General features: G+C 38.9%; 61 protein-coding genes (1 of these 61 running past the window's edge). 9 read left to right on the forward strand and 52 right to left on the reverse strand.

The genetic code is table 11. The features are described from left to right. Nucleotides 1–203 precede the first annotated feature (203 nt). From ACYSNQ_RS13640 to ACYSNQ_RS13650, 3 genes are all read right to left on the reverse strand, one after another. The gene (locus ACYSNQ_RS13640; protein ID WP_426084129.1) at nt 204–986 is read right to left on the reverse strand and encodes a DUF4097 family beta strand repeat-containing protein; all 783 of its coding nucleotides are present in this window, start codon (nt 984–986) and stop codon (nt 204–206) included. 89 nt (nt 987–1,075) lie between these two features. Continuing rightward, entirely contained in the window at nt 1,076–1,807 is a 732-nt protein-coding gene (locus tag ACYSNQ_RS13645) for an aminoglycoside phosphotransferase family protein (RefSeq protein WP_426084130.1), read from the reverse strand. A gap of 12 nt (nt 1,808–1,819) precedes the next feature. Beyond that, on the reverse strand, nt 1,820–1,954 hold the full coding sequence (locus tag ACYSNQ_RS13650) for a hypothetical protein (protein ID WP_426084131.1): 135 nt from the start codon (nt 1,952–1,954) through the stop codon (nt 1,820–1,822). 510 nt (nt 1,955–2,464) lie between these two features. Between ACYSNQ_RS13650 and ACYSNQ_RS13655 the strand changes: the two genes are divergently transcribed. Then, complete coding sequence (locus ACYSNQ_RS13655) at nt 2,465–3,793, forward strand: MFS transporter (RefSeq protein ID WP_426084132.1); 1,329 nt, start codon at nt 2,465–2,467, stop codon at nt 3,791–3,793. A 90-nt stretch (nt 3,794–3,883) separates the two neighbouring features. Here ACYSNQ_RS13655 and ACYSNQ_RS13660 read toward each other — a convergent pair whose 3' ends face one another. Then, a complete protein-coding gene (locus ACYSNQ_RS13660; protein ID WP_426084226.1) occupies nt 3,884–4,519 on the reverse strand; it encodes an HD domain-containing protein in 636 nt (211 codons plus the stop codon). 215 nt (nt 4,520–4,734) lie between these two features. Here ACYSNQ_RS13660 and ACYSNQ_RS13665 point away from each other — a divergent pair, with 215 nt between their 5' ends. Together ACYSNQ_RS13665 and ACYSNQ_RS13670 are read left to right on the forward strand one after the other, a co-directional pair. Further along, on the forward strand, nt 4,735–5,283 hold the full coding sequence (locus ACYSNQ_RS13665) for a LysM peptidoglycan-binding domain-containing protein (RefSeq protein ID WP_426084133.1): 549 nt from the start codon (nt 4,735–4,737) through the stop codon (nt 5,281–5,283). 74 nt (nt 5,284–5,357) lie between these two features. After that, nucleotides 5,358–5,549: a DUF5713 family protein gene (locus tag ACYSNQ_RS13670; RefSeq protein ID WP_426084134.1), complete on the forward strand. Its 192-nt coding sequence runs from the start codon at nt 5,358–5,360 to the stop codon at nt 5,547–5,549. 99 nt (nt 5,550–5,648) lie between these two features. On the opposite strand, the gene ACYSNQ_RS13675 is transcribed toward ACYSNQ_RS13670, so the two are convergent. The 10 genes from ACYSNQ_RS13675 to cysK all read right to left on the reverse strand — a co-directional run bounded on the left by ACYSNQ_RS13675 (nt 5,649) and on the right by cysK (nt 15,054). Beyond that, nucleotides 5,649–6,149 (reverse strand): GNAT family N-acetyltransferase, encoded by a 501-nt coding sequence (locus ACYSNQ_RS13675; protein ID WP_426084135.1) that lies wholly within the window; start codon nt 6,147–6,149, stop codon nt 5,649–5,651. 43 nt (nt 6,150–6,192) lie between these two features. Further along, a complete protein-coding gene (locus ACYSNQ_RS13680) occupies nt 6,193–7,080 on the reverse strand; it encodes an SPL family radical SAM protein (protein ID WP_426084136.1) in 888 nt (295 codons plus the stop codon). 66 nt (nt 7,081–7,146) lie between these two features. After that, entirely contained in the window at nt 7,147–7,644 is a 498-nt protein-coding gene (locus tag ACYSNQ_RS13685) for a cysteine hydrolase family protein (RefSeq protein ID WP_426084137.1), read from the reverse strand. Between the two features lie 283 nt (nt 7,645–7,927). Further along, entirely contained in the window at nt 7,928–8,794 is an 867-nt protein-coding gene (locus ACYSNQ_RS13690; protein WP_426084138.1) for a YitT family protein, read from the reverse strand. Between the two features lie 202 nt (nt 8,795–8,996). Continuing rightward, nucleotides 8,997–10,061, reverse strand: a complete 1,065-nt coding sequence (locus tag ACYSNQ_RS13695; RefSeq protein WP_426084139.1) for a helix-turn-helix domain-containing protein — start codon at nt 10,059–10,061, stop codon at nt 8,997–8,999. A gap of 230 nt (nt 10,062–10,291) precedes the next feature. Continuing rightward, a complete protein-coding gene (locus tag ACYSNQ_RS13700; RefSeq protein WP_426084227.1) occupies nt 10,292–10,927 on the reverse strand; it encodes a YczE/YyaS/YitT family protein in 636 nt (211 codons plus the stop codon). Nucleotides 10,928–11,370: 443 nt separating this feature from the next. Continuing rightward, nucleotides 11,371–12,720 (reverse strand): NADH oxidase, encoded by a 1,350-nt coding sequence (locus ACYSNQ_RS13705; protein ID WP_426084140.1) that lies wholly within the window; start codon nt 12,718–12,720, stop codon nt 11,371–11,373. Nucleotides 12,721–12,964: 244 nt separating this feature from the next. Further along, a complete protein-coding gene (locus ACYSNQ_RS13710) occupies nt 12,965–13,348 on the reverse strand; it encodes a RidA family protein (RefSeq protein ID WP_426084141.1) in 384 nt (127 codons plus the stop codon). Between the two features lie 10 nt (nt 13,349–13,358). Beyond that, nucleotides 13,359–13,799: a peroxide-responsive transcriptional repressor PerR gene (gene perR / locus ACYSNQ_RS13715; protein WP_426084142.1), complete on the reverse strand. Its 441-nt coding sequence runs from the start codon at nt 13,797–13,799 to the stop codon at nt 13,359–13,361. Nucleotides 13,800–14,124: 325 nt separating this feature from the next. Next, a complete protein-coding gene (gene cysK, locus ACYSNQ_RS13720; protein WP_426084143.1) occupies nt 14,125–15,054 on the reverse strand; it encodes a cysteine synthase A in 930 nt (309 codons plus the stop codon). A gap of 170 nt (nt 15,055–15,224) precedes the next feature. Here cysK and ACYSNQ_RS13725 point away from each other — a divergent pair, with 170 nt between their 5' ends. Beyond that, nucleotides 15,225–16,223 carry a 4-hydroxy-3-methylbut-2-enyl diphosphate reductase gene (locus tag ACYSNQ_RS13725; protein ID WP_426084144.1) on the forward strand — a complete coding sequence of 333 codons (999 nt, stop codon included), beginning with the start codon at nt 15,225–15,227 and terminating at the stop codon, nt 16,221–16,223. Between the two features lie 98 nt (nt 16,224–16,321). Here ACYSNQ_RS13725 and ACYSNQ_RS13730 read toward each other — a convergent pair whose 3' ends face one another. The 3 genes from ACYSNQ_RS13730 to ACYSNQ_RS13740 form a co-directional block, all read right to left on the reverse strand. Then, the gene (locus ACYSNQ_RS13730; RefSeq protein WP_426084145.1) at nt 16,322–17,179 is read right to left on the reverse strand and encodes a glucosaminidase domain-containing protein; all 858 of its coding nucleotides are present in this window, start codon (nt 17,177–17,179) and stop codon (nt 16,322–16,324) included. A 428-nt stretch (nt 17,180–17,607) separates the two neighbouring features. After that, the gene (gene tkt / locus ACYSNQ_RS13735; RefSeq protein ID WP_426084146.1) at nt 17,608–19,599 is read right to left on the reverse strand and encodes a transketolase; all 1,992 of its coding nucleotides are present in this window, start codon (nt 19,597–19,599) and stop codon (nt 17,608–17,610) included. Between the two features lie 98 nt (nt 19,600–19,697). Beyond that, on the reverse strand, nt 19,698–19,940 hold the full coding sequence (locus ACYSNQ_RS13740; protein WP_426084147.1) for a DUF896 family protein: 243 nt from the start codon (nt 19,938–19,940) through the stop codon (nt 19,698–19,700). A 151-nt stretch (nt 19,941–20,091) separates the two neighbouring features. On the opposite strand from ACYSNQ_RS13740, the gene lexA reads away from it, so the two are divergent. Beyond that, entirely contained in the window at nt 20,092–20,712 is a 621-nt protein-coding gene (gene lexA, locus ACYSNQ_RS13745) for a transcriptional repressor LexA (RefSeq protein ID WP_426084148.1), read from the forward strand. 114 nt (nt 20,713–20,826) lie between these two features. Here lexA and ACYSNQ_RS13750 read toward each other — a convergent pair whose 3' ends face one another. The 8 genes from ACYSNQ_RS13750 to ACYSNQ_RS13785 all read right to left on the reverse strand — a co-directional run bounded on the left by ACYSNQ_RS13750 (nt 20,827) and on the right by ACYSNQ_RS13785 (nt 28,274). Continuing rightward, the gene (locus ACYSNQ_RS13750) at nt 20,827–21,636 is read right to left on the reverse strand and encodes an alpha/beta fold hydrolase (RefSeq protein WP_426084149.1); all 810 of its coding nucleotides are present in this window, start codon (nt 21,634–21,636) and stop codon (nt 20,827–20,829) included. 21 nt (nt 21,637–21,657) lie between these two features. Further along, nucleotides 21,658–22,152 (reverse strand): dihydrofolate reductase, encoded by a 495-nt coding sequence (locus ACYSNQ_RS13755; protein ID WP_426084150.1) that lies wholly within the window; start codon nt 22,150–22,152, stop codon nt 21,658–21,660. Between the two features lie 20 nt (nt 22,153–22,172). Next, on the reverse strand, nt 22,173–23,120 hold the full coding sequence (locus ACYSNQ_RS13760; protein WP_426084151.1) for a thymidylate synthase: 948 nt from the start codon (nt 23,118–23,120) through the stop codon (nt 22,173–22,175). Nucleotides 23,121–23,134: 14 nt separating this feature from the next. Further along, a complete protein-coding gene (locus tag ACYSNQ_RS13765) occupies nt 23,135–25,024 on the reverse strand; it encodes an ABC-F family ATP-binding cassette domain-containing protein (protein WP_426084152.1) in 1,890 nt (629 codons plus the stop codon). A gap of 279 nt (nt 25,025–25,303) precedes the next feature. Then, nucleotides 25,304–25,768 carry a hypothetical protein gene (locus ACYSNQ_RS13770; RefSeq protein ID WP_426084153.1) on the reverse strand — a complete coding sequence of 155 codons (465 nt, stop codon included), beginning with the start codon at nt 25,766–25,768 and terminating at the stop codon, nt 25,304–25,306. A gap of 47 nt (nt 25,769–25,815) precedes the next feature. Continuing rightward, nucleotides 25,816–26,022, reverse strand: a complete 207-nt coding sequence (locus tag ACYSNQ_RS13775; protein WP_426084154.1) for a hypothetical protein — start codon at nt 26,020–26,022, stop codon at nt 25,816–25,818. A gap of 186 nt (nt 26,023–26,208) precedes the next feature. Continuing rightward, nucleotides 26,209–27,057, reverse strand: coding sequence for a DegV family protein (locus ACYSNQ_RS13780; RefSeq protein WP_426084155.1), 849 nt, complete (start codon nt 27,055–27,057; stop codon nt 26,209–26,211). Between the two features lie 80 nt (nt 27,058–27,137). Further along, on the reverse strand, nt 27,138–28,274 hold the full coding sequence (locus ACYSNQ_RS13785) for an LCP family protein (RefSeq protein ID WP_426084156.1): 1,137 nt from the start codon (nt 28,272–28,274) through the stop codon (nt 27,138–27,140). 188 nt (nt 28,275–28,462) lie between these two features. On the opposite strand from ACYSNQ_RS13785, the gene ACYSNQ_RS13790 reads away from it, so the two are divergent. Beyond that, the gene (locus ACYSNQ_RS13790) at nt 28,463–29,215 is read left to right on the forward strand and encodes an alpha/beta hydrolase (protein ID WP_426084157.1); all 753 of its coding nucleotides are present in this window, start codon (nt 28,463–28,465) and stop codon (nt 29,213–29,215) included. Nucleotides 29,216–29,256: 41 nt separating this feature from the next. Here the strand turns inward: ACYSNQ_RS13790 and pheA are convergent, their stop codons facing one another. The 15 genes from pheA to ACYSNQ_RS13865 form a co-directional block, all read right to left on the reverse strand. Then, nucleotides 29,257–30,114: a prephenate dehydratase gene (gene pheA, locus ACYSNQ_RS13795; RefSeq protein WP_426084158.1), complete on the reverse strand. Its 858-nt coding sequence runs from the start codon at nt 30,112–30,114 to the stop codon at nt 29,257–29,259. A gap of 9 nt (nt 30,115–30,123) precedes the next feature. Then, entirely contained in the window at nt 30,124–30,627 is a 504-nt protein-coding gene (locus tag ACYSNQ_RS13800; protein ID WP_426084159.1) for a shikimate kinase, read from the reverse strand. An 11-nt stretch (nt 30,628–30,638) separates the two neighbouring features. Beyond that, nucleotides 30,639–31,922, reverse strand: a complete 1,284-nt coding sequence (aroA, locus tag ACYSNQ_RS13805; protein ID WP_426084160.1) for a 3-phosphoshikimate 1-carboxyvinyltransferase — start codon at nt 31,920–31,922, stop codon at nt 30,639–30,641. Between the two features lie 14 nt (nt 31,923–31,936). Further along, nucleotides 31,937–33,037 (reverse strand): prephenate dehydrogenase, encoded by a 1,101-nt coding sequence (locus ACYSNQ_RS13810; RefSeq protein WP_426084161.1) that lies wholly within the window; start codon nt 33,035–33,037, stop codon nt 31,937–31,939. A gap of 24 nt (nt 33,038–33,061) precedes the next feature. Then, nucleotides 33,062–34,228: a chorismate synthase gene (gene aroC, locus ACYSNQ_RS13815; protein WP_426084162.1), complete on the reverse strand. Its 1,167-nt coding sequence runs from the start codon at nt 34,226–34,228 to the stop codon at nt 33,062–33,064. Between the two features lie 5 nt (nt 34,229–34,233). After that, nucleotides 34,234–35,298 (reverse strand): 3-dehydroquinate synthase, encoded by a 1,065-nt coding sequence (gene aroB / locus ACYSNQ_RS13820; RefSeq protein WP_426084163.1) that lies wholly within the window; start codon nt 35,296–35,298, stop codon nt 34,234–34,236. Further along, the gene (locus tag ACYSNQ_RS13825; RefSeq protein WP_426084164.1) at nt 35,299–35,733 is read right to left on the reverse strand and encodes a GNAT family N-acetyltransferase; all 435 of its coding nucleotides are present in this window, start codon (nt 35,731–35,733) and stop codon (nt 35,299–35,301) included. A 36-nt stretch (nt 35,734–35,769) separates the two neighbouring features. Beyond that, nucleotides 35,770–36,798, reverse strand: coding sequence for a 3-deoxy-7-phosphoheptulonate synthase (gene aroF, locus ACYSNQ_RS13830; protein WP_426084165.1), 1,029 nt, complete (start codon nt 36,796–36,798; stop codon nt 35,770–35,772). Nucleotides 36,799–36,825: 27 nt separating this feature from the next. Further along, nucleotides 36,826–37,695, reverse strand: a complete 870-nt coding sequence (gene aroE / locus ACYSNQ_RS13835) for a shikimate dehydrogenase (protein ID WP_426084166.1) — start codon at nt 37,693–37,695, stop codon at nt 36,826–36,828. A 426-nt stretch (nt 37,696–38,121) separates the two neighbouring features. Further along, on the reverse strand, nt 38,122–38,817 hold the full coding sequence (locus tag ACYSNQ_RS13840) for a hypothetical protein (RefSeq protein ID WP_426084167.1): 696 nt from the start codon (nt 38,815–38,817) through the stop codon (nt 38,122–38,124). A gap of 346 nt (nt 38,818–39,163) precedes the next feature. After that, the gene (locus ACYSNQ_RS13845; RefSeq protein ID WP_426084168.1) at nt 39,164–39,616 is read right to left on the reverse strand and encodes a hypothetical protein; all 453 of its coding nucleotides are present in this window, start codon (nt 39,614–39,616) and stop codon (nt 39,164–39,166) included. A gap of 77 nt (nt 39,617–39,693) precedes the next feature. Continuing rightward, complete coding sequence (locus ACYSNQ_RS13850; RefSeq protein WP_426084169.1) at nt 39,694–40,056, reverse strand: thioesterase family protein; 363 nt, start codon at nt 40,054–40,056, stop codon at nt 39,694–39,696. Next, nucleotides 40,056–41,273, reverse strand: coding sequence for a CCA tRNA nucleotidyltransferase (locus tag ACYSNQ_RS13855; RefSeq protein WP_426084170.1), 1,218 nt, complete (start codon nt 41,271–41,273; stop codon nt 40,056–40,058). Before ACYSNQ_RS13855 ends, ACYSNQ_RS13850 begins: the two co-directional genes overlap by 1 nt. Beyond that, the gene (dapB, locus tag ACYSNQ_RS13860; RefSeq protein WP_426084171.1) at nt 41,270–42,058 is read right to left on the reverse strand and encodes a 4-hydroxy-tetrahydrodipicolinate reductase; all 789 of its coding nucleotides are present in this window, start codon (nt 42,056–42,058) and stop codon (nt 41,270–41,272) included. The genes ACYSNQ_RS13855 and dapB overlap by 4 nt, the downstream gene beginning before the upstream one ends. Beyond that, nucleotides 42,051–42,395 (reverse strand): nucleotide pyrophosphohydrolase, encoded by a 345-nt coding sequence (locus tag ACYSNQ_RS13865; RefSeq protein ID WP_426084172.1) that lies wholly within the window; start codon nt 42,393–42,395, stop codon nt 42,051–42,053. The genes dapB and ACYSNQ_RS13865 overlap by 8 nt, the downstream gene beginning before the upstream one ends. Before the next feature lie 119 nt (nt 42,396–42,514). Here ACYSNQ_RS13865 and ACYSNQ_RS13870 point away from each other — a divergent pair, with 119 nt between their 5' ends. Then, nucleotides 42,515–43,402, forward strand: coding sequence for a YitT family protein (locus tag ACYSNQ_RS13870; protein ID WP_426084173.1), 888 nt, complete (start codon nt 42,515–42,517; stop codon nt 43,400–43,402). 63 nt (nt 43,403–43,465) lie between these two features. Here the strand turns inward: ACYSNQ_RS13870 and ACYSNQ_RS13875 are convergent, their stop codons facing one another. The 4 genes from ACYSNQ_RS13875 to ACYSNQ_RS13890 all read right to left on the reverse strand — a co-directional run bounded on the left by ACYSNQ_RS13875 (nt 43,466) and on the right by ACYSNQ_RS13890 (nt 47,793). After that, on the reverse strand, nt 43,466–44,029 hold the full coding sequence (locus ACYSNQ_RS13875) for a ReoY family proteolytic degradation factor (RefSeq protein WP_426084174.1): 564 nt from the start codon (nt 44,027–44,029) through the stop codon (nt 43,466–43,468). A gap of 11 nt (nt 44,030–44,040) precedes the next feature. Then, entirely contained in the window at nt 44,041–45,297 is a 1,257-nt protein-coding gene (locus ACYSNQ_RS13880; protein ID WP_426084175.1) for a tetratricopeptide repeat protein, read from the reverse strand. Between the two features lie 4 nt (nt 45,298–45,301). Then, entirely contained in the window at nt 45,302–46,354 is a 1,053-nt protein-coding gene (locus ACYSNQ_RS13885; protein ID WP_426084176.1) for a hypothetical protein, read from the reverse strand. Nucleotides 46,355–46,608: 254 nt separating this feature from the next. Then, a complete protein-coding gene (locus tag ACYSNQ_RS13890; protein ID WP_426084177.1) occupies nt 46,609–47,793 on the reverse strand; it encodes a hypothetical protein in 1,185 nt (394 codons plus the stop codon). Between the two features lie 848 nt (nt 47,794–48,641). Here ACYSNQ_RS13890 and ACYSNQ_RS13895 point away from each other — a divergent pair. Beyond that, complete coding sequence (locus ACYSNQ_RS13895; protein ID WP_426084178.1) at nt 48,642–49,649, forward strand: DUF5067 domain-containing protein; 1,008 nt, start codon at nt 48,642–48,644, stop codon at nt 49,647–49,649. 289 nt (nt 49,650–49,938) lie between these two features. On the opposite strand, the gene ACYSNQ_RS13900 is transcribed toward ACYSNQ_RS13895, so the two are convergent. The 4 genes from ACYSNQ_RS13900 to ACYSNQ_RS13915 all read right to left on the reverse strand — a co-directional run bounded on the left by ACYSNQ_RS13900 (nt 49,939) and on the right by ACYSNQ_RS13915 (nt 53,834). Next, nucleotides 49,939–50,214 (reverse strand): HU family DNA-binding protein, encoded by a 276-nt coding sequence (locus tag ACYSNQ_RS13900; RefSeq protein WP_202057569.1) that lies wholly within the window; start codon nt 50,212–50,214, stop codon nt 49,939–49,941. A gap of 236 nt (nt 50,215–50,450) precedes the next feature. Further along, nucleotides 50,451–51,761: a ribosome biogenesis GTPase Der gene (gene der, locus ACYSNQ_RS13905; protein ID WP_426084179.1), complete on the reverse strand. Its 1,311-nt coding sequence runs from the start codon at nt 51,759–51,761 to the stop codon at nt 50,451–50,453. Between the two features lie 91 nt (nt 51,762–51,852). Beyond that, complete coding sequence (locus ACYSNQ_RS13910) at nt 51,853–52,320, reverse strand: GNAT family N-acetyltransferase (protein ID WP_426084180.1); 468 nt, start codon at nt 52,318–52,320, stop codon at nt 51,853–51,855. After that, a complete protein-coding gene (locus ACYSNQ_RS13915; RefSeq protein ID WP_426084181.1) occupies nt 52,317–53,834 on the reverse strand; it encodes a helix-turn-helix domain-containing protein in 1,518 nt (505 codons plus the stop codon). The genes ACYSNQ_RS13910 and ACYSNQ_RS13915 overlap by 4 nt, the downstream gene beginning before the upstream one ends. 188 nt (nt 53,835–54,022) lie before the next feature. On the opposite strand from ACYSNQ_RS13915, the gene ACYSNQ_RS13920 reads away from it, so the two are divergent. Further along, nucleotides 54,023–54,460 (forward strand): hypothetical protein, encoded by a 438-nt coding sequence (locus ACYSNQ_RS13920; RefSeq protein WP_426084182.1) that lies wholly within the window; start codon nt 54,023–54,025, stop codon nt 54,458–54,460. A 58-nt stretch (nt 54,461–54,518) separates the two neighbouring features. On the opposite strand, the gene rpsA is transcribed toward ACYSNQ_RS13920, so the two are convergent. The 4 genes from rpsA to ACYSNQ_RS13940 form a co-directional block, all read right to left on the reverse strand. Further along, nucleotides 54,519–55,733 (reverse strand): 30S ribosomal protein S1, encoded by a 1,215-nt coding sequence (gene rpsA, locus ACYSNQ_RS13925; protein ID WP_426084183.1) that lies wholly within the window; start codon nt 55,731–55,733, stop codon nt 54,519–54,521. 113 nt (nt 55,734–55,846) lie between these two features. After that, entirely contained in the window at nt 55,847–56,524 is a 678-nt protein-coding gene (gene cmk, locus ACYSNQ_RS13930; protein WP_426084184.1) for a (d)CMP kinase, read from the reverse strand. Between the two features lie 106 nt (nt 56,525–56,630). Then, nucleotides 56,631–57,158, reverse strand: coding sequence for an SAG1386/EF1546 family surface-associated protein (locus ACYSNQ_RS13935; RefSeq protein WP_426084185.1), 528 nt, complete (start codon nt 57,156–57,158; stop codon nt 56,631–56,633). A gap of 76 nt (nt 57,159–57,234) precedes the next feature. Next, a protein-coding gene (locus ACYSNQ_RS13940; protein ID WP_426084186.1) for a RecQ family ATP-dependent DNA helicase crosses the window boundary here: on the reverse strand, nt 57,235–57,671 show its 3' end. Its footprint extends 1,006 nt past the window's final position; only the last 437 of its 1,443 coding nucleotides appear in the window; the start codon falls outside the window, past its right edge; the stop codon is at nt 57,235–57,237.

Genomic DNA, 57,671 nt, shown 5'->3' on the forward strand with positions numbered 1-57,671 from the left:
ACTGCGAATTATGATTCGCCACGGCAACGCTTTAATTGTAAACTAAAAAAGACCAAGAGAAATGTTTCCTCTTGATCTTCAAAAATTCTAAGATTTCTCTTCACCAACATTAGTTGACAAAGAGCCGAAATAACTGCTTTTTGTTCCAAGCGTCAAGATTTTTTTCAGTTTTATTCTGCCAGTTCAAACTGACATGAAATCCTTTAATCATTTCCAGTAAAATCAACAGCTATTTTTCCATTCGTTGTTTTTACTGCTAATTCTTTTTCACCAGAATTTCGATTGTTTAGGCTATTTTTTCCATTTGTAGTGCTTGAAGTAATCTTAAAGTCAGCTTCATTTCCGATGATCGAGCCCTTCACTGCTCCATTCGTTGTTCCCAGCTCCAACTTTCTAGAAACAGAAAAATCATCAAAATTAATCTTTCCATTGGTAGTGGTAAAAACTGCTTCTTTTCCTGTTAAATCATTTAAGTCAATTTTCCCATTTGTTGTCTGTCCATGAATTTTTCCTGACACAGCAATACTATCCAACTCAATTTTTCCGTTTGTTGTTTCAAAATCAGCACTCTTAAGATTTAAATCTTCCGCATCTATTTTGGCATTGGTTGTTTTGACTTTTACTTGATCAATTTGGTCTTTCGGAACCTCGACAACAACGTCCAGCTTATGAAAATTAAAATTAATGTAGGAGAATAAATTAAGTCCTCTTGATTTTTCTTTTTTCTCCATCACTAATTTGTTGCCTTTTTGCTCAATATCGTAAGTAGAATAATTGTTTTCATAGTAATTGATGGTTAAAGGTTGATTTTCTTCAACACCGACAACACTTACTGTCATGTTTTTATCAGTCAACTCGATTGTTCGAATTGAATCATCCCCTGTGTACTCTTTTTCATGGTAAGAGGTTTGGCCCCCTAATGCTTGACATCCGCTTAATAAAAAGCAGCTCGAAATCCCCAAAATCGTTAAACTTAACTTTTTCATATGATTGCTCTCCTTCGTGTACTCTTTTTCATAAGTTTATTATAACGAACTAACGAAGAGAATTCATAAGTCCAGCGATGTATCTTTCGTCATACAAATGACTGATATTCTGTCATTATTTCCGAAATTGTGTGTACAGCCTGTTGATGAAGCAGCAGCTGCTGATCGTGATAGGTGATGATAGCTTTCCACAAGGCCCAGCCCATCGCGCGTAAGCGAGTCCCCTCATCACAGGGCAATGTTTTCAGGAAAAGTTCTCTTGAAGGCTGGTCAAAGAAGCTCCAAGACATTGCATAGTCACAGGCAGGATCTCCTGTACCCAGAATACCAAAATCAATAACAGCCGTTAAATGTCCGGTATTCACAAGTAAATTTCCTGGGGCAATGTCTCCATGGACCCACACCGGCGAATGCTGCCATTGTGTACGTAATGCTGCTTCCCATAAAGCTGTCAGCTTATCTGGATCATACACCTCAGATAAGTACTGAATCCCTTCTATTACTTCGTTGTTGTAAATCTGCAATTCTCCTCCCCGGTAAAAATTATGCTGGCCCGCTGCTGGTCCAGAAGAAGCGTCAATTTCTTTCAGTTCATTTAAAAAGTTCCCCAGCTCCAGTGCTAAAACCTCTGAATCTACGTTTTCTTTAGTCAATATATCGCCTTCCAACCATTGATTCACTGACCAAGGATAGGGAAAGAGTGAATCCCGCTGACCCAAAGCTACTTGAGAGGTAATTGATAAAGACAATTCTTTGCCTAGATACGGCAGCCAAGCTGCTTCTTTCTCTATTTGTGGTGCGTAGGCCTCTCCACTGGGCAAGCGAACCGTTAACTAATCGCCTAAGTGAAAGGTTCGATTATCGTGGCCGCTAAAACGGACAGGTTTGACTGCAAGATTTTTCCACTTGGGAAATTGTTTTTCAATAAGTTTTTTTACTAAAGAAACATCTATATTTAATTGTTCCATGTTATCCTCCATCTAACTAGTACCAAGTATAGACAGTGTAACATATCTAGATTAGTCAATACCAAATCATAAAATCAGTACCTGTACTTCATTATTTTAACTCCCAAAAATCGCATCACTATTCGCCAGCTTTTTTTATTAAAAAGGAATTCCAGCAGCAAGCTGCAAGTCCTTTCCTGCTTAAATCCAACGGTCGTTTTTATTTTGCTGAGCAGATGATGTTATTTCACTTTATTTTAGATATAATAAAAGAAATCATCTCAATAGGAGGAAATCGATATGGTAATCTGTATTGCGAAGCTCCATGCAAAGTCTTTGGAACACACTGCATGGAGTAAATAAAATCTGTATAAATCTTGTAGAAGATTCTATATTCGGGAGACAGTCCTATCCTGTAGGATAGACAGAAAAAGTTGAAAGACTGTCGCTTCATTCTTTTACAAAATTTATCTAGTTGTTCCAACTGACTTTGCATTCCTTTGAAAATTACAATTATTAAGGAGCAAAGTCATGTTAAATCAACAAGTACAAGAATTAAAACAACTAAAAGCTTTTATCATTTTATGGGTCACACAAGCGTTATCTTCTTTAGGGAGTTCAATGACAAGCTTTGCATTGATTATATGGATTTATCAGCAGCAAGGTTCCGCATTGACAATGGGACTGCTCACGGTTTGTTCTTATGCGCCCTATGTTCTATTAAGCATGTTTGCTGGTGCGTTAAGCGATAAATGGGATAAAAAAAAGACTATCCTGTTTTGTGATAGTATAGCCGTTGTTGGGACGCTGACTGCTTCCTGGCTGCTAAAAACAAATCAGCTGGAAATCTGGCATCTGTATTTGATCAATATTATTAATGGTCTGATGGGTGCCTTTCAGTCACCGGCTTCAGATGTGGCGATTACATTGCTAACACCCCAAAAGTATTATCAGAAAACCAGCGGTCTGCGATCATTTTCCAACTCTTTAGTCACTATTCTGACTCCGGTTTTTGCTACAATGCTGCTTTCATTTTTTAACATTGAATTTGTTCTGATTTTCGATGGAATAACCTTTTCGGCAGCGTTTATCAGCTTATTATTTTTTATCCATTTACCTCTTCTAGATGCACTCAAAAAAGATGAAGAACAGACCTCTGTTTTCCAACTGCTTAAAGAAGGTATTTCCTTTTTAAAAGAGCATTTAGGAATTCTCCAGCTAATCTTATTCTTATCTGGAATCAACCTGATTGCTTCGATGTCGGACACAGCTCTGCCTGCATTAGTTCTAACCAAATACAAGGAGCAGGAAACGGTTCTAGGCATGTTTAATGCTTTTACAGGCATTGCAAGTCTTCTTGGCAGTATTATTGTGTCTTTTCAGCCTGCCCCGAAAAAGAGAATTCGAATAATCTGCATCGCTCTTTTTATTTCGATGAGTACAGAAAATTTTATTCTTGCTTTGACTGAATCAATTCCCTTCTGGTACGTAGGAGCTGTACTCGGTTGGCTTCCAATCCCTTTTATGAGCGCCAATATGGACGTGCTGCTGAGGGAAAGAATCCCTATTGAAATGCAGGGACGTGTTTTTTCTGTCCGCAACTCACTACAGTTTTTTACTATTCCTTTAGGCCACTTGCTGGCTGGAATACTAATTGATGATGTATTTGAACCGCTCATGCGCACCAATTCGCAGCGCTTTCCAATCTTTGGAACAGGTGCCGGAGCAGGCTCAGCCTTTTTGTTATTTTTGCTAGGAATTGCCGGAATGTTGATTTGTTTTTATTTTAGTTCATTGAAGTCTATGAGAGCGCTGGATCAGCCCCTGCTTTCAGAAACCTCTTTGGCTGATCCTTCATAAATAGTTACTAGATAGGACTGGGCATGCGTCAAGCTGACGATGCTCCAGTCCATTTTACCAGTCCATTTTAAAAGTACGTATCTTTCTTTTTTACACCCATTCATCATAAAATTCCTCTAAAAAAGACAGTAGAAAATCATGGCGTTTTTGTCCAAGCTTCTTACCATGAGCCGTATGCAGCCCTTCATTTATTTTCAATAATTTTTCGTAAAAATGGTTAATGACTGTACTTCCTTTGCGGTATTCTTCTTTAGAAATGAAAGACTGAACTGGAAGTTCAGGATCATGTATCTTGTGTCCTACTGTAGCACCATAGTAGGCCGTTCGCAAAATACCTATAGCTCCTAAGGCATCCAGTCGGTCGGCATCCTGAACAATCTTCGCCTCTAAGGATAGATTCGGATTCTTTCCGTTCAATTTTTCTTTGCTGTAAGATACATTTGCGAGTACATGGAAAATGTGTTGACGTTCTTCTTCAGAAACACAGATATCTTTAAGAAAAAAAGCCAGCTTCTCGTAGGCTTCTTGCTCATCATGAACCAGCTTGTCATCAACTACATCATGAAGATAGGCTCCTGCAATAACAATAAAATCGTTACAGTCTTCCCTCTCTGCAATTTGACCTGCAAGATGTACCACTCGTTGGATATGATCCATTCCATGCCCTGTTTGATCCTCAGCCAAAACGGCAGCTGTATACCTTTCGATTCTCTGGAGCTGTTCTATTTGTCTAGTGAGCAGCATTCCTTTTCCTCCTCGTCTTTTGTTATTTATAAGTAAGCAAAAGAATTTTATCACTTGATTCATTATGATAACATACTAATCTATTTATCTCCTCTGCTTTCATTGAAGTCACATTTTTTTCTAAAAAAACGCAAGTTATTTTTTTGTGAATGTGCTATACTATTTAGAAGAATCATTTGGAAAAAGGGGAGTTATTTATGGAAGAAAATCATACAAGCAGATCATCAAGAAGGAACAGCGAATCACCTGTGCTGCTTATCTTCTTGCTTATTTTAGTATTTATTAATTCTTTAGGACTTGGTTATCTTGTTTACCGCACGTATCAATCCGATACAGGTACATCAAACGTAGGAGAGAAAATTACGAAGCTTGAAGACCAGGTAAATAAGCTTAACTCCAGTTTATCTACCGGCTCAATTAAAACAGCTTCTGGAACTGAAACAACTACCAGCACTCCGCCGGCTGCCTCCGAAGCGCTGCCGCAAACAGGTGGAGCTACAACTGAATCCTCTGTTGCTGCCCCTGAACCAACAGAGGCACCTGCAGTTGAACCAGCAGCCGAACAGCCGGCAGCAGAGCCAGCTGTGGAAGAGGTTCAGCCTCAGCCAACAACTTATGTCGTTCAGGCTGGTGACGCTCTTTCATTGATTGCTGAGCAGCATGGTCTATCACTGGAAGAACTTATGATAAAGAATAATCTTTCAGATACAAATGTCCTTATTGGAACGGAATTACTTGTACGATGAGAATGTTAAAGCATCAAGTATCACTTTTTTTAATAAATATCCTATTTTCGGATTATGTATAGAAGAGTGATTAAATGAGCAATTATGACTATTTTACAGATATGTATCAAGATAGCTACTTTCCTGATTTTCTAGTTGATAAGATTAAAGAAATTTTAAAAGGCGTAGTGGCTAGTTTAGAAAACGGCGAAACGGATATTACTGCTATCCAAGCTTCTCTTTATTCTGTTAAGCATTCGTTCCTACTCTATAATTTATCTCAGTAACAAGAAGGAATATCTTAAAATGACAGAAAACACGAATCAGCGATTAGCGAAAGAAACGCTTGGGCCATTAGCTATGACTCAAACGCTATCGCTTCTAATTCAATCAAAGATTTTAGACATATAATATTCATCTAAGAAGCGGCCATCTTGATAGATGGCTTTTCTTTTTGTGCCTTCAATTTCAAACCCGCTTTTTTTATATAAAGCCACCGCTCCTTCATTCACTGTTACTACTGTTAATTCCAAACGAGTAACCCCCATTTTTTCGGCCCAGCGGTCTAATTCCTCAAACAGCATAGTACCAAGACCTTTCCCTTGAATCGAAGGTAGTAAACCGATAACAATATAAGCCGAATGCTGAATTTTATTAAAAGCAGCTCTTTCTGCTTGAAGATATCCACCAATAGCCCCTGTGTCATCTATTGCAACAAAAAGAAAATCCTTAGCTGTTAATATCTGATCGATTCTTCTGACAGTATCTTCAACCGTTGCTATTCTTTCACCTGGCTCAAGCAGCATATATGAACTGCTCTTATCCAGCCCATGCTGCATATTTAAGAACTCCAAGGCATCATTTTGAGTAATTGGTCTAATATTCATATGTTCCTCCTTTTTACCGCAGAAAAACCAACTGATGTTTTAACTAAAATAAACGTTCTTGTTCTATCTGATATGGTTTTTGGTAATTCGTGATAATCTCGCTCATTTCATAGACTATGCCCAATTTAGTACACAAATTTTTAAAATTGTAGCTTAACTGCTCATAGTTTTCAGCAGGAAAAAAATAAGTATTTTTATAGTTCTTTTCGTATTGATCGGCAATCGGTTTTGATATTTTTTGCAGGGCATTAAAGTAATGCTCCTTTTGCCGATCTCTTAAGGTCATGCCGAACATGGGATAAATATAGTCAGCCTGTACTTCGTGTGCTTTCATAATTAAATCAGCCATCAGCTTCCAGCTGTCAGTTATATATGGAAGTACCGGCATCAAAAGAATACCGCAGTACAGTCCGTTGTCTTTACATGCTTCGATTGCTTGGAAGCGTTCGCTTGGCAAGGAAACATGTCGTTCAATTTTAGCTGCTACACGATCAATAGAAGTACTAAAGGAAAAGCCAAGATTTACTGGAGAATGTACTTGTATTTGTTTGTACTCTGCAATATCCCGTGTGAGTATCGCACTTTTCGTTGCCAGAGATATACCGAAGCCATGCTGATCAAGAAGAGTTAGAACTTTCTTGGTCAAGCCTATTTTTTTATCTAAATGATTATAGGCATCAGATGCTGCACCGAATCCGACGATTCCTTTTTTACGCTTGGACTGAAGCTCTTGATTTAAAAGAACCAATCCGTTTTCCTTATAAACCACACTATCAAAATTTTCGATTTGATAGCATTCACTTCGTGAATCACAATAAATACAGCCATGATCACAGCCACGGTACATGTTCATTGTATATTCTGTACCAAACCAGTCTGTTGTTTTTGTTTTAATCAGCATTTGCCGAGCTTCAACTGTTTTTGAGTTCATCTCTTTCTCCTCTCCCACCTATATTATCTCTATTATACAGTCTGACCTAAGGAGAGAGTCCAGCTGCTAGTCAAAAAATAGTAGAAAACGCTGATTCCAGATAGTTTCATGATACTGAATAATCTCTTCTGCAGTCCAGTTATCATTATCAAGAGTCGTAGCTGTTCCTTTCTGCATAAAAATTTTATAGCCTAATCCGTGTGCAAAGCGAATCGTTGTATCTACACAAAACTCTGTCTGAGCACCACAGATTTCCAGTGTATCAACGGATAAACCCTCTAAAAGTTTAGACAACTCTGTGTGAAAAAAAGAATTAGCATGTTTTTTTGAGACATAATAGTCTTCTTTTTTTGCCTCAAGCTCTGGGAAAAGCTGCCAGCTGTCCGTACCATAAAGCAGCTCTTCATCCTCATGTTGGATAAAAATGATTGGCATATCCCTCTCTCTGTAGCTCTTTATCCGCAGATTCACTTTTTTAAGAACCTGCTGCAGCTGAAAAAGTTTTTTAGTTTTTGTTTCTAGGCCAACCTGCAAATCAATAATAACTAGTGCTTTTTCTGTCATAAAACAACCTGCTTTCTATTCTAAACATGATTTCAACTAAAGATTCCCTTGCCATTCGATTCCCTGTGTTGTGTAGCAAGCACACCTCTATCACAAACATTCAACTAGTTATAAGGAAAGAAATATTTCATAATACCCTTTTAGTTTACATAATATAATTATCGTTAATTAAATGCTCCATATTATTTTTTATCAATTATACACATAAATCTTTTGCTACACACTAAAAAAAGTGCGGGATTTTCTTCATCCACGCACTTATGCTTTTTAACTAAGTTCCCTTTTACTCCATATATTCCAGTATTCGCTGCAGACTGAAACCTCTCCCAAACACTTCGCTGGCATTCATGGAAATAATAAAGGCATTTTCGTCAATCTGCAAGAGAGATTCTTTCAGTTTAGGGAAATCTTTTTCTTTTATTACCGTCATTAAAAGCATTCCCTGTTTCTCATGATACCCGCCTTCAATCGGAATCATCGTTACACCCTTATCTAAAATCTTTAAGAGCTCTTGCTTCATTTCTGCATATTTTGGTGAAACAACAAAAACATTCTTTGATCGAACCACACCAACCTGAATAATATCAATGACTCGTCCAATTAAAAATAAACTCATTAATGAGTATAGAATTCGATCCACATCAAAAGCCAACAATCCTGAAAAAATAATAAAACCGTCGACAATCGAAACTGAAAGTCCTAAAGGTACTTTAAAATATTTATGAATAATTTGAGCTGGAATAGCCGTTCCACCTGTAGAAGCATTCCCTCTAAAAACTAATCCCAGGCCAATTCCTGTTGCAATACCGCCATAGACAGCAGCAAGTAGTAAATTGTCAGTTAGAGTAGGTATATTAGAAGTAATCGCCACAAAAAATGGAAAAATCAGGCTGCCGTATATTGTTTTTAAACCATTTTCTTTTCCTAAAAAAATAAAGCATAAAATTAATAAAGGAATATTGATTGCATATAAAACCAGTGCAGGGTCTAAGTTGAATAAATGATTCAGCACAATACTCAGACCAGTTACACCGCCGGAGACAATCGACATCGGCAGCATAATGCTATTAATCGCTGCAGCCAATAAAAAAGACCCCACGGTCACATATAACGTATCCTTAATTGAATTTTTTAAAATAATACTTTTCATCTATAAACCCCTTTCTGAAATGTCCTTCGCTATACTACCATGTATTTAACATTTTTGTGCTGAAAATGAGAAAATTTTTAATCAAAATTATGGCTTTTTCAAAGGGACAGAACAAAAAAACATCAAATGATAATGGAAAAAGCTATAGTCAGCTTTATTCCAGTCATTCGATGTTTTTTTAGAATGAAAATTCACATTCATTTTATTCTTGATTTACGTACTCATTTACCAGCTTTTCAGCAGCTTTATAATTTGGATCCTCAGAAAGCTTTGAAAAAGTATTCAGTTGTTCCTGCAAAAAGAGCTTTCTACTCTGCTGCACTTCGTGAATATTTGCTGAAAGCTCAATTTCTGAAAAGAGATAATGATTATGCCAGTCGGTCGGCTGCAGGATAGTTGCCTGAACAGCTTGGAGCAGCAACTTTCCTGCTTCTGCGCTGTTTCCCTTATCTACCTGTTCTTGAACACTTCTATACTTGGCTAAAGATGGTGCGATCGGCTGAAAAAGCTGCTCCAGCTGCCTGGACAAATCAAGATAGGTTTTGGCTAATTTTTCGTTGCCTAACCGTTCGTTCAGCCTAATTAGGATAGCTGCTAAAGAAATCACTTCATTTACTCGTTCAAATAATCTTCGAACCGTCAATGCTTCAGCTTGTGGATACTTTTTCTTATGCTCTAAAACGCGAAGTTTCATATAGAAAGTGTCATAAGACATTTGAGGAATTTCTTGAAGTTTTTCTTCCAGCTCATCATAGCGATCCAAGGCCATAAGGATAGTTGCTCCAACATAAAGCGCACTTAAGCGTAGCTGTTCATTTTCAGAAGTGAATAGTGGACGAAAGCGTTCATATGCTTGCTGTAGACGTTTGTCAACCTCTTCTTCACTTTCAAAGGGCGTTAAAAAGCTGTATGTCCAGATTAGTTTTGCTAATTGAAAGTTTAGAGCTTCTGAGTGTGGAAACTCACGACAATAATACTGAATTCGTTCAAGTCCGGCTTGAAATGTCTGTTTTTGAAAGAGTAATGCAACTTCGTCTATGATTTTTTTGATTTCAGCTTCTGACAAGCTTAACTGATAGTCAAATAACTCATCCAGACTAACATGAAGTTGTCTGGCAAGCGGTACTAACAATTCAGTATCTGGAAGACTGCTGTTCGTTTCCCATTTACTTACAGCTCCTGCGGAAACACCCAACGCTGCGGCCAGCTTCTCTTGTGTTAGCTCCTGTTTTCTCCTATATTTACGAATCATTTCACCTAGGTTCATCATAATCCCTCCTTCATCTAAACCTTATCATAGGATTATTTTTGAAACAATGGAGAGTAAAGACAAACACCGGAGAAAAACTTAACTGTCAGTTAAGTTTTTCTCCGGCTTCCGTCGTTTATTCCATTGATGAATCTATTATGAAAAATAATCATTCTGACATTAGTTTGGACTGTAGAGAAACACATGAGTATTCCATTATTTTTTAGAAGCTATCGATTAAGCTGCCCTTAGTTTGTTTGTTTTTTCACCTGAGCTTCAATGAGGGGTTCACTTACCTTTTTATTCCAGAATTCAATCAAAGGACCAGTAAAAAATGCATTGATGACTGTTCCTACACCAACGGGTCCCCCAAAAATAAACGCAAGAATCACAAAGAAAACATCCTGGCTCACCCGAATCAGTCGATAGCTTAGATTAGTCCTGTCAACAATAATCGGAGCGATTGCATCATAAGGAGCATTTCCCAGCTTTGCAGACATGTAGAAAGATGCGCCAAATGTAAAAATGACCACACCAATTATTAAAAGGGCTGCCTGAGTAATCAAATTTAGCTCAATCGAAAATAGATTTGTATACATCCATGTAAAGAAATCAATAAAAAAACCTGTTAATACCATATTAATCACTGTACCAATACCAATGTACTTTCTGCCGAAAATAAAGACTAAAATTAGTATAACTATATTAATGATTAACTGATAAACACCTAACGAAAGACCTAATGTCTCGCCAATCCCTATATTGGCAGCTGTGTAAGGGTCTAAACCTACTTGTCCTATTCTCAGTGTTGCAGCACCAAAAGCAAGTATAGCTACGCCCAACAGAGCAAATAGTGAACGGATAATTGTTTCCTTTATATTCATTTTCATCTTTTCACCTCAAATTTTCTATACTAAGCATCTCAAAATTTTCTGCAAAAGGCAAAACATATACCCTAAATAAAAACAAATACGGGACTTAAAAAAACAGTTCCATACCTGTTTTCTTATTATTAAAATGATATTTTTTTGTTGGCAGAATTACATTAAGAAAAATCTGCCAACACTTTTTAAGTACTCAAACACAACAAGGTAATAGCTGAGGGACAAACCGCTTTGAAGTGATTTAGAAGGTATATGATTTAAACTGCATTGCATCGAGTAATCGAATTGGCGGTTTTTACCAAATCGTTTCCGCTAGGCTGTTCAGGTCGTTACGTCAAGTTCTCTGATCCATATAAAAGGACTTGAAACAAACCAGAAATTTTCTGGTTGATATTCCAAGTCCACAATTTTATTCAGTTTCCGGCATTTAATTCAAAAAATGTTTACTTCCCATTGATATCTGCCAAGGCAGCTTGAGCCAGCAGATTCAGGTAGTTCCAAGGTCTATCAAAATGAGGCTGGAAGAAGAAATCTGAAAGAGCCAAGTCTTCAACAGTCATTTTATTTTGAACAGCTAGAGATAAGGTGTTTGCAGACTGTGTAATGTCATATTTAGACATTAATTGTCCTCCGACGATCCGGTTTGTATCCTTCTCATAGACCAGTTCCATCATAACATTTTCTGTGGTCGGCATGAATTCAGGACGATAATTATCCTCCATATAAGTTGCTTCAACTTCCAGTCCGTTCAATGCAGCACTTTCCATTGTTACACCTGTTGAACCAATTTTCCAGCCGAACAAATACAAACCAGAAGTACCTTGGGTTCCACGATAAGCTAGTCTGTTTTCAGTCAAATTATAGCCAACCAGCATCCCTTGGCGAACAGCATTCGTCGCTAAAGGAATGTAGTTTTTTGTATCACTAGGATTATAGTGTACTACTGCACTATCTCCTGCGGCAAAAATATCAGGATTGCTTGTGTGCATATATTCATCAACAACTAGTGCACCGTTTGGCAGCATCTCTACTTTACCATCTAGTAAAGAGGTATTAGGTTTGAAACCAACACACATAATCACCATATCCGCATCAAATTCTTGACTTGGTGTGATGACTTTTTCTACTTTACCATCAGCACCTGTTTTAAATTCCTGAACATTTTCTCCTAAAGCCAACTGAACACCACGGTCAACTAACTCTTGCTCTAAAACATCGGTAAAACGCTTGTCCAAGTATTTATTCAAAATACGGTCTAAACCATCAATCAATGTTACCTGCTTGCCGGACTCGACAAAGGCTTCTACCAATTCGATTCCGATATAACCGCCGCCGACAACTACGACTTTCTGCGCATCTTTTGCTTTCTCTATAATCACATTTGCCTGATTATAGTTTTTACATAATAGAATATTCTCAGAGTCAATTCCTGGAATTGGCGGTATAATCGGCCAAGAACCTGTTGTCATAACTAATTTATCATAAGAAATTGTTTCCACGCTGCCAGTTTTCAAATCCTTAGCAACGACTTCTTTTTTATCAACATCAATTGATTCCACTTCATGCTCCATGTTCACTTTAGCACCAAGTGAAGCCAGCTCCTCTGGATTGGAATAAAATAGTCCTGAAGCATCCTTCACAACGCCTCCAACATACAAAGCAATCCCGCATGATAAAAACGATACATTATCATTGCGTTCATAAACAGTTACTTCAGCCTCCGGATGATTTGCCAGAATGTTTTTTACTGCTGCGGTACCTGCGTGAGTACAGCCGACAACTACAACTTTCATTAAAAATTCCCCTTCTCTCAACAGTTTAGTTTTCTTGCAACCTATTAAAGGTTTACATTAAAACTATAGCAAACTGATAATTATTATTCGATATATGTGCTTGTGAATTCAAAATTATTTTTTCACAAACTAACAAAAAATTGTTCCTATTTTCATGTGATAAAGATTCACGATTTTTATAATAATGATTAAATCAACAAAAAAAGCTTAGAGAATCATTTCTCTAAGCTTGTGAAAGTCACGCCTAATCAGCAACTGCAGCGATAACTTCAATCTCAATTAGCACATCTTTTGGCAATCTAGCTACTTCAACAGCTGAACGTGCAGGTAATTTCGTTGAGAATGCCGCCGCATACACTTCATTAAATGCAGCAAAGTCATTCATATCTTTTAGAAAACAAGTCGTTTTCACGACCTGGTCAAAAGAACTGCCTGCTTCATCAAGAATTGCCTGAATATTTTTTATTACCTGTTTTGTCTGCGCTTCAATCGTTTCCCCTACGATTTCCCCTGTTGCAGGATCCAGCGGTACTTGACCGGAAGCAAACAACAAGCCGTTAACAATATTTCCCTGAACATAGGGTCCAATAGCTTTCGGAGCATTTTCGGTATGTATTTTTATAATCATCGCTTCTTTCTTACTCCTCTTCCTTTAGTTTTTGACAGTCTGGGCAGAGCCCATAGAGCTCTAAGCGGTGCTCGTTGATCTCAAAACCTGTTAAACGGCTTGCAGCCATCTCAACATCTTCTAGTCCGGGATAATGAAAATCTACGATTTTACCACAGTTTTGACAGATTGCATGATAATGTTTTTTTGAACCAAAGTCAAAACGGCTGGAAGCATCTCCATAGCTCATCTCCTGTACAAAACCAATTTCTGTAAAGAGTCTCAAATTATTATATACAGTAGCAACACTCATGTTGGGAAAACGACTTTCTAATGATCGGTAGATTTCGTCAGCAGTTGGATGCGTGTGATTTTCAATAAGATATTCCAAAATAGCATAGCGCTGTGGAGTGATACGAATATTGGCTTCTTTGAGTTCAGCCATTGCATTTTTAACTAAAATATTATCCATTGATAAACCCCTCCTTTTATTAAATAATACTATTTATAATCTAGCTTGACAAGAAATTATGCCGAAAATAGCGGAAAACCGCTAATAATTCATCGATTTCTTAGTAATCAAAAAATATATGTAATAAATAAAATACTAAATAGATAAAAAAACAAAGGTTAACCTTTTAATTTAGAAAGCGATATCAGTAATTTAGAAAAACTTTCTTTTCATCTCACTTCTTTTTACGTAATAACATAGGAATCAGGAAAAACTAAAATAAGCCGACAACGAAATAGCTGTCGGCCATATATTGTTTGTAAATCATTTAAAATAGTTTTTGCTGTTAATTATCTTTAGTATATAAAGCAGTTGAAAGATAGCGCTCGCCGTTATCTGGAATAACTGTCAACACTTTCTTGCCTTTTCCTAGTTTTTTAGCCGTTTCAATTGCTGCTTTAATGGCTGCTCCAGCTGAAATCCCTACAAGCAGCCCTTCTTTTTCAGCTGCTTGTCTAGCAGTTTCCATTGCATCATCACTGCTGATTGCCAAGATATCATCATAAACAGCTACATCAAGAACTTCAGGAATAAAGCCAGCGCCAATCCCTTGAATTTTGTGAGGTCCAGGAGCTCCCCCTTCTAAAACGGGTGATTCTGTTGGCTCAACAGCAATCACTTTAATATCTGAATAAATCTGTTTCAGTTCATGACCAACACCAGTAATCGTACCGCCTGTGCCAATTCCTGCCACAAAAGCATCCAGACCAATATCTGCGAAAGCATCACTTATTTCTTTACCAGTCGTTTTCTCATGAATTGCTGGATTGGCCGGATTCTCAAACTGCAAAGGCATAAAGTAGCCATTTTGTTCAGCAAGCTCTGTTGCTTTTGCAATAGCACCCTTCATCCCTTCTGCTCCAGGTGTTAGAATCAGTTCAGCACCATATGCCTGAATCAGCTGACGGCGTTCCACACTCATTGTATCTGGCATAACAATGATTACCTTATAACCTTTAGCAGCACCAACCATTGCTAATCCAACGCCGGTATTTCCACTTGTAGGCTCAACGATTGTTCCGCCTTCTGATAGCTTCCCATCTTTTTCGGCTTGTTCAATCATGCTCAAAGCAATCCGGTCTTTTACACTGCCGCCGGGATTAAAGAATTCCAGCTTTACATAAACCTCAGCAGCCTCTTCAGGTACAATTCTTTGAAGCTGAACAATTGGTGTTTTACCTATCAATTCAGTAACAGATTTAGCAATTTTTGTCATACGTACTTCCCCCATCTAAAATAGTAGCTTTAATCAATAATAGCCCATTTTTTGAAATCACGCCATTAGTTTGCTATAGTTAAGCAGATATACTTGAACTTTATTTATTTTTAATAATTATAGTGTATAGTTGAAAAAACAGCTGAAAAAAATGAACAAGGAGTAAATCTATGGAGATTGTAAATATTAGTCCCCGCGGCTACTGTTATGGTGTTGTGGATGCAATGGTAATTGCCAGAAACGTTTCATTAGATGAAACACTGCCACGCCCCATCTATATATTAGGAATGATTGTCCACAACCAGCATGTTACTGAGGCCTTTGAAAGCGTCGGCATTCAGACCTTGGACGGGCAAAACCGGGAAGAAATATTAGCTCAGGTTGACTCAGGCACGATTATTTTAACTGCACATGGTGTCTCACCAAAGATTAAGGAACTTGCTCAGGCAAAAGGACTTACCGTCATTGATGCGACTTGTCCGGATGTAACCATCACCCATGAACTGATTGAACAAAAAACTTCAGCAGGCTATGATGTGCTCTATATAGGGAAAAAAAATCATCCTGAGCCAGAAGGCGCGGTTGGTGTTGCTCCTGATCAGGTACATCTGATTGCAGCTGCGGAAGACATTACTGCATTAGACTTTCCTAAAGATAAAAAACTATTTTTGACGAATCAGACTACTATGAGTCAATGGGATGTATTGGATTTAATCGAGCTGGTTAAAGAAAAGTTTCCTTGGATAGAAATCCATCAGGATATCTGTAAAGCTACTCAAGTACGCCAAGAAGCTGTTGTTGAACAAGCACAAGGTTGTGATTTAACGATTGTTGTTGGAGACCCCAAAAGCAACAATAGCAACCGGCTAGCTCAAGTTTCTGAACAACAGGCGAATGTCAAAGCATACAGAGTATCTGATGTTACAGAGATTCAGCCTGAATGGCTTAAAAAGGTCAATAAGGTGGCTGTGACAGCTGGCGCTTCTACACCCACACCGATTGTTCGTGAAGTTCTTGATTACCTAACCCATTTTGATTTTGACGACGTTACTACTCATCGAAGAGAGAGTACAGTGACCGAAGCCGCCATCCTCCCTCGTCCGCGAAGGAAAGATATTACTAAAAACAGAGAGCGGCGCTTAGAAGAATTACGAAGCGGCAGCCGCTAAGCAAAAAGACAGAAAGTCCTTTGAACGCTTCATGAAATTTAGCGTTTAGTCTAAGTTTCATGAACAGTTACTTGGCTTTCTGTCTTTTTTTTCTTTTGTTAACGAACTTCAAGAACCTGTCCTACAGTAATCATATCACTTGATAAGCCATTTAAAGCCATCAACTGATCCACCGTTAACCCATAGCTCTCTGCAATTCCCCACAGGGTATCGCCGGAATTTACTGTATAATTGGAAATGCCTGATTCTGCGTAAATCACTGCCTGATTTTCAGCAGCAGTTGAATAATAGCTATAACCCGCCGTTCCTGTATCAAACCTTGTTAAAGCATATGCTTCAATCAGCCAATTTAACTTTTGCGCATAATCAGGATCTGTTGCATAAGTACCGGTCAATGCAGCAGTTGCATCCATATAGCTGCTTGTATTACTTTTCCATACACCTGCATAGTGATAATCCCCATAGCCTGAAACAGCCGACAAAATCACATTGGCATGATCCTGAAAGGATTCATAATAAGAAGAATAAACTCTAAAAGGTTCAGCGGCGATTAACCATTCATCATTAAGGTATTCTGAAGTGGTCATATAAACAGTTTGTCCCATGTAGCTTCCCTTCACACCAAAAAGATTGTAATTTGGTGCTGCTGCCAATTGAGAATTGCCATAGCTGCTTTCGAGCAATGCTTGAGCAATCATTACTGAAGCGTACAAATCATTGGCACTAGCCACAGATGAAGCAGAATAACCGATTGATTCAATGAAGCTTTCTGGAGAAACGGAAGATATTTGTTCATATTCAGTTGCTTCAACTTCTTCAGAACCAGCAAATACTCCGCCAATTAATGGAACAGATAATAAAGCAACTCCCATGCCGGAAGTAAAGCGGTGACGGTTCTTTTTCTTTTGAATCGTTCTTTTCACATGCCTGCTGCTTCGTGTTTCACATTTTTCCATTCACTTTTTTCCTCCTCAAACTGATAACGTAGTATTAGTTTAAAATGATTTGAAAAAAGAAACAACGATATAGAATCAGAAAAGAATAATTTAAAGGAATAGAAATTTTTTTGTAATATTTTTGTTTTCATATAAATAAATTCATTTTTTTATTTGAGTATTATATAGACGATGTTTTTACGAGTTTAAAATAAGCAAATAAAAATAATAACTAATGTTACTATTTCAATAAGATTACAAGTAAAACAAAGTCGAAAATCTCTACTTAAAACCAGTTGGCAGATATTTGGAGATTCAAATAAAAAAACCTGAAACAAAATCAGAGATTTTCTGCATTTTGTTCCAGGTTCTTGTGTTCTATTCTGTTTTTACGCTTACCATGACCATAGGGCTAAAATTAGTCATTCGTCTATTAGTTAATTTTAGAATTATAATGCTGTGTATTTTTCAACAACATTTTCAACAGTAAAGCCGAATTCTTTCAGTACAATGTCGCCTGGTGCTGACGCACCGAAATGGTCAATAGCGATTATCGCTCCATTACCAACATAACGCTCCCAGCCAAATGGCGAAGCAGCTTCGATAGCGACACGCTTTGTCACTTCTTTTGGTAAAACAGCTTCTTTGTATTCAGCTGATTGTTGTTCAAACAAATCAAAGCTTGGCATGGAGACAACAGAAACATCTTTTCCTTGTTCAGCTAAAGCTTTTTGTGCTTCAACAGCTAAATTCACTTCAGAGCCTGTAGCGATGAGAATACCTTCCGGCTTCGCTCCTTTTTGAGGAGAAATAACATAGGCACCCTTAGCAACTGTTTCAACTGCATTTTCCTTTGTTCCTTCAATCACCGGCAAATTTTGACGGCTCAATACAAGGATTGTTGGTTTGTCGGTTGTTGTCATCGCAATTTTCCAGGCCGCAACTGTTTCATTGCCGTCTGCTGGACGAATTACTTGGACACCTGGCATACAACGAACACTTGCCAGCTGTTCAATTGGTTCATGTGTTGGACCATCTTCCCCAACGGCAACTGAATCATGAGTTAGAACATAAGTTACTGGTGTGTGTTGAATTGCAGCAAGTCTGATAGCTGGACGCAGATAATCGGTAAATACAAAGAATGTACCACCGTAGACTTTTGTTCCGCCATGAAGCTGAATGCCGTTCATCGCAGCTGCCATCGCAAATTCACGAACACCAAACCAAATATTACGACCTTCGTATTGTCCAGGTTCAAAGTCTTTTTCTCCTGCAACCATCGTATTATTCGATGCTGAAAGATCGGCTGATCCACCCCAGAAGCTTGGTACAGCTTTAGAAATCGCATGAATTGTCTCTTTACTTGTCACTCGGCTTGCAGCACTGCTGCCTACTTCGTATATTGGTAACTCTTTATCCCAATTTTCAGGCAGCTTCCCAGAAAACGCTTCTTCATATTGTTTAGCAAGCTCCGGATGAGCATTACGATAGTTTTTAAACATTTCGTTCCATTTTGCTTCTGCCTTTTCTCCTTCAGCAATCATTGCTTCTTTAAAGCGTTCCGCAACTTCCTCTGGAACAGAAAAATCAGGAGCCTCCCAGCCATAGACAACTTTCGCTGCATCAATTCCTTCTTGACCAAGTGGAGCGCCGTGAACAGCCGATGTGCCTTCTTTAGGAGAGCCGTAGCCGATAACTGTCTTCACTTCAATCAATGTTGGTTTATCGGTTTCTGCCTTCGCTTCCTCAATTGCTTTCGAAATTGCTTCCAGATCATTACCGTCTTTTACTAGAATATGCTGCCAGTTATAAGCTTCAAAACGAGCGCCTACATTCTCAGTAAATGCTTTTGAAGTAGGGCCGTCTAGAGAGATATCATTCGAATCATACAACACAATTAACTTGCCCAGTTTCATATGACCAGCCATCGATGCAGCTTCTTGAGAAACGCCTTCCATCAAATCGCCGTCCCCGCATAATGCATAGGTGAAATGGTCTACAACCGGGAAACTGTCTCGGTTATAAACTGCTGACAAATGTGCTTCCGACATTGCCATCCCAACAGCCATAGCAATTCCTTGTCCAAGAGGACCAGTTGTCGCTTCCACGCCGTCTGTATGTCCGACCTCCGGATGTCCAGGTGTCTTGCTGTCCCATTGGCGGAACTGCTTCAAATCATCAATCGTAACCTGATAGCCAGATAAATGAAGCAAGCTGTATAACAATGCAGAGCCATGACCAGCTGATAACACAAATCTGTCGCGGTCAGACCAGTTTGTTGAGGTCTTTGGATTTACTTTTAGATGCTTCGTCCATAATGCGTACGCCATTGGCGCAGCTCCCATTGGTAGACCCGGATGTCCGGAATTCGCCTTTTGGATTGATTCGATGCTAAGCATACGCACCGTATTAACACCAAGTTGATCAGTTTTGTCGAACAAAAAAATCATCTCCTATTTAGGTTTTTTTTACCTTTATTAAATCCATTGTACCTTAAGTTATTTATGAAAGCAATTACTTTTGGTAAAAAGAACTATAATTAATCGCGATTATGCAGTCCTTTTTCCTTTTGAATTTGTTTCAGTTTTTCAGGAGTCACGTCGTTTCCTTTCGGATCAACAACTTTCATTCCCTCTATATGATGGCGCATTCCTTTACGAAAGGTCTGCAGGTATTCTTCTCTAAGCTGCTTTTGCTCCTTTATTTCCGCAGAGGTTAGTTCCCTCTCTTTCTTCTTACGGGCCAGCTCATTGATTCGAGCTAGTTTTTCTTTTGACAGCATGCTACGTTCCTCCTTTATCAATCATTCTTATCTTATAAGAAGCCGGCAAAAAAAACAACTATCTTTCTCTCTAAAAAAGACGAACGCTTGTTTGATTTAAAAAGACAAGTATGTTAGACTGTAACTATAAATTGGAAAGAAGGTGTGGATATTGGCTAAACGTACCGAAACAAGACAAGTCGAAGTATTAAAATATATATATGAACAAGTTGAACTCAAAGGATATCCTCCAACCGTTCGCGAGATTGGAAAAGCGGTGGATCTTTCCTCTACCTCCACTGTTCACGGTCATCTGGCAAGATTGGAAAAGAAAGGTCTAATTCTCAGAGACCCTACAAAACCGCGGGCTATTGAATTAACTGCAGAAGGTCTGGAAAAAATCGGCGTACAACCGACAACAATCCCAATGCTCGGTGTAGTTACTGCCGGCGAACCTATCCTCGCAGTTGAAGAAGCGTCAGATTTCTTCCCATTGCCGCCTGATTTAAAAACAGAACAGAATGCATTATTCATGCTGACTATTAGAGGAGAAAGTATGATTAACGCAGGAATTCTTGACGGTGATCAAGTAATCGTCCGTAAGCAGCAGGCTGCTACAAACGGGGATATTGTAATTGCCATGACTGATGAGGATGAAGCCACCTGTAAACGATTCTTTAAGGAATCTGATCATATCCGGCTACAACCTGAAAATGATCTGCTTGAGCCTATCCGTCTAAACAATGTTACCATTCTTGGTAAGGTTGTCGGCTTGTATAGAAATCATATGTAAAGTCGTTCATAAAAAAGAGCGTGGGAAAATTTTCCTACGCTCTTTTTTTATTCTTGTGTTGGTGGAATAGCTGTCAGCACTTTTTAAAGATTTGGATACCTTGAACCCTTTATCTTAAACGTTCATTAGCCAGTTTTTGACTGTTTGATTGAACATAGCAGGTTGTTCGATTTGAAGATTATGCCCTGCAGTATCTAAAATAACAAATATTGAGCGGGTAAAACCATCAATCAAACGATAAGCATCCTGATAGCCTACACAGTCATCCTGTCTGCCAGTTAAGAAAACACTTGGCTTATCAAAATGAATCTCCTCAAAGCGCTCTTCAAACGACAGTGCGTAGCCTGTTTGCTGGTAGCTTTCTACAAACTCCTCATTTGCCCTTGCTAAACCTGGATAGATTTCATTTTTGTATCTCTGCCAGGTTTCATCAGTAGCGACAACAGCCATCTCCATAAAATCAGAAAATAGTGTTTGTTCACCATTATCGAGTAGTATTTGTTTTTTTATTAGAACCTCACGCGGCGGCAGCTTTCGTTTCGAGCGCTCAGCGATTGTACATGGACAAAGAAAAAAAACGCCGTCAATCCTGTCAGCTGCTAAAAAGGTTAAGCCAAGAGATAAGTAGCCTCCATAAGACTGACTCACAAGAAGATAGGATTGTTCACCAAGAACTTTTTTAGTGAAGCTCTGAATTATTTCAATCATTTTATCTGCGTTGCTGACTAGTCCGTTCCCATTTGATTTTCCTAGACCAGGAAGATCAATGTAAATTCTTTGATAACCCTGCATCTCTGCAAATATTGGTTCCAGGCAGCCAACCATGACCTCATGATCCTCTGGAAATCCATGAAGGCATAAAACCGGCTTGCCTTCTCCAAAAATTTCATAGTGAATCAGGCAGCCTTTAATCATGATTTCCATTTTTATACTCACCTTTCACATCTATGAAGATTTACGCTGATAGGTTTCAAACTCATGAGCATAGACATTTCCTTCATCCAGCTCGCCTTCACTCGTATTAATCATCGTCCATTCATCCCAGTCAACAGAAGGAAAATAAGTATCTCCTTCAAATGCTCCATGAATAACTGTTCGGTAAAGAATATCACAATACGGAAGAAAATCCTGATAAATTTTGGCGCCGCCTGCAATAAAGGTAATTCCTGAGAATTCTTCAGCATAGCTTAGAACCTCTTGAATATTGTTCATGATCATCACATTTGCTGCCTGATAAGAAGTATCTCTTGTCAATACGATTGTTTTACGGTTAGGAAGAGCTTTTCCACCCATCCCCTCAAAGGTGGTTCTTCCCATTACAATTGTATTGTTTTCAGTCATTTTCTTGAAGAACTTTAAGTCGTTTGGCAAATGCCAAGGCAACACATTCTCCTTTCCAATAATCCCCTGCTCATCCTGAGCCCAGATAGCTGCTAACATATTTTTAACTCCTTTCAGACCTATACCGCAATTGGTGCTTTGATAGCCGGATGCGGGTCATACCCTTCCAGTTTAATATCTTCCATTTCAAAGTCAAAAACCGATTGTTTTTCTGTATTTAAAATCAGTTGAGGAGCTGAACGGACTTCCCTAGTCAGCTGTTCCTCCATCTGCTCAAAATGATTTACATACAAATGAGCGTCCCCTAATGTATGAACAAACTCCCCTACTTCCAAGCCTGTTTCATGGGCAATCAAATGTGTTAAAAGTGCGTAGCTGGCAATATTAAACGGTACGCCTAAGAACACATCTGCACTACGCTGATACAGCTGACAGCTCAATTTTCCGTCATTTACGTAAAACTGGAACATTGTATGACAAGGTGGAAGCGCCATAGAAGGAACATCTTCAGGATTCCACGCAGAGACAAGCAAGCGGCGGGAATCAGGATTTGTTTTTATCATACGAATAACATCTTGAAGCTGATCAATAAATTCGCCATTCTTTGTTTCCCAATGCCGCCATTGAGCGCCGTAAATATTACCCAATTCTCCATGCTTTGCTGCAAAATCAGAATCATTTAAAATGTTTTCACAGAATAAAGCATGCTGTTTTTCATACTCTTGTTTGAACCCTTCATCAGTTAAGACACGATGACCAAAACCGGTCATATCTGGTCCAGTATAGTCTGAACTATTAATATAGCGTTCAAATGCCCATTCATCCCAGATATGATTGTTATGCTGTAGAAGATATCGGATATTCGTATCCCCTTTAATAAACCAAAGCAGCTCACTTTTAATCAAACCAAATGGAACTCGTTTTGTTGTCAATAAAGGAAAACCTTTTGATAAATCAAAACGCATTTGATGGCCAAAAAGACTTTTTGTTCCTGTTCCAGTACGGTCGCCTTTCAAATGTCCTTCATCTAGTATTTTTCTACCTAAGTCAAGATACGCATTTTCCATATGATCTCCTCCTGCTATTCGTCAGCAAACTGGCTTAAATAATCCCAGCGCTCGATTTTTTCTTCCAGCTGTTCTTCGATTTGGTCCATTTCTTTCTGCAGCTCCTGAAGACGGGCAAAATCATTTCCCTGATGGTTCATGTCTTCTGAAACCTGTTCTTGTCTTTTTTCAAGGACAGCAATTTCGTCTTCAATTGTTTCCCATTCCTTTTGTTCCATATAAGTCAGCTTTGATTTTTCTTTTTTAACTTTTACTTCCACCGCTGAATTCTTCACTTTTTTTGTATCCTGCTGTTCTTCTGCTGTCTGTTGCGCTAAATAAGCGCTCATTGTACCGTAGTAGGATGAAATCTCAGCATTTCCTTTAAAAAGCAGAAGCTTATCCATCGTTTTATCAAGAAAATAGCGATCATGTGAAACAGCGATTACTGTTCCGCTGAACTGATGGATATAGTCTTCCAGTACAGTCAGCGTATCGATATCCAAGTCATTCGTTGGCTCATCCAGTAAAAGCACATTTGGTTGACTAATTAATAGCTTCAGAAGATACAATCTTCGTTTTTCACCGCCGGAAAGCTTTCCAACCATCGTTCCATGCATAAAGCGGGGAAATAAGAAACGTTCCAGCAGCTCTGCCACGCCAACTGTTTCGCCGTCCACTGTTTTAGCTTCCTCTGCAGCCTCCTGCAGGTAGGCAATCATCCGTTTCTCAGGATCTATTTCTTCGTTCTCCTGTGTATAATAAGCCAGACGAACTGTTTCACCGATTTCGTACAGACCGCTTTCAAGAGGAACTCTTCCTGCGAGAATATTTAGCAATGTCGATTTCCCGGCACCATTTTTACCAGTTATCCCTATTCTATCTTTTGCTTGTATTAGCAATGAAAAATCATTGAGAAGCTGTTTTTCTTCAATTTTGTAATAACCATGCTGAATCTCCAACACTTTTTTCCCTAAGCGCTGGGAAGATAGATTGAGATCAACGGTCTCTTTTGCATTCACCTGATGAAGATTTTCTTTTAAGTCATGAAAACGTTCCTGACGAGCCTGCTGCTTCGTTCCTCGTGCCTGCACGCCAGCACGCATCCATTCCAGCTCCTGTTTGAACAGCTGCTTTCTTTTATTTTCCTGTTCAAGCTCTACCCGTTCTCGCTCAGCCTTCGCAGCAATATACGCTTCGTAATTTCCTTTATACTCATAAAGCTTCCCAAAAGAAAGTTCAAAAATTCGATTAGTCACCCGATCAAGAAAATAACGGTCATGGGTAACCATAAGCAGTGCTCCTGAATAGCTTTTCAGGTATTTTTCCAACCAGCTGATTGCTTCATAATCCAAATGGTTCGTTGGTTCATCCAGCAGCAGCAGGTCTGGTGCTTCAATCAGAGTCTGTGCCAGACTAACCCGTTTCTTCTGTCCCCCGGAAAGCTCGCCGACTTTTTTATTTAGTGTATCAATACCTAGCTTCTGCAGGATAATCTTGGCACTGGTATCTGCGGACCAGGCATCTTCTTTATTCATTTTTTCTTCCGCCCGCGTATATTGCTTTTGAACAGCCTCATTCATTCCATCCTGATCTAAAGCGATTAACGCCTGTTCATACTCTTTTACAGCCTGAATAATCGGTGTATTTCCTTGAAAGACAGCATCAATTACACTTAACTCATCGTCCAGCTCATGGGTTTGAGAGAGATAACCAATGCGGTAATCCTTTGCCTGTTTTACAGGAGAGATATCGCCATCTGCAGCATCCAGCCCTGCCAGAATATTTAGTAAACTTGTTTTACCTGTACCGTTAATACCAATCAGACCAATCCGATCTTTCTCATGTATCATAAAAGACAGGTTATCAAATAAAGTCTTCTCCCCAAATGTTTTGGTTAACTGCTCAACTCTTAGTTCTTTCACAAGCTCACTTCCTTTTCATCTTGACTATTGTAACAAAAAAAGCAAAAAAAAAGAAGCTGGTTTTCTTTTTCATAGATAAACGAGCTATTGAATTATTTTTTTACCAAAGTATGAACAATAAAAAAGTAAATTTCTATTGTATTCCCTGAGATAATTCTTTGTCGCAACAGTACACTATTCTGAAAACCAATGCGACTCTTCATTTGTCTTACAGTATCATTATTTTTTCAAATATTGGCAAAAATAAAGAGTGGAACATATAGAATCCCACTCTCTTGTCTAATCTTCAATTATAATATCGATATCCAAGTCCTTTGCCACCCGATCTGATAAAAAAGCCAGCATCGTTTCCAGAGGCATTTTGAAAATGAGCAGCGGACCTCGCCGGCCATTTCTAAAATAGTTCATTCGGATTTCCTGATTCTTAACAGAAAGAACAACTTTTTCCAGCTCAGAATAATACACACCACGATTGTCAAAGGAATTATTAATAATTTTTCCATCTGCTAATCCCCGACAGTCCAGCATGAAACTAAAAAGCAGACAAGATGTCATAATATCCTGCAGTTTGTCATTCAATGTTTGCGGTGCTGTCAGTCCAAAAAATAAGAAGACTGCTCCAAGACAAAGCCCGATAGCACTTGGTATTATCGAACGTTTAGCAAAAACAACAATACTTCTGCGAACCATAATTAAATAGATATATAACACAATGACAAACAACGTTAATACGATAGTGAACAAATCAATAATCAGAAAGACCTCCTTATTTTTGTAACAGCCCTCAAAGGCTATTCTTTAGATGCACTTTTTTGCTGATCAATTTCTGTCAGCTGCTGGTTTATTTTTTTTATCTTATCTTTACATACCAGTATATCCCGAATCATCTGATCGCGTTTATCCCCTTTAGGCAAACGATTGACCACTTGATAATAAGCAGCAAGTAGTTGGACATTCTTCATTTTTTCTTTCTGCAATCTATCTTCTTTTAATTTCATCGACATGTCTCCTTCAATGAACAATTCCCCTAAAATTCAATATACTGTACTAGTTTAACATACATCAGTCAGTCTGTTGAAATATTTCTTTTTATGGAAGATAACGGTTTGTTCTGAGTGAAATAAAACCAGGGAAAGCCTGCAACTGCTTGCCCCGGTCAATAATGTTAAATAAATGCTCAATTATTATTGTGCAGAAAGTGCAATCCCAATCGCTTTTTCACCAAGGTGGGTGCCAATAACCGGACCAAAATGTCCGATTTCAATCTCAGCCTCCGGATATTGTTCCTGCAGTTTTTTCTTCTCTTCCTCTGCAACTGCAAGATTATTGGCATGAATAACATAAAGCTTTACAGGATATTGTATTTCCTGATTTCTCTCACCGATAATTTGCTCCGCGCGTGTAAATGCCCGTTTAGTTGAACGGATTTTTTCAAATAAGACGATTTTCCCATCTTCAAACGTAAGAATCGGCTTGATTTTCAATAAACCGGCAATCAGTGCCGCACCATTCGTTAAACGTCCGCCCCGCACAAGATTATTCAGGTCTTCCACAATTAGATAGGCATACGTATTGTCTCTAATAATATCCATCTTTGCGAGAATAGCTTCAATGTTTTCGCCATTGTCTGAAGCAGCCAGCGCTGCCTCTACCATATGCCCCATTGGCATACTGGTAATTTTCGAATCATAGGGGTGTAAATCAATTCCTTCGATTGTTCCTTTCAAGGAGAACAGCGTGCCGACAAAGCCTGAAATTCCTGCTGACAAATGGATACTCAAAATTGTATCATATCCTTTTGCTGCAATAGATTCATAGAGCTCGATGACTTCTCCTAAAGCAGGCTGAGAAGTTGTTGGAAATTCTGAACTGCTGTTTAGCAATGCATAATACTCATCCGCCTCAATATCAATTCCTTCATTATAAATTTTGCCGTCTAAAATGACTGGTATAGGAATAATAAACAAGTCATTATGTTTTTTTATTCTGTCTGGTAAATAAGCTGTACTATCTGTTACCACAGCAAGTTTCATATTAAAAACCCTCGTTTCATATTTCTAAACTTAAATAAATATAACATACTCTGAATTAGATGAAAACTGTCTTTTTCATGCTAATTGGCTAAAAAACTCTGAACCGCCTGCTGATTCATCGGTAAATCTATTTCAAGAACACTACCGGCATAGTCATAGTAGCCGCTTGCCCAGGAATCTTCAACAGGAACTGTTAGGCGGTCAATCCCGCCAGCCCCCTTCAATGCTAGAGAAGGACCGTTTTTCAATAAGAAGGTTAAAGGAATATCATTTGCCATATATCCAACCAGTTTACCTGCTGATTCTGGTGTTCGCAGCAATACCATCGGTGATTTCAGTTGCGAAATGACGGCAGACATCACTTGCTGCTGTCTTCTTACCCGACCAAAATCCCCTTCTTCATCCATCCGGAATCGTGCATATTGGAGCAGAACATGCCCATCCATCTTTTGATTTCCCTGGTTAATGTCAACACCATCTAAATTCAGCGTTTTTTCTGCATCGATTTCTACACCCGAAGGGAATAAAGAATCGATTACTTTTTCGAAGCTTTGGAAATCAACCTTTGCATAGTATTTACAATCAATACCAAAGTTATTGGCTAATGTTTGACGAACTAGTTCTGCTCCGCCATATGCATAGGCTGAATTGATTTTATTTGCACCCACCTCAGGAATATCAACAAATGTATCCCGCATAAAGGAAATTAGTTTAGGCTTGCCGGAAGGTCCATCCAGTTGAAGAACCATGATGGTATCCGCACGTCCAGCATCTTCTCCTCTAGTATCACTACCCAATAAGAGAATATTGTTGGCACCGTCTGCACTGGTGACGCCATTAAATACTTCTGTTTCTTCTTTGGGAAGGGAGTCGTCATTTTCAGCCGCGTGCTTTCCCTTAAAGAAAAATACAACCGGCAGCACAATTAATAAAACCAGTACCAACAGAGCCCACTTAATCCATCTACGCTTGCCTTTCTTTTTTAGCTTTTTCGGCTTTTCAGGTTTATATTTTTTTGAACTTCTTGGTGGTTCCACAGGTATTTGCTCTTGTTGACGGCTATATGACTGGTTTTCCTGAGAATATTGTTCATCAGGCTGAACTTGTTTTTCGTACCGTTCATCCCTGTCTTTTTCTTTTCTAGGATTAAAGCTGCTTCTTTTTTCCGCAGCATCTGATTTTTTATGTATATCTTTATATCGGTCCATACGACTCATTGTTTGTACACCTCTTTTTCACTCTTATGGATAAGGATAACCCATTTTACAAAAAAAGTCTTTTCAGATTGTGCATTTTAAAAAAAATAAAAGGAATTTTTTTCCAGTATGTATCCGCTAGCCTTTCCAGCTATGTTATTCTATGTTTAATAAACACTTTTTTACTTTATTTAAGGAGGAACACTATTATGGCTTTTTTTGATATTGATTATTATTCGGCTGTACTTGGAATGAACACGAAGGTTTCCTGTATTTTGCCCAATAATGGAAGAACAAATATTCCTGTACTTTATCTGCTTCACGGAGTCGGGGGTGATTACACCTCCTGGTCACGCTTTACAGCTCTTGAGTCTTATGTAGATAAAATGAACCTTGCTGTGATTATGCCGCAAACATCTGCAGGTGCTTATACGAACACTACCTACCATATGAACTACTGGACGTATCTTTCGGACGAGCTGCCCAAAACAGTGCAAAATTTTTTCCCTCAGCTATCAAAGGAAAAAGAAAAAAACTATGCCGGAGGACAGTCTTTGGGCGGCTACGGTGCATTTAAACTGGGATTTGGCACAGATAATTATGGAGCAATTATCAGTTTGTCTGGAGCAGTTCATTCTATGGATCAGCTTGGTGAAGAAATCTTTCAGTTTGCACCAAAGGCATTCTGGACAGGGATTTTTGGAAATCTTGATGAGCTGCCAGGCTCGGAGAATGATATTTATGCTTTAGCTGAAAAGAAACTCACAGCTGGATTCGACTTTCCTGATATCTATTTGGCTTGCGGAACGGAGGATCCATTTTTCCCTGCAAATCAAAAAGCCGTAGAGCTTTTGAAACCCTACGGCATAAATGTACAATTACGCGCGACCAGCGGCGGTCATGACTGGCTTTATTGGAATCAGGAAATCAAACAAGCACTAGCTTGGCTCTCAGAAAGATAACCGGAGTAGTTTTGCTTACGCTAGTTTGCTGTCTCTCCCGTTTAGACACCGTGAATAGGATGGACAGCATAATTTCCAAAAACCTTAACTTCCCCGCCCATTAAACGGAGTTCCTCTAAGGCAAAATCTATCAATTCCTGAGGTTTATCCAAATGAATATCAATCAAAAAGAAATACTCTCCCAGAGTAGTTTTTAATGGCCGAGATTCAATTTTACTCAGTCCTATTTCCCGCCAGCTGAAAACAGAAAGTGCTTTGTGGAGTGCCCCCGGCATATTATTCGGCATAGTTACAGCCAAAGTCAGCTTTCGATTTTCAACTGGTATTTCTTCTAAATCAATCTTTTCTGAGCCGAGAACCCAGAATCTCGTACGATTGATGGCCACGTCCTGAATGTCTTCTTTTACAATAGTCAGACCATATTTTTCGGCCGATAACTTTGGTGCAATCGCCGCAATAGTCAGCTCTGGATGGGCAGCTACGAAATTCGCTGCATAGGCGGTGGATGGTGTCGCCTCCAAAACAGCATTAGGAAAATAGCGGCTTATGAACTCCTGTGACTGTGCCAGCGCCTGAGGATGAGAGAGAATTCGGGTAACCTGGTGCCAATTATTCTGATGATTTGTATTCACCATCAACTGCTGAAAAATCGGCAGTACTAGCTCTGCGCCTACAGGAATTTGTCCCTTTCCTTGATGAAATAGATAATCCACTGTTGTGTTGACTGATCCTTCAAGAGTATTCTCAATAGGCACCACACCTAAATCTACTTCATGAAATTCAACTCCCTTAATACATGCCGGTATTGAATGAAACGGTATTAACTCGGCATTGGGAAATGCCGTCTTAGTCGCTGTATGTGTGAAAGAGCTTTCCGGCCCTAAATAACCAACCTTCATTTATTTCACCTACCCTATACTATCGAGGATTTCAGCTGTAATCTCTTCCGGCGTACGCTGATCTGTATCCACAATCATGCTTGATGCTTCTTCATAAAACAAAATACGCGGTTCAAAAACCTGCTTTATTTCTTCCGGAGACTTTGAAACCACTAACGGACGAACTGTTGTATGGTCATTTTTTAACCGGGGAATAAAAACCTCTGGTGTTGTCTGTAAATAAATAACTGGTGCCATCTTTTTTAACAGCTCACGATTTTCCGGACGCATCACAATCCCGCCTCCAGTTGAAATCACATAATCGTGGTCTATATATTTTTTCAGTACAGCTGTTTCCTTTTCCCGAAAAGCAGCTTCTCCATATAAATCAAAGTATTCCTGAATGCTCATGCCGATTTCTTCAATGATTTTATCGTCAAAATCTATATGCTTCATTCCCGTCTTCTGAGAAAGCAGCTTTCCAACTGTTGTCTTACCAGCCCCCATGAAGCCGATTAACGTGATTCCCTGCATCTGTTTCCCTCCTAGTTGTATAGTCTTTGTAAATCATTAAAAAAATCTGGATAAGAAACAGCTATCGCTTCAGGACGTTCAAGAACCACAGTTCCTTTTTTCACCAGCAAAGCAGCAATCTGTAGCATCATGCCAATTCGGTGGTCTCCATAGCTAGTCACGTTTCCGCCATTAAGGACTGTTCCGCCAGTAATAATCATTCCGTCCTCAGTTGGTGTGATATCTGCGCCCAGCTTGTTCAGCTCATTTGCTACTGCATCAATTCGATTCGTTTCCTTAACCTTGAGTTCCTCCGCATCACGAATCACAGTTGTTCCTTTTGCCTGAGTGGCCATCAAAGCAATAATCGGCAGCTCATCAATCAGTCTTGGGATAATTTCTCCTGAAATGTCAATCCCATGCAGCTCACTTGTTTCTACAGTTATTGTTCCAGATTTATTGCTTTCACTCTTATTTTCTTCAATCGTGAGTTTTCCGCCCATTTGTTGAATAACATCAATAATTCCTGTTCGTGTTGGATTTAAGCCGACATTCTCCAATGTTATCTTACTATCTGGAATAATCAGTCCTGCAGCAAGAAAGAAAGCTGCTGAAGAAATATCTCCAGGCACTACAACCGTTTGCCCAGTCAGCTTTTGAGGTCCTGTTAAATGGATTTCTTTATCGTCCACTTCGATTTCCCCGCCAAATTGTACAATCATATCTTCTGTGTGATCTCTAGTCTTTTCTTTTTCAACAACAATCGTTTTGCCTTTCGCCTGCAAACCGGCAAATAAAATTGCTGATTTGACCTGAGCACTTGCTACAGGCATTTCATAGTGAAGCGGCTGCAAAGAAGATGTTCCTCTGATTGTAATCGGAGGATACTCTGTTCCGTCGTGTCCTGTACAGGAGGCGCCCATTTGGTTCAACGGAGACAATACACGAGCCATTGGTCGCTTAGCAATTGAGGCATCCCCATAGAGCTCTGTTGAAAAATCACTGCCAGCCAAGATACCGCTAATTAAGCGAATCGTCGTGCCTGAGTTGCCGATATCAATTGCCGAAACAGATGGGCTAAGACCTTCAAAGCCTTGACCATGAATAATAATTGTTTCACCATCATCTTCAATTTTGACGCCTAATTTCTTAAAAGCTTTTATTGTACTGAGACAATCTTCTCCTCTTAAAAAGTTTTTTACTGTTGTTTTCCCATGAGCTATCGAGCCAAACATGATGCTGCGATGAGAAATTGATTTATCACTAGGAACTTGTATCGTCCCCACAAGTCTTTTTTTATTGATTGCTAACTCCAAATGATCATCCCTCCTTACTTTTCATACCATAAATAATCTGTTTCTTTCTCAATACACTCTTTGGCACGTTCCAAATCTTCTTTTCTTTTAAAGGTCAGTTGAAGAATACCAAAAATATCTTCTCGTGTTTCCAATATTTTCAAATTTATTAATGACAGATTTGCTTTGCCGATAATCCCTGTCACCTCTGCAATAACTCCAGGAACATCCGGTACATCTATAAATAAATCATGAAAGGCTGGAATAACTCCTTCTTTATGAATGGGCATCTGATTACGGGTTTCTTTTGCTTCGTAAAAAAATTGGAAAATTGCTTCCCTGTTTTCTGCAGCAATCCATTCTGAAACCTGATCCATCTCACCACGCCAGTTATCTAAAAGTCCTAACAGGGTTTCTTTATTGCTTAATAAAATATCTGTCCACATCACAGGATCAGAAGAAGCAATTCTGGTAATGTCCCGGAATCCGCCGGCAGCCAGTCTCCCAGCACCTGGATGTTCTTTATTAAAAGCTTTGCTTTGATTCACTAGTCCAGCAGCAATTACGTGAGGAAGATGACTTAACAGACCAGTAATTTTATCATGCTCTTCTGTAGACATAACAACAAATTTTGCCTGTGTACCAGCTAGTAAGCTCTGAAGCGCTTTGATTCTTTTTTGATCTTTTGGTTTGCCTGGTGTAAAAATGTAGTATGCATTTTCAAATAACCGTTCATCTCCTGCTGTTACACCGGATTTATGAGAACCGGCCATTGGATGACCACCAATGAAGTTCTCTAAGCCTAACGTCTCTGCCAAGTCGACGATTTCACTTTTAGTGCTCCCGGCATCTGACAGAATAACACTCTCTTTCAGAGGAATCCTGCTGATTATCTGCAGCTGTTTCTTTACCGCCTCAACAGGGGAGCAGAGTAAAATCACATCAGCTTCTGGAGCTGCCAGATCCAAACTTTCAGCTATTTCATCAATCATCCCGCGTTTTAGAGCAAATGCCTCAGACTCTTTTTGCACATCCAATCCAATAATTCGTGTATTAGGATGTTCTTTTTTTATCGCCAGTGCTAAAGAAGCACCGATTAATCCCAATCCTACAATTAATACTTGTTTTTCCTTCATCTTCTACACTCCATTCATCTGATTTTAGAATTGTTGAGTATAGCGACGATAGGCTGTAACCTCTTCTTTCATCTGCTCAAAGGAATCACTGTCAAATTTTTCTAAGAGCGCTTGTGCCACCTCTGTAGCGACGACAGCTTCGCAGACCACACTTGCAGCTGGAACTGCTGTACTATCCGAGCGTTCAACACTTGCCTTATAAGGCTCTTTTGTATCGATATTTACGCTTTGCAGCGGCTTATATAAAGTAGGAATAGGCTTCATCACGCCCCGAACAACAATCGGCATTCCGTTGGTCATGCCGCCTTCAAAACCGCCAAGGTTATTGGAGGTTCGCGTATAGCCGGTTTGTTCATTCCAAACAATTTCATCCATAACTTGACTGCCGGGCCTGTTGCCCATTTCAAAGCCTATCCCAAACTCAACACCCTTGAATGCATTGATACTCATAACAGCTTGTGCGATTTTCCCGTCCAGTTTTCGATCCCATTGAACATAACTTCCTAAACCAACGGGTACTCCACCGACGAGAACTTCAACAACACCGCCGATTGTATCGCCATTTTTCTTTGTTTCATCAATGAGTGTCTTTATTTTTTCTTCCACCGATGAATCGACTACTCGAACCTCAGAGCTTTCTGATTTTTCTTTTATTTCTTGTACAGTCATGTTTTCCGGGATAGAGGCCTTGATCCCTCCTAAAAGAACCACATGGCCGGCAACTTCAATGGACAGTTCACTTAACAGCTTTTTAGCCACAGCACCAATTGCAACTCTCATTGTTGTCTCTCTAGCTGAAGAACGCTCCAACACATTTCTCAAGTCTTCATGCTTGTATTTTATTCCACCAACCAAATCGGCATGTCCCGGCCGGGGTTTGTTGACCCGACGAATATTTTTTTCTTTTTCCGGCACCTCTGCAGCCGACATGACCGACTGCCAGTTTTTCCAGTCTTTATTTTCCACAACCAGAGTCACCGGCGACCCTAATGTTTTCCCATGACGAATGCCTGAAGTAATTCGGACGGCATCCTTTTCAATTTTCATTCTTCCCCCTCGTCCGTAGCCTGTCTGACGGCGGGCAAGTTCCAAATTAATATCTTCAGCGGTAAGCGGCAAACCAGCCGGCAAACCCTCAATAATTGCTGTTAGTTCTGGTCCATGTGATTCTCCAGCTGTAATAAAACGCATAAGGCTCAACTCCTTCGTATATACTCTTTCATTTCTTCAATGCTTATTGGAACAATTTTTGCCTGCCCAATAGCTGCCAGTAAGATAATCTTGATTGAGCTTCCTCTGGTCTTTTTGTCATGTGTCAAGGCTTGATAGAGACGGTCTTCATCCCAGTCATCATAAGCAACCGGCAGACCGAATTTTTTCAGCATATTGATTAGCTGTATTGTCGTACCATGGGGTGTTTCACCTTTTTCTTCTGCAATCTGATTTATTTGAACCATTCCAATTGCTACAGCCTCACCATGGCTGACTACGCCATAACCTGCTGTGTTCTCAATCGCATGCCCAATCGTATGTCCAAAATTAAGAATCAGCCGAATCCCATTATCCAGTTCATCTTCTTCAACAACTTTCCTCTTCACCTCAAGACAGGAAATAATAATTTCCGGTGCCTGCTTCAGCAGATCTTGTTCATCCTCTAGCTGCTCCAGCAGCTGCCACAATTTCTTATCTGCAATGGCTGCTGATTTAACAATTTCAGCGATTCCTTCCCGCAGTCTTCTCGGCTCCAAAGTCTCTAAAGTCAACGGATCAATCAGCACACCATCTGGCTGCCAGAATGCACCAACAATATTTTTGGCATTTTTTGTATTTACGCCTGTTTTTCCGCCGATGCTGCTGTCTACCTGAGCAAGCAAGGTTGTTGGGACTTGTAAAAAGTGAATCCCCCTCATATAAGTTGCTGCCACAAATCCTGCTAAATCACCAATAACACCGCCGCCCAGTGCTAATAACCCATCACTACGGGTAAACTGATTTTGTGCGAGATGTTCAAAAATATTCTCTGCATTGGCTAGAGATTTACTTGTTTCACCTGCCGGAACTACGAACTTACTTACTTCGAATCCCTGCTCCAAAAGCTGCTTTATCACGGATTCACTGTACAGCTTATCCACCGTTGAATCAGTGATAACAGCTACTTTTTGCAGTTTCCACAGTTGGCTAGCCCATTTCCCCACTTGGGAAAGACTTCCTTTTTCAATAATAATCTGATATTCATGGTCTGGTAAACGAACTGTCAGCATTTATTCAACCTCTTTTCTTAAAAAGATACTATCCATATTTGGCTGAATCGACTCTATCTGCCCAGTGGGCTTATAACCCAGGCTGAGGTAGAAATGTACCAGCTTCTCTTCCTGTTTTATCGTATCAAGCAGCCAAACCTTGACCGATGTTAGCTCCTGTTCAATTAGAAACATGCTTTGCTTACCAATTCCCTGATTTTGAAATTCTGGTAAAATCCCTATGGGTCCGATTTTGACCTTCTTGCCTTGGCGAACTATCCGCATGCTTCCGATAATCTTATTATCTAAGAGAATAAAATACAACTTATTGGATGGATCACAAGCTATGTCCTGTAGTCGCTCCATTGTTACATTAGCTGGATTCGTCTCTTGGTCTCCATATTTGCTCAGCAATTCCTGAAAAGCGCTATTGAATAGCTGCTGAACACTTTCCAACTCATCATAGTGGACACTTCTTAAAGATACCCCATGTCATTTACCTTCTAATGCCTTGATTTCTTTCATTGCTTTTTCCATTACTTGAACTTCCCGCATCATTTTCAGGTATGTTTTTTCATTTAATGACTGCGGTCCGTCTGACCAAGCATTTGCAGGATCCGGATGGATTTCTACAATCATGCCGTCTGCGCCTGCAGCTACTCCAGCACGAGCCATTGGGGGAACTAAATCCCAGATTCCTGTTCCGTGACTTGGGTCAACAATGATTGGAAAATGGCTCAGCTTTTTAATCAGCGGAACTGCACTTAAATCGAAGGTATTCCGTGTAGCTGTTTCGTAGGTCCGAATTCCCCGTTCAATAAAGATAACGTTGTTGTTGTTTTGAACAGCAATGTATTCGGCTGCATTAAGCCATTCATCAATCGTTCCGGAAATTCCCCGCTTCAACCCAATTGGTTTTCCTGTTTTACCAACTGAGGCCAGCAATTTAAAGTTCTGCATGTTTCTAGCACCAATTTGAAGAATATCGCTGTATTCTGCCACCATATCGATGTGTCCTTCATCCATAACTTCAGTGATAACCTTCATGCCGAATTCATCAGCAGCCTGACGAATAAATTTCAACCCTTCTTCTTCCAACCCTTGGAAGGCGTATGGAGAAGTCCGCGGCTTAAATGCTCCTCCTCGAAGAATCGTTGCGCCCCCTTCTTTTGCTATACGAGCACATTCTCTGATTTGATCAAGACCTTCAATAGAACAAGGACCTGCCATTGTAACAAAATTACCGTCTCCAATTTTAACACCATCAACATCAACGACTGTATCTTGCGGATGAAATTCTCTTGATGTTAATTTGTAGGTATTTGAAATACGAACTGTATTTTCTACCCCTTCGTAGCTATTGAAAGCAACGTCCTGCATTTTTCTTGTATCCCCCAGCAGGCCAATCACAACATGATCCTTCCCCTGGTTTATTTGTACATCCAAGCCTTCTTTTTTCACTCGTTTAATCACTGAATCCACTTGTTCCTTCGTTGCGCTTGCTTTCATAATAACGATCATAATAATTTCCCCCTGAGTAGTTTATTCTTAACTATTTTCTATAATTGGTTTTACTTTGTTAATTGGCATTTCTTTACCTGTCCAGAGCTCAAAAGCTGCAGCTCCTTGATATAGCAGCATACCTAAGCCGTTTGCTGTTTTGGCGCCTCGAGCTTTTGCTTCTCTTAAAAAGCGGGTTTCTCTTGGTGTATAAATAACATCAAAAACTGCTAAATCCGGACGAATAATAGAGAAATCCTGAATGGGTGTTGCCTCTACATCCGGTTTCATGCCAACTCCAGTTGCATTTATTAGGAGTTGGCTGTTCTTTACATCCTCTGACAAAAGTTCTTCGTCTCCCAAGTCATGTAAGGTGATGCTGCATTGAGTGTTGGCTGCGACGTAAGCCAGCTTTTCCTTTACCCGTTCATAAAACTCATCTTTGCGGTTATAGACTGCAATTTCTTTTACACCATCTAACGCCGCCTGAACGATAATCGCAGTTGCTGCGCCACCTGCACCAATAATGGTCATTTTCCCATTGATAATTTCCACGCCCTGATCCTTTAGGCTTCGCATAAAACCCGTACCGTCCGTAATATGACCAGTCAAATGACCATTCTGATTAACGATTGTATTGATTGCTCCTACTAATTTTGCTGCTTCGCTTAAATCATCCATTAGCGGAACAGCCGCCATTTTGTTTGGCATGGATAAATTGGCTCCCAGCATTTCCAGATTACGGATAGACTCAATTGCCTGCGGCAGTCGATCTGTTCCCAGTTCAAATGCCAGATACACTGCGTCAATCCCGAGTTCTTCAAACGCAGCATTTTGGATCATTGGAGACACACTGTGACGAATTGGCTCTGCAAACAATCCAACCAACCGAGTGTGACCTGTAATCTTCTTTTCCATTCTTCAACCTCCATCATTTTGTAAAATAAAAACAAGGTATTCGCAGTAAATTAAAACAATCTACAGCGAATACCTTGAAAAAAGATAAAATAAAAAGCCACTATAGATTTTCATCTATGCGGCTTGAAAGTCATGTTGAAATCCCTTAGCCATCATAGATACAAACTTGCGTTATGCACTGTTTGCACCCATGAATCTCATGAATACAAACTCATCTAAAATAGCTAAAGTAATACTTATTCAGTTGTGAATGTTTCTGATTTGTCTTGTTCATGTCAATCACTCCACTACTGTTTTTAAGATTGACATAAGTATATACGTCTCAAAAAAGCTTGTCAACACTTTTATCAGAAATAGTAAAAATAATTTCAGAAAATTAAAGAAAATAACAGTATCTATTGATAACTGACCATCGTTTTTTGTAAGTTATTTGTCGTTCTCAAGATCCCCTTCTCTCGATTGTTCCTCACTAGCTGGTTGATTCAGTTGTTCAGAATCGACTTGCTTGAAAACAGCTCTAAAAATAACAGCCAGAGTTAATACTAGCAGCAATAGAAAAACGAGTATGGTCAGCATATTTCCTAACTGATAGTCTGAAATCACTTGTTTTAGTCCGCCTAAGTTTGAGATATCCCCAAGTATTTTCTTCAGTGCTGCTCTAGACAAAAACATGGCGGCAAGACCTGCCGCTGCCATAACATAGAATGCCTCAGCAACAAAGGTCAAACTAATGACTGACGTCTGCTCGCCAAGCATCCTCTCGATGTAGAACGCCTCTTTTTCAATAAGTGCAATTTGTCTATAAAGATTCTTTGTATAGAAAAGTCCTGCTAGAAAAAAAGCATTGGATAAAATAATCGTCCCGATTCTAAAGCTTTTCAACAGCATCAGCAAAGGCTGAGCTGCTTGAGCGGTGTAAATATCCTGACTTTTTTCTATAAGCTCTGTTTCCCAATGAATCCAAAAGGTGAAGAAGTTGCTCCAATAGATAGAAAAAAATAAGAGAAAATATAACATCCCAACTAAACAGAAAGAGAAAAAATAACCTTTTCTTCTCATCAGTGCGTTTAAGCTTCTAATTAACAGATATCCGGCTTTTTGTAGATGTTTAGTAAACGTCATAAGATCCCTCCATAACTACTAAGTATATGGGTTGCTTGTAACAGTTAAATGTAAAAAATATAACGATATGCTGACAGATTATTACGATAGTGTTGTCCCTTTGAATGAAAAAGCTTGAAAACCCTCCGCACTTGTCAAATTGACGAATGCAGAGGGTTTTCAGATGAATGTATCCAGCTCCGTGATAATCGATTTAAAGCCGCAAGCATAGCTGTTAGGTACTTGAGGGAGTGCCCTCATACTATTAGAAAAGCTTGAAACAAAATCAGAACTCCTCTGATTTTCATTTCAAGCTTTGTGATTTCATTCAGTTTTTGTTCAACTAAGGTAGAACTGAATACTTAGTTTAAAATTCTGAAGCGTATACATCATCAACTGTTTGTGTAGGATCAATAACAATGTATAAGCTGTTTGTTTTTTCACTGACTTTTGTTGACTGATATTGATTATCCAAACCTTCATCAGATTTGTCTTTATATGGGAAGTACACTAAATCTGGCGTACCGCTTTTGTATAGTATTTCCATTCGTTCAATATCTTCATATTTCAATGCACGGGCAAACATGCCTGATTCCAGACCGCCCATATTGATATCATGTGTTTGTACATGATCTCCCTCTTGAAAAATTTCAATTTTAAAGCCGGCACATGGATGAATCTCTACAAATTCACTACCGTTAATGCGTCCAAAGCTTGTTGTAATTTGTTTAATCCACAAATCACCGATATAACGGCGTCCGATTGTCCAAGTTTCGCCATTTCTGAAATAAAATTTTAACCCAGTCATTTCTCTTGCCATAATATTTTCTCCTTATAATAAATTCTTAACACCATATTTAGTTTAGCATATTTATGCAAAAGTGACTAAACATCTGCTTATCCAAGTCTACTCAAAAATAATTCTGTTAAAACAACCGCACGCTCATGCCTGCCTTTACCTACAAGCACGCCATTATCATACACTTCAAAGGAGTAGCCCCTTCTTCTTTTTTCCTGAAAATCACAAATCACTTCAACAGATAGCTCGGCTCCAATTTTTGAAGCCTTCAGATGATCGATTTCTATTCTAGTGCCTACACTCGTTTCTTCATCTGTCAGCTCGATTTTTAAATAGTCTTTTGCCGTATTCTCTACCATAGCTACCATAACGGGCGTTGCCAATACATCTAAATCACCAGAACCCGCTTTTTTTGCAGTATCTTGTTCACTAACAATAAATTTCTTAGCGTACTTGCTCACTATTTTCCCTCCTTGTTCAGCTGATTTTTGGCATACACTAGCAAAGCTTCTTGCTCATTGACTAGTTCACCAGTTACGACCTTTTTCTCTAATTCATCAATCAGTTGGCCCAGCCATTTTCCTGGCTTCTGATTTATAACCGTCAATAAATCATTTCCAGTAACCGCTAGTTCTTTCCGGCTCTTAATCGGCAGTTGTTCATACTTATTTGCTGTTTCTTTTAGCTTAACCTCTTGATTATAATAAAACAACAGTTCTTCAACAGATAATACCAGGTCCAAGCCCAATCGAAATAAGTCTGTTGCCAGCCATTCTCCCTGAAGCCGCTGTGTCAGACCATAGGAAAGCTCTGTTACGTCATGAATCATTTGATTGGACAGCTTCCACTCTTTCAAGAAGGGACAAATCTCTTCTGGCTGAATGACTAGCTCTTTCACGAGAAGAGTCCAAGCTTGCCGTTCTTCCTCAATTTGGCGATTCGGCAATTCTGAAAAGCAAAATAATTCCCGTCCTTTTCCTTCCAATCCAGGGCAGCTTTGATAGCAGCCTGTTTCAATGAATGGGGACAAACCTTTTAGCCGATCCTTTCCAAGAAGCAGTTTTGAAAATTCAACTGCAATCCGTTCAACTGATATTTTTGAAAGCAGCGAATGATAGGTGTAAATCGCATTCAAGGTTTCCTGTTCAATAGCAAAATCAAGCTGACTGGCGAAACGCACGGCTCGCATCATTCGCAACGCGTCTTCATGAAAACGCTCCTTTGCATTTCCCACGGCTCGAATCATACCGTCTGCCAAGTCCGTCAAACCATTAAATAAGTCGATAATTTGACCATTTTTTTCCATAGCTAGCGCATTGATTGTGAAATCTCGACGCTTTAAATCTTCTTCTAAGGATCGGACAAAAGTCACACTATCGGGTCTACGATAATCCTGATAGGTGGATTCTGTTCGAAAGGTAGTGATTTCGTAGCTCTCTTCACCATGTAGAACAAGCACTGTCCCATGTTCAATGCCCACATCAACCGTCCGCTTAAATATTTGCTTTATTTCCTCTGGATAGGCACTAGTAGCAATATCTACATCATGACTGGTTTTTCCTAAAAGGGTGTCGCGGACACTCCCTCCGACAAAATAAGCTTCAAAATCATGCTGTTGAATTTCATCAATTACACTGGCAGCTTTGATGAATTCTTCCGGCAGCTCCTCTAATTTCATAGCAGATTTTCCAATCCGTACACTAACTCTTTAAGCCCTACAACTTTTTGACAGCCCAACGCTACACCAGTCATAAATGAGCTGCGGTCATACGAGTCGTGGCGAATCAGCAACCCTTCTCCAGTTCCGCCAAATTGAACCTGCTGATGAGCAATCAGTCCCGGAAGACGAACGCTGTGAATCTTCATTCCTTCAAAATCAGCACCTCTAGCTCCTGGGATCAGTTCTTGCTCTTCAGGATGTCCCTGCTGTTTTGTCTTGCGGGTTTCAGCCATCATTTCAGCTGTTTTGATGGCTGTGCCGCTTGGCGCATCCAGTTTGTTGTCATGATGAAGCTCAATAATCTCCACATCAGGAAAATAGGCGGCAGCTTTTTGGGCAAACTGCATCATCAAAACAGCTCCGACCGCAAAATTAGGCGCAATCAAGCCACCAGTTTTCTTTGCAACAGAAAGAAGCTTCAGTTCATTGATTTGTTCCTCAGTGAATCCTGTTGTACCAACAACGGGAGCAATTTGATTGTCTAAAGCAAAATACGTATTCTCATAAGCAACTGTTGGTATAGTAAAATCAATCCAAACATCTGGTTTGGTTTGAAGAACGTCTTCTTTCGTTTTGAAAACTGGTACATCTGTTCCGTTATATTCCGGCAGTTCATTTATGTTTTTTTCCTCAGAAAAAGGATCTACTACGCTGACTAACGCAAGTTCAGGATGGTCAAGAACCATTTTTACGGCAGTACTACCCATTTTTCCTTTAAATCCGGCGATTGTTACTTTAATCATGTGTTTTTCCATCCTTTCTTTCAAAGCGGTATTTATCTCTTTGGTTAAACTTTTCCATATTTCTATTAAACACTTCTGTTAAGTCAATATCAAGAGAATTAGCCATAATCATTGTGACAAAGAGAACATCTCCCAGCTCTTCTTCTACTGTTTTTGGCTGTTCATCTATCTTTTTAGGCTTTTCTCCGTAATAATGATTGATTTCACGTGCCAGCTCCCCAACTTCTTCTGTCAAACGGGCGAGTTGGCTCAATGGAGAAAAATAGCCTGTTTTAAACTGCTGGATATAGCTATCCACTTCCTGCTGCATTTGTTCCAGCGTTTTTTCATTTTGCATCATATCGTCTCCAACCTTCTTTCTTTCTCATCTTATCAAAAACTCCTGATATTGAAAAGATTCTTCTTGTCGTTTTTGTTTTAGAATGATAAAGTGATGAAGGAAAAGGATGTGAGTAAATGGAAGAAAAAAATTTTTATGTAAAAGACATCGCAGTCATTCTACTTGGTACTGCTCTTTATGCGTTTGGTTTGGTTAATATTAATATTGCAAATAATCTTGCAGAAGGCGGCGTAACTGGGATTACCCTCATTCTACTTGCTTTATTCAAAATAGATCCTGCCTATTCTACTCTGATAATCAATATCCCTTTAATTCTAATAGGCGGTAAAATTCTTGGGAAACGTACCTTTTATTATACAATTATCGGAACACTATCCCTATCTGCTTTCTTATGGATCTGGCAAAGATTCCCAGTTGAAATTAATTTGGATCACGATCTCCTGATCGCCTCTCTTCTTGCCGGCTTAGCTGGTGGTGTCGGCAGCGGACTTATTTACCGCGTAGGTGGAACGACCGGCGGCAGCGATGTAATTGCCCGTATTCTTGAAAAGAAAAACGGGGTTAGCATGGGACGCTCTCTGTTGCTCTTTGATGTCTTAGTTTTAACGCTTTCCTTGTCCTATTTGGATGTTAAACGCATGATGTATACGTTAATTGTTTCATTTGTGTTCAGTAAAATTGTTGACTCAGTCTTGGATGGTGCTTATTCTGCAAAAGGCATGCTGGTGATTTCCAATCATTCAGAAGATATTGGCGAAGTAGTCATGATGCTTTTAGAAAGAGGCGTTACTTATTTATCTGGCGAGGGCGGCTATTCTCAGATAGATAAAAAGATTTTATATGTAGTCGTTAGTCCCAGTGAAATTATTGAGGTAAAACGTATAGTCCATGAGTTGGACCCGAAAGCCTTCATCTCCGTCATTAATGTGCATGAAGCAATCGGCGAAGGCTTTACTTATGCGAAACCAACAAAAAAACTCTTTAAAAAGAAAGTAACAAACTAGCAAGTAAATCAATAATAAAGCATCCCCTGACAAGCTGTTTATCCGTTTGTCAGGGGATGCTTTTTATTTTTGCGTTTTCGGTCCATTTAGCTGTGTTCTCATGCGATTAAACTCATCAGATAATTCTAAAAACGCCTCATAGTTGCCATCTTCCAGAGCCTGATCAATTTGAGTGCGCAGCAGTTCTAAACGTGCCTGCTGCTCTTCCCGTTCAAAATAATGATCAATTTTTTGTACAGTCTCTTCACTAATATTCTCTTTCCATGGAGAAAATGGGTTGTCCTCCAAAATAGAAAGATAATCTGAATTTTGAAAGGCGCTGTCAAAGACGCATTCTAAATAAAGAGGATTTTTCCAGTTCATACGAATTTCGTGGAAAATCTGATCTGTATCTGTAAACGACTTGCCCTTTAAAAATAGTGTGATGGGCTCCTGTTCCATTTCTGCTGCAGTAATTCGAATTCCTCGATCTGCTTTATGTGCATACTCTACAAAGGTAACATTATTTAAAATCGTTTCATGGTTCACCAGATAATTTAATATCCAGATAATCTCTCTTTTACTAAAGGAAACATTGTTAATCAGCCAAACGAGAAAACTCTTTTTTTCAGCTACGTTGATATTCATTAATAAACCACCTAGCTTTCCTCTAAATCGTCAAGCAGAGAAGCCACCTCATTATCTCCAGGCTCATGAGCCAAATAATGCTGGAGCAGCTCTTTGGCCTGCGTCAATTGTCCTTCTTCTCTTAAAAAAATACCGTATTCTTTTAAAAACTCAGGTTCATGTGCCAGGTCCTGATAGGCCTGTTGATAATGGACATTTGCCTGACTAAACTCTTCTAGTTCATTATACGCATTAGCAAGGTTCCATTCTGCATAGGGATGTCCCTTTTCGTCCATTTGCTCTAATACAGCGATGACTTCTTCAAAACGCTCTTCTGTGCGGTAGAGGTTGCTCAGCGTCAACAATGATTCATCTGTTTTCTCGCCTAGCTCGATTGCTGCTTTCAACAATCGTTCTGCTTCTGCTACATCATGAAGCCGATAAGCATTTTCAGAGGCAAGCTGATAAAGCTCCACTTGAAAAGGATTTTCTTTTATTCCCTCTGCTAGAACTTCTTGAGCTTCCTCAAGTAATTCCTCTTCTTGTAAAGCTTCTCCCAGATATAGATAGACTGATGAATAATTTGGATTCAAAGCCCGCAGCTGCTGGAATAAAATGATTGCTTTTTGATTTTCATGCATTTGGACATAAGTAAAGCCTAATTGAAACAATCGGTCATCAGACTGTCCTTCTTTTAAGCTGTTTTCCAAAAATGGTACTGCTTCTTCAAACTGTCCCAGCATGCTGTAGCTCGTTCCTAAGCGTTCATTGATTGAGACACCGGAAATATCTACTTCTCCTGCAGCAGACAACTCCGTATACTCTTCAATTGCTTCAGCAAACTGGCCTGTTACAAAATACAGTTCACCCAAAGCAAAACGAATCAGCAGTTCATCAGGAAGCAGCTGTTGAGCCTCCTTCAACTTTGTCTCACTTACCTCTGGGATTCCCATTACTTGATACATATCTGCTTGTACCAGCAAGCTTTGCGGATAATTGGGACTTTCAGTACTTATTTTGCCTAAAAGCTCCAGCGCTCCATCAAAATCATCATTTTCAATCGCAATTTCGGCTAGCGGTAAATTTAAACCATCTGCATCCGGATGTTTTTCCAATAACTGTTCAAATATCTGCTTCGCTTCTTCTAAAAATCCTAATGAAAGAAGTTCTTCGCCGAGCTCGCTAAGTGTATCTTCATCATCTTTTCTCAATGCTTCTTCAAACATCAGCTGTGCCTCTGCCAGCTCTTCTCCATGAAGTGCCTGAAGCATTTTTTCACTATATGACATTTCTTCACAATCCTTTTTTTATATTTTCAACGATACGCTTATACTCTTCCAGTGCTTCAAGTAGCTCTTCCGGTTCAACACGTTCTCTCACACCGGCTTTTCCGATATCGGTTAGAATCATAATCTCTCCCAGCTCATCCATACAATTCAAGATTTCCTGAACATAGTCACTGATGAATATCTGTTCTGGGAACTCAAGCGGATAGCCTAAGCGAGTCAACCAAATCAGAAAATTTTTATAATGAAATGAAAATTCTTTTTTTTGCTGGGATAATAATAGCTGTAACAATGTCCCTAATAATGATTTCATGTAGCCAGATAGCAAATGTCCGCCATCTACCGTATAAAATGCTCGTTCAAACAGCAGCCCAAAGCTCTGCAGCTCTGTTCCTTTGTCTCTATTGAATTGGAGCAACGCCTCCAGTAACCCAGTAAACGATTGCTGTTTCAACCGCTGCTGATCACTAAAATTCTTATACAGCTCTCTTAGAAATTCATGGCTGCACACTAAACCGCAACGAATAAAAATCATGAAATCAACGAGTTGGCTATCTCCTTCCCGCCGAATCATTGTCTGATCATAAATTATCTGTTTTGCCAAGGCGGGTACTGACAACATTTCTTTGTGTCCCATAACTACTGTCCCATTTCCAGACAAAGAAGCACTCAGCGATTGAATTGACAAAGGTAAATGCCATATCTCTGTACTAAGCAGAGTCGTCTGGGCAGCGAAGCCGGAAAGCTCCATGACCCCTTCATTTCCCAAACCAATCAACAAGTATTCCTTTGATGCGGAAAAAGGCTTCAGAAAGGTCAATAAGGCTTCAAGTTCAGTGAAGTTATTACAGTGTACATCATTTTTACAAATGTACCAATCCAAATCCTCTGGATTGTTGAATAGCTTAATCAGCTTATCTGAAAACAAATCATAATATTTTTGATTTGTCATCAACAAGATATGCTTATTAGCAAAAGATTTATTTTTCACCAGTGAAGCAGTCGTCTCCCCATAAATAACAAGACTTTCCTGTTTGTTTTTCTGATAGACAAGTTCCATAGGACACCTCCTTGCTTCATTTTACCATGTTTTTATAACTGAATATAACGATAAGGTTTTTACGAGTTGCAGAGAACTGTTTCTTTAGATTTTACCATAAAAGTAAGATGCTATGTTCTTATGACTGCTCTTTACCAGCAACTACTATGGGATTTTAACAGCTTTTAGCTGTAAGCAGCAAAAAAACGAACTACTTTCATTTGAAAGTAGTTCGTTTTGCTTTTATCTATCATTTTCTTTAAAGTAATTAAGGATTAATTATTTGGTGTAATCTCAATCAGATACTTACCGCTGGTATATAAATCGCTGCTTGAGTTCAAAAAGTACTTTTGTCCTTCAATAAGCTCAACTTCAATTTTTTCTTCAATATAACCACTTGAATTATCATAGCCCCAAATAAGCTGGTCTCCAAGAATTTCACCTTCTATATTCGCTACGTAAATATTGCATACTTTGATATTTCTATCTCTTGATTCAAAACTAATTGTATAAGCTCCTGTTCTTGTTGCAGTGAAGCTGAAGTCATCCATCTCATGGCCATAATAAAACTCGCCGGCAATACTGCTGTTATCGGTAATTTCAAATTCATTACCATCTCTTGCTCGACCGTAGTCGTCAACACTAACTATCTTGCGCATGTATTTTCCATTCGTTGTTGCTGTCACAAATGTTTTTCCGTATTTTTTAGCTATTGCTCGATTTCCATCTATTGAAATAACGTCAGGGTTTTCACTTGTCCAGTTGCCTTCTTCAATATAAGTTGATTGACCAATTTCAAGAACCATCTCATAATAACTAGCAGAATAGTATGAATTTTCTTTTAAAGAAATATCAAATGAATAGCGTCCGCTAGAATATAAATCACTAGAAAGATTTAATGTGTAGTTCATTCCTGCAAGTAAATCAACTTCAATATAGCCTTCATTTGTTGTATAGTCATCTTCAAAAGGAACAATTAGTGATAGTGATTCAGAGGTTTCGCCATCTTCACTATAAAGACTGGCATTGTAATTTTTCAAATTTTTGTCTCTTGTCGTAAAGAAAAGAACATAAGTACCTGTTTGTTGTGCTGTAAAGGTAAAGTCATCCTGATCATGTCCATGATAAAACTCACCTTCAACCATGCTGTTATCTGTAATATCAAAAGCTTCTCCATCACGACTGCGCCCATAGTCATCCACCTCGGCAATCGAACGGCTGTATTTACCATCCGTCACAGCATCAATAAATGTTTGGCCATATTTATGTGCAACAAAACGATTGTTATTAGTTAAACTTATCACTTCAGGATTTAAGCTTTCAAAGACTCCACTGCTATAACTTGGGAGGTTTTCAGTAAAAGTAATCTGACGGTTAATTGTTTCTGCAGATACCTGGCTTCCTCCCAACACCGTCATAGATAGTCCGATACCCAACATGAACATTTTTGTTTTTTTCATTTCCAATCTCCTTTTTACAAAATAATGAGTTTCTATTTTACTCATTATTCTACTTATTTTTTAGGCAAGAATAAATCTAATCATAATATTCTTATAATCAAATTGTTCTTCCTTAGTTATAGTATACATAAAGATAAAATAATATTAAAGTTTTTTTTATTCTTTTATCATAAATTTATTTTACTATTTTGATATATTTTTAGAAATAATATTTTTTTACTTTTCAGTTTCTTCTAATGGTAGCTATAAAAATTTTCCCAATTAATTTAGCATTCTGCTATTAATATCTTGGCATTGTTCCTGTATACTTAATATATAAATTCTACTAAACAAAAAAGGCGCTTTTTCATTTGTTCTATCTGCAGGTTTGAAGTCACCCATTGGATAAATAGAAAGTTTCCACTGTTCTATAGCAGCTATTCATCTCTGGGTATGTCTCTTATTCTGCTGAAGGCAGGCTGCCTATTTCATGGAATGTTTAATAGAATCTATTTAGAAATGAAACAGATTGCACTGCTCACACTTTATTTTAATCAGAGCTGTTGACTATCAAATTGTTCTTCTTCGAATTTTAGTCAATTGTTTATCTTCTGATGACAGATGAAACAACTATTGAAATATAGTAAGGAGGCTTGTACATGTCTATACTTTTTTCGCTATTGTATGCAGGATTGGGACTAGCTGCATTATATGTTGTTATCCGCCTTGCTGTTCGGGATGGCATCAATGATACCAAGCAGTGACGCGTGATAAAAAATTGTTTAGATTACAGACAAGCCAATTGCAATACTGAATCGTTTTGCCAAAAAAAATAGAAATAATTATGATGATGGAAATGAGGAAAGAAAATGAAAAAAGGGGTTTATTTGTTAGGAATAGTTGTTCTATTTGTGCTTTCAGCATGTAGCTCAGGCGTTTCAGAAAAAGATTTGATGAAAAATGATTGGAAGGTTGCCGTAGGTGATGAAACACCTAGTATGGTTCTGGCTTTTACCGAAAAAACGATGACCTTCACTCCCTATATGGATGAAGATGAGGACTATGGTGAGTTCGGCGATGAATTAATCAGCTCGATTCAAATTACTATGGATTACAAACTTAGCGGCAATACACTTCACGTAACAAACGAGGATATGGCTATTGACAATAAAATAAAGCTAACCAAAAAAGGCGACGGTTATAAATTAGTTAATACTTCAAAAGACAGCAGCAAAGAGTTTGAAACATTAAATGATGCAGTTCTTACGCCTTATGACAAGAAATCTGATGATTCATCCTCAGAAAAAGCAGCTGATTCTTCTACCGAAGAGAGCACTAAAGAGAAGACAAAGCAAACGACAGAAACATCTGAATCTTCTGAAGCTGAAAATGCGCCAGCTGATTCTGTTGCAAAAGCTACAATTGAAGATGATACAGTAAAGCTGACAATTACAAAAGTTGATTTCTTCCAAAATATGCCCTCTTATACGAAGGACAAAGGTTTGGTTGTCGTCTACTACACCATTGAAAATACCGGAACAGAAAATTTTGAACCGTTAATGAAAGTTCTTGATTATCTTTACGTAACAGAAGAAGATGATGTATCTAAGGATTCTTTAGCCTTCGGCGGTCACCTGTTCTCGTACAAATTATTTGATAAATTGGATGCTAATAGCCGCTTAAATATCAAACCAGGAGCAAAAATTGATGGTGTTGTTGATTTCGCCATCACTGGTGATGATAAGGACATTACTGTGAGCGTAGGCGATGAGCTTTTGTTCAGCGTAAGCGGAGAAAACAGCATTGCTTCTGAGACCTTTACTTCAGCAGATGTTGCGAAAGCCTTTAAGAAAAATGCGAACACTAAACCAAAATAAAACTTAATTAATAAAAAAACCATAGAACCGGATTGAATTGCCTCTACAGCTTTTGCAGGTATTAGACTTTATTATCCGTTCTATGGTTTTTTAGCGTTAACAGCTTTAGCATATTTTTAAACAAATTTTTATTCTCAGCTCTATGATCTTATTTAGTTTTTTGTTCTATCAACACGATTTGATTTATAACTTGTTATGTTTTCTTTGGAAAAAAGACAAAAATTCCTTTTAGATAGACATGTATAAAGAAAAAAACCCTTGAAAAAAATCAAGGGTTCCTCAGATCGCTCTATTTAACAGCATCTTTCAACGCTTTACCTGGTTTGAACGCAGGCACTTTGCTTGCAGCGATTTGGATCTCTTTACCAGTTTGTGGGTTGCGTCCTTTACGTGCAGCACGTTCGCGGACTTCAAAATTACCAAAACCGATTAATTGAACTTTTTCACCTTTAGCAAGTGTTTCTTGAATTGTTGAAAATACAGCATCTACTGCTGCAGTTGCGTCTTTTTTAGTTAAACCAGTTGAAGATGCAACGCTTTCGATTAATTCTGCTTTGTTTGCCATGGATTATTTCACCTCCTCCATAAGGATAGGATGTCTAAAATAGACACCAAATGTATTCCGCTTTTGAGTGGTCCAAAAACAAAATATAAATATTGAACGAATCAATATTCTGTTAACACGATATCATAGGAAGCTAGTAATAGCAAGGTTTTTGACGTTTTTTAGTGAGTTTTTTTCAAAAAGATGTGTTTTCTCTAAATATGTTTGTACAATTTCAAAAAGTATGGTAGAATGCACTATTTTCTTCTTCTAGGAATAACTCGAATCGGTGTTCCTTCAAACGTAAAGGCTTGTCTGATCTGATTTTCCAAAAAACGGGCATAAGAGAAATGCATCAGCTCTTCCTCATTTACAAAAATGACAAAGGTCGGCGGTTTTACAGCTACTTGCGTCGCGTAAAAGATTTTCAAACGTTTCCCTTTATCAGTTGGTGTTGGATTAATAGCCACAGCATCCATAATAACATCGTTTAATACAGCAGACGGAATTCTAAGACTCTGATTCATGCTGACACTTTCAATCAGCTCAGGCAGCTTATTAAGACGTTGTTTGGTTACAGCTGAAACAAAGATAATCGGCGCATAATCAAGATATTGAAACTCATCTCTGATTTCTTCTTCAAATTCACGCATTGTATTGGTTTCTTTTTTGACTGTATCCCACTTATTCACAACGATTACGATTCCTCGCCCAGCTTCATGAGCAAATCCGGCAACCTTTTTGTCCTGCTCTCGAATTCCTTCTTCGGCGTTTAGAACCATTAAAACAATATCGGAGCGTTCGATCGCACGCATCGCACGCATGACACTGTATTTTTCAGTGGTTTCATATACCTTGCCCCGCTTACGCATACCAGCTGTATCAATCATCAAGAAGCGCTGGCCATTTTCGGATTCGAAATAAGTATCAATCGCATCCCTGGTTGTTCCTTCAATTTCGGAAACAATGACCCGTTCTTCTCCTAAAATCGCATTGATTAAAGAGGATTTCCCTACATTTGGACGACCAATCAGACTGAACTTAATCAGCCCTTCTTCTTCTTCCTCAGGCTCAGTTGAAAAGTGCTTAACTGCTTCATCAAGTACATCGCCAATGCCCAGACCATGACTTCCTGATACCGGAAAGGGTTCTCCCAGTCCAAGAGAATAAAATTCATAGATTTCTGCCCGCATTTCAGGATTATCTACTTTATTAACTGCTAAAATAACTGGTTTCTTACTTCGGTAAAGAATTTTCGCAACCATTTCATCTGCATCGGTTACTCCTTCACGTCCGCTTGCTACTAAAATAATTACATCCGCTTCATCAATCGCAATCTCAGCCTGATGCTTGATTTGATCCATAAAGGGCTCGTCGCCTAAATCAATCCCTCCAGTATCAATGATGCTAAACTCACGTCCCAGCCATTCACCTTTTGCGTAAATTCGATCTCTGGTAACTCCCGGCGTATCTTCAACAATTGAAATACGTTCCCCGGCTATACGATTAAAAATTGTCGATTTTCCTACATTTGGACGACCGACAATTGCTAGTGTTGGATTTGCCATATAAAACTACCTCCTTGACAGTTTTCAATCCTGTCTAGTTTACCTTATAATTCAGTGATTATGCAAGGGAAATTCAAGAAATCCCTCATACTCATTCAAATTCAAGCACCATCTGCTTATCAGGAAGCTGACTCTCTTTGAATCCCAGTCTTTGATAAACAGGAAAGCCGGATTCTGTCGCCAGTAATTCAATTTTATCCAGACCACTTTCTCGTCCCTCAGTGATTAGAGCTGCTACCAGCTGTTGAGCAATTCCCTGCCTGCGGAAGGCTTTATCTGTGTAGACATTTAAAAGAGTTCCAATCTTTCCATTAGGACGTGCTGGATGAGGAAGTCGCTCGGCAATTTCCAAAAAGGCCGTTGCGATGACTCTTTCCCGGCTTTCTGCTTGCCAAATAATTAAATCATTATCCAAATGCTGGTCAAGATAGGCAATTGTTTTTTGCTCTAGCATTATTTTTTTATCTTTATCCAAAACATTTTCTTCCTCAAAAAAACAAACTCTTAGTTTAGCCAGTTCTGCTATATCTTCTCGTATACTCCTGCGAATCCTTATCATTTATTCCCCTCTTCCAAGATAGCCATAAAGTAGTTTCTAAGCTTCTCTTCATACAACACCTTCATCTGTTCGTAAACGGAAAAGACTTCTTCCTGTGGTAAAGCTGGGACTAATGTAATTGACGGCAGGGTCTCATCAACTTGCTGAAATAATTTTGATGGATAAATAAGTAAATCAATCGCTTGGCACTCTGCTGCCTGATAGGGAACTAGCTCTACAAAACTCAAATCAGTTAGTAAACTGGTTACACGATTAATATAAACATAGTTATCTACTGACAAAATTGAGACATTCAGCTTGATACTTTTTTGATGCTCTCTCAATGTTGGTAAAATCAGTTGGGTCAAGATAAGAGTCATGTCTTTAATGCAATTTTTAATCCATGACCCTCTCTCGGATAGCAGTGTTAAAAATTCGTTGATTCTTTGGTAAATAATTGGAAAAATTACTTGGTCATTTTGGAAAGCTTCATGCTGAAAAAAACTAAAAAAAGGAATCGGTTGTTTAAAAATCAGATAGTTGAAAAAAATATTAGAAAGATTCGCTTCAAGCAGCACCACACGCTTAGGATTAGGATAGTTTTTCAGCAAAGGATGAAGAATTTTCTGATTGAAATACGTAAAAAAAGCAAAAATATCTTCCGAGCGCTGCTCCAATTCTCCTCGGGGAACATCAAACAGCGGATCATTCTCAAACGAATAGGTCGGTCCATAAAATGCTAGAAAGGCTAAAAATCTGGCTTCAGTATCGGCCATTTCGGCAGAGGTCCCTAAAATTTCCTGGAGCAGCTGATAACAGCCAGTGTAATTTTCTGCAATCAATGCATCATAACCTTTATCATCTTTTAAAAAGTGCCCTCGATTAAATCGAATATAGAGAATTTTACCATGAAGCTGTCTCAATCTCTGGTTGTAGCCAAAAGAATAATTTGCTTTAGGCGGCAGCTTCAATATTGGATCAAAGGCATGCATCATTTTTTCAACCAAATGCGGCGGCATGATTAACTCTTCTCCAAACGAAGAATTCCAAATCAAAAAGGTAAAAAGAATTCGAATCAAACGTTCATCTCCTGAGATTTTTAGAGTAGAAATCGTCACATGCACCTTAAACCTGTTTAGATAAGTAATCAGCTTCTTGATATTCCTCCGTAAATAGGACTCACTCACCTGATACTTGGAACAAAACTGCTCACTTGTCCCTTCCTCAAGTAAAAGTGCCAATAAAAATTTATGCGTAATGCTTTCTTTCAAAACAAACGTCATATATTTTTCTAACTCCAGCATGTCTGAAGCTACAGTAACTTTTCCATTATAAAGAAGAGTCTTCCGTCCAGAAGATAAATGCTGCAGGTCTTTATCTATTTCATCTAAAACGGCACACAATCGATTATAGGAAAAAGAAAATTCATCCATCAGTCCATTTTTACTGTAGGAGTTTTCCGGGAGCGAAGCTAACAATCGATAGACGGCAACCTTTTCCTGCTCACTTTTATTAAGCATTAATTTCACAATCATTTTTTACCAACTTTCAAAAATATATTTCGTTAATTTGATTTGTTTTCATTTATATTTTATCAAAAGGTTAAGAAAAAGGCATTCTCTCTTAGTTTTTAAAAAAAGTGAATTTTTTCCCTTTATTTGATAATTTCTAAGTTATTCCTTATAATTTAAGCTATAAAAAGTTAATTAAGGAGGAAATCACTATGTATTCCATGAAAGATAACTCATTTTTACCTACAGGTCCACTTTCGCTAGGAATAGAATTGGTATATTACTCTCCTGATATTGAAAAAACCTTAGCATGGTTTGATGATATTCTCGGCTGGCTGACTCAAGTCGATCGAAGAGATGACAACAATCAAGCTGTTCATGGGATAGCGTATACTGTTCCGCTTCAATATTTTTCAAATAAATTTAGCAGCAACATCAAAATTCATATTTTTTCAGGCGAACCAGCAAAAGGTGTTATTTCATTTATTCCCACAACAAAATTAGAAAAGCTTGTTGCTTTTGCAAACCGAAAAAAAGACTGCGGATGTCACTGTGCTGTAAATCAATCAGAAGACGGTACCCTTTACACTCACCTTAAAACGATTGACGGTTCTGTCCTCACATTTTATCAGGAGAACGATTTGGGATAAAAAAATTGCAGTAAACCCTTTAGCGGCTTTACTGCAATTTTTATTTTTTGAATCTAAATTATTCTTCTGAGTCAGAATCTTGTGCTCTCAGTTGATCTCCGAGAATATCTCCCATAGTAAAGCCGGTATTTTCTTCCGGCAGCTCATAGCTTTCTACTTCTTTGGGTTCTTCCTGAGATTCAGGTTTAGCTTCCAAGGCTTTGATACTCAATGCAATACGATGTTCCGCTTCATTTACTTCTAAAACCTTCACCTTGATTTCATCACCCTCATGCAGGACTTCATGCGGTGTTGCAATATGCTTGTGAGAAATTTGGGAAATATGAACGAGTCCTTCTACTCCTGGGAATACTTCCACAAACGCTCCAAAGCTTGTCAGACGTTTGACAGTTCCATCAAGAACCGAACCAGCCGCAGCTTTTTCAGCGATGTCTGTCCAAGGTCCAGGCAATGTTTCTTTGATGGATAATGAAATTCGTTCTTCTTCAGGGTTGATTGAAAGAATTTTAACCTTTACATCCTCTCCTACGTTTAGGACATCTCCTGGTTTATCGACATGCTGATGCGCAATTTCAGAAACGTGAACTAGTCCGTCAATTCCGCCTAAATCAATGAATGCACCGAAGTCAGTCAAGCGTGCAACTTTTCCTTCAACAACATCTCCATCATGCAGATCTGCCAAAATTTCCTTCTTACGTGCTTCTTTTTCCGTTTCAACAACAGCTTTATGAGATAAAATCAAACGATTTTCAGATGGTTCGATTTCAATAATCTTGAATGTCATTGTTTTGCCTTTGTATTCAGAAAAATCATCAACAAAATGATCTTCTACCATTGAAGCCGGAACAAATCCGCGAACACCGACATCAACAACCAAGCCGCCTTTCACAACATTTGTAACAGGTGCTTCAAGGATTTTGCCAGCCTGGAAGTCCTGTTCAATTTCTTCCCAGACTTTCTTAGCATCCAAACGACGCTTAGATAGCAGGTAACTGCCGTTCTCTTTGTCTTTTCCGATCGAAGTAATAACTACCAGATCAAGAACATCATGAACTTTCACTAACTCATTGATATCTTCTACCTGTGTAGTAGACAATTCTTTCGCTGGTACAACACCTTCAACTCCAGTTCCTTCGATTCCGACAATGACCTGCTTGTCTTCAACCGCAAGAACCTCCCCCCTAACAATGTCGCCCACGTTCACTTCCTGAACGCTGTTCATCGCGTCTTCCATTGTTTCGTTGCTGTTTTCTACTAGTTTCTCTTCTGTCATGACTACATATCCTCCTATACCAACAAAAATTCGTTAAAAAAGACTCGTTTCTTTAATATTAAGGGATTTCAGAGAAAAAATAAAGCGATTTCTCTTAAAAACTTATATTTTATTTAATCTATTCGTAATTTCTGATGAATTATCTCTTCAATCTGCTCAACAACCTGAGAAATCGCCATTCCAGTAGTATCTATCTTTACTGCATCCGCTGCCTGAACTAAAGGAGAAATCTTTCGAGTTGAGTCAATATAATCTCTACGTTCAATTTCTTTTTTTAATACTTCAAAATCAGTGGAAATGCCTTTTTCAAGATTTTCTTTGTATCGTCTCTCTGCCCGCTCTTCAACGCTTGCTACTAGAAAAATTTTTACTTCCGCTTCTGGCAAAACGGTCGTGCCGATATCACGGCCGTCCATCACGATTCCTCCCTGCCGGCCAATCTCCTGCTGGAGCTTAACCATTTCAGCTCTCACTTCTTTATGAGCAGCGACAATCGAAACCGCATTCGTTACATCTGTCTGCCGAATAGCTTCAGTTACATTTTCCAAATTAATAAAAACCTGCTGACCTTTTCCGTCCTGTTCAAAAGAAATCTGATGCGTTTCAAGAAGCGCACACAGCTCCGTTTCGTTTGCTAGATCTAGATTCTTCTGTATCGCAAGATAAGTCAACGAACGATACATCGCTCCTGTATCACAGTAAATATAATTCATTTTCTTTGCTAATATCTTAGCAACCGTGCTCTTTCCTGATGATGCTGGTCCATCAATAGCAATACTAATCTTCTTCATTGTTCGCCCCGCTCTTTTCATTTTCATCTCTGACCGCTTTTATAAAAAAACGGCTGATTCTCAAAAAAACCGAGACACCATTACTCTGCCCCAGTCAATTATTTTCTTATTTAACGCGTAATGTATCTCCCGGATGAATAATTGAATCTGCACCCAATCCATTCAATTCCATAATTTGTTCAATCGTTACACCATATCTTTCAGCCACTTGCTTGAAGCCTTCGCCTTCATAAACTTCTCCATATACTGGTTCTGTATCAGCAGGATCCTCTGAAGGTTGTCCTTCTGCAGGTGTGCTTGAATCTGTCCCTTCAGCTGTTGAAGAAGACTGTATCGTACTTGAGGAAGCGGTACTGCTTTCCTTTGTTGAAGACGATGTGATCGATGAAGAAGGAGTAGAATTGCCTCCTTTATTTTCATTCGGCTTATCTCTTGATACCCACCAGAAAGTACCGATTGGCAAAGCAATGATCAATAATAACAAAATTACCAAAATAGTTAAAAAGACAGTGTTTCCCTTTTTATATTGACGTTTTTCAAGCCTTGAATGTCCGGTATCCTCTTTTGTATCATAGATAGATTGTTCCCACGGCTCACGTGCCTCTGTTGGCTTATTCTTATCTTTTTTGCTCACTATATTTCCTCCTAAAATCGTATCGTTTGCTATTATAACACAGCAGCATTATCTGTGCAGATATAAACATTGATTGTCAGTCATCTTTAAATAATCTTATCAATATTTCCTGCCATGAAAGATTGGCTTCCAGTCGTACCGTATTCTTAGTAATACCAAGTTTAGTGGACCAATTTTCTTCCAAGCCGCAATTGTCGCAGCACCATGTTTCAGTCTCTTTCTCCTGTTTTTCAGAAAAATAGTTTAGGATGACCTTTCGACGACAATCAGACGTCTGGATAAAGGCCAGCATTTGCTGCAGCTGAGCGTAGCGCTCGTTATTTTTTTTATGAAGCCGTTCAGACAGCTGCTCTAGAGAGTAGGAACCTTCGAGATACCCAGCCAGCCATTTCTGCTGAATCTCACTTAACTGCTCCTGCTGTGCTGCTGAGTCAGCTTTTCCGTTCTTCAACATCATTTCCAGACCTTGAAGCTCTGTCCTTACTTCACCTTGAAAGTATTGATGAATATATT

It is taken from the genome of Enterococcus sp. LJL51 (assembly GCF_054871795.1).

Coding starts and splice junctions, on each gene's coding strand:
- ACYSNQ_RS13680 (WP_426084136.1), bottom strand. CDS start 7,080: ATGAACTCAAAAACAGTTGAAGCTCGGCAAATGCTGATTAAAACAAAA.
- ACYSNQ_RS13800 (WP_426084159.1), bottom strand. CDS start 30,627: ATGCAGGGAATCACGTTAATCGGCTTCATGGGGGCTGGTAAGACAACA.
- aroE (WP_426084166.1), bottom strand. CDS start 37,695: ATGGAAAAGAAGATTACAGGTCACACTCGGTTGGTTGGATTGTTTGCA.
- ACYSNQ_RS13875 (WP_426084174.1), bottom strand. CDS start 44,029: ATGAATATCAACGTAGCTGAAAAAAAGAGTTTTCTCGTTTGGCTGATT.
- ACYSNQ_RS13915 (WP_426084181.1), bottom strand. CDS start 53,834: ATGATTGTGAAATTAATGCTTAATAAAAGTGAGCAGGAAAAGGTTGCC.
- ACYSNQ_RS13705 (WP_426084140.1), bottom strand. CDS start 12,720: ATGAAAGTTGTAGTTGTCGGCTGTACTCACGCAGGTACCGCAGCAGTA.
- perR (WP_426084142.1), bottom strand. CDS start 13,799: ATGGATAATATTTTAGTTAAAAATGCAATGGCTGAACTCAAAGAAGCC.
- ACYSNQ_RS13920 (WP_426084182.1), top strand. CDS start 54,023: ATGTATTCCATGAAAGATAACTCATTTTTACCTACAGGTCCACTTTCG.
- cysK (WP_426084143.1), bottom strand. CDS start 15,054: ATGACAAAAATTGCTAAATCTGTTACTGAATTGATAGGTAAAACACCA.
- ACYSNQ_RS13690 (WP_426084138.1), bottom strand. CDS start 8,794: ATGAAAAGTATTATTTTAAAAAATTCAATTAAGGATACGTTATATGTG.
- ACYSNQ_RS13880 (WP_426084175.1), bottom strand. CDS start 45,297: ATGTCATATAGTGAAAAAATGCTTCAGGCACTTCATGGAGAAGAGCTG.
- ACYSNQ_RS13775 (WP_426084154.1), bottom strand. CDS start 26,022: ATGAAATTAAAAGAAGATAGATTGCAGAAAGAAAAAATGAAGAATGTC.
- ACYSNQ_RS13840 (WP_426084167.1), bottom strand. CDS start 38,817: ATGACGTTTACTAAACATCTACAAAAAGCCGGATATCTGTTAATTAGA.
- cmk (WP_426084184.1), bottom strand. CDS start 56,524: ATGAAGAAGATTAGTATTGCTATTGATGGACCAGCATCATCAGGAAAG.
- ACYSNQ_RS13910 (WP_426084180.1), bottom strand. CDS start 52,320: ATGATAAGGATTCGCAGGAGTATACGAGAAGATATAGCAGAACTGGCT.
- ACYSNQ_RS13895 (WP_426084178.1), top strand. CDS start 48,642: ATGAAAAAAGGGGTTTATTTGTTAGGAATAGTTGTTCTATTTGTGCTT.
- ACYSNQ_RS13780 (WP_426084155.1), bottom strand. CDS start 27,057: ATGAAACTTGCTGTGGTAACAGATAGTACAGCTTATTTACCAGACAGA.
- ACYSNQ_RS13695 (WP_426084139.1), bottom strand. CDS start 10,061: ATGAACCTAGGTGAAATGATTCGTAAATATAGGAGAAAACAGGAGCTA.
- ACYSNQ_RS13790 (WP_426084157.1), top strand. CDS start 28,463: ATGGCTTTTTTTGATATTGATTATTATTCGGCTGTACTTGGAATGAAC.
- aroC (WP_426084162.1), bottom strand. CDS start 34,228: ATGCGTTTTATTACAGCTGGAGAATCACATGGACCAGAACTAACAGCA.
- ACYSNQ_RS13870 (WP_426084173.1), top strand. CDS start 42,515: ATGGAAGAAAAAAATTTTTATGTAAAAGACATCGCAGTCATTCTACTT.
- ACYSNQ_RS13650 (WP_426084131.1), bottom strand. CDS start 1,954: ATGGAACAATTAAATATAGATGTTTCTTTAGTAAAAAAACTTATTGAA.
- ACYSNQ_RS13865 (WP_426084172.1), bottom strand. CDS start 42,395: ATGCAAAATGAAAAAACGCTGGAACAAATGCAGCAGGAAGTGGATAGC.
- ACYSNQ_RS13710 (WP_426084141.1), bottom strand. CDS start 13,348: ATGATTATAAAAATACATACCGAAAATGCTCCGAAAGCTATTGGACCC.
- ACYSNQ_RS13900 (WP_202057569.1), bottom strand. CDS start 50,214: ATGGCAAACAAAGCAGAATTAATCGAAAGCGTTGCATCTTCAACTGGT.
- ACYSNQ_RS13685 (WP_426084137.1), bottom strand. CDS start 7,644: ATGACAGAAAAAGCACTAGTTATTATTGATTTGCAGGTTGGCCTAGAA.
- aroB (WP_426084163.1), bottom strand. CDS start 35,298: ATGCTGACAGTTCGTTTACCAGACCATGAATATCAGATTATTATTGAA.
- ACYSNQ_RS13640 (WP_426084129.1), bottom strand. CDS start 986: ATGAAAAAGTTAAGTTTAACGATTTTGGGGATTTCGAGCTGCTTTTTA.
- ACYSNQ_RS13700 (WP_426084227.1), bottom strand. CDS start 10,927: ATGAATATAAAGGAAACAATTATCCGTTCACTATTTGCTCTGTTGGGC.
- rpsA (WP_426084183.1), bottom strand. CDS start 55,733: ATGACAGAAGAGAAACTAGTAGAAAACAGCAACGAAACAATGGAAGAC.
- ACYSNQ_RS13655 (WP_426084132.1), top strand. CDS start 2,465: ATGTTAAATCAACAAGTACAAGAATTAAAACAACTAAAAGCTTTTATC.
- ACYSNQ_RS13740 (WP_426084147.1), bottom strand. CDS start 19,940: ATGCTGTCAAAAGAAAAACTAGCTCGAATCAATGAGCTGGCCCGTAAG.
- ACYSNQ_RS13885 (WP_426084176.1), bottom strand. CDS start 46,354: ATGGAACTTGTCTATCAGAAAAACAAACAGGAAAGTCTTGTTATTTAT.
- der (WP_426084179.1), bottom strand. CDS start 51,761: ATGGCAAATCCAACACTAGCAATTGTCGGTCGTCCAAATGTAGGAAAA.
- ACYSNQ_RS13810 (WP_426084161.1), bottom strand. CDS start 33,037: ATGAAGGAAAAACAAGTATTAATTGTAGGATTGGGATTAATCGGTGCT.
- ACYSNQ_RS13890 (WP_426084177.1), bottom strand. CDS start 47,793: ATGAAAAAAACAAAAATGTTCATGTTGGGTATCGGACTATCTATGACG.
- ACYSNQ_RS13675 (WP_426084135.1), bottom strand. CDS start 6,149: ATGAATATTAGACCAATTACTCAAAATGATGCCTTGGAGTTCTTAAAT.
- ACYSNQ_RS13785 (WP_426084156.1), bottom strand. CDS start 28,274: ATGAGTCGTATGGACCGATATAAAGATATACATAAAAAATCAGATGCT.
- ACYSNQ_RS13845 (WP_426084168.1), bottom strand. CDS start 39,616: ATGGCAAGAGAAATGACTGGGTTAAAATTTTATTTCAGAAATGGCGAA.
- ACYSNQ_RS13855 (WP_426084170.1), bottom strand. CDS start 41,273: ATGAAATTAGAGGAGCTGCCGGAAGAATTCATCAAAGCTGCCAGTGTA.
- ACYSNQ_RS13750 (WP_426084149.1), bottom strand. CDS start 21,636: ATGGAAATCATGATTAAAGGCTGCCTGATTCACTATGAAATTTTTGGA.
- ACYSNQ_RS13730 (WP_426084145.1), bottom strand. CDS start 17,179: ATGGAAAAATGTGAAACACGAAGCAGCAGGCATGTGAAAAGAACGATT.
- ACYSNQ_RS13755 (WP_426084150.1), bottom strand. CDS start 22,152: ATGTTAGCAGCTATCTGGGCTCAGGATGAGCAGGGGATTATTGGAAAG.
- ACYSNQ_RS13670 (WP_426084134.1), top strand. CDS start 5,358: ATGAGCAATTATGACTATTTTACAGATATGTATCAAGATAGCTACTTT.
- dapB (WP_426084171.1), bottom strand. CDS start 42,058: ATGATTAAAGTAACAATCGCCGGATTTAAAGGAAAAATGGGTAGTACT.
- ACYSNQ_RS13665 (WP_426084133.1), top strand. CDS start 4,735: ATGGAAGAAAATCATACAAGCAGATCATCAAGAAGGAACAGCGAATCA.
- ACYSNQ_RS13725 (WP_426084144.1), top strand. CDS start 15,225: ATGGAGATTGTAAATATTAGTCCCCGCGGCTACTGTTATGGTGTTGTG.
- ACYSNQ_RS13760 (WP_426084151.1), bottom strand. CDS start 23,120: ATGGAAAATGCGTATCTTGACTTAGGTAGAAAAATACTAGATGAAGGA.
- aroF (WP_426084165.1), bottom strand. CDS start 36,798: ATGATCGTTATTATGAAAGCAAGCGCAACGAAGGAACAAGTGGATTCA.
- pheA (WP_426084158.1), bottom strand. CDS start 30,114: ATGAAGGTTGGTTATTTAGGGCCGGAAAGCTCTTTCACACATACAGCG.